This window comes from Candidatus Methylomirabilis sp., from assembly GCF_028716865.1.
Lineage (GTDB): Bacteria > Methylomirabilota > Methylomirabilia > Methylomirabilales > Methylomirabilaceae > Methylomirabilis.
On the sequence record NZ_JAQUOY010000003.1, the window covers coordinates 57,400 to 115,070 of the forward strand.

Annotated in this window: 51 protein-coding genes and 1 tRNA gene (2 of these 52 only partly in view); 34 read left to right on the forward strand and 18 right to left on the reverse strand. The window is 59.9% G+C overall.

The window, feature by feature from the left end:
• From PHV01_RS02200 to PHV01_RS02235, 8 genes are all read right to left on the reverse strand, one after another.
• Nucleotides 1-380 carry the start of an ATP-binding protein gene (locus tag PHV01_RS02200; protein ID WP_337289511.1) on the reverse strand. The gene continues 790 nt to the left of window position 1, outside the view, so 380 of the gene's 1,170 nt are visible here — the first part of the coding sequence; the start codon lies at nucleotides 378-380; the stop codon falls past the left edge of the window.
• Nucleotides 381-475: 95 nt separating this feature from the next.
• Nucleotides 476-1,507: a beta-ribofuranosylaminobenzene 5'-phosphate synthase family protein gene (locus tag PHV01_RS02205; protein WP_337289512.1), complete on the reverse strand. Its 1,032-nt coding sequence runs from the start codon at nucleotides 1,505-1,507 to the stop codon at nucleotides 476-478.
• Nucleotides 1,507-2,055 carry a DUF447 domain-containing protein gene (locus PHV01_RS02210; RefSeq protein ID WP_337289513.1) on the reverse strand — a complete coding sequence of 183 codons (549 nt, stop codon included), beginning with the start codon at nucleotides 2,053-2,055 and terminating at the stop codon, nucleotides 1,507-1,509. Before PHV01_RS02210 ends, PHV01_RS02205 begins: the two co-directional genes overlap by 1 nt.
• Before the next feature lie 11 nt (nucleotides 2,056-2,066).
• Entirely contained in the window at nucleotides 2,067-3,410 is a 1,344-nt protein-coding gene (locus PHV01_RS02215; protein ID WP_337289514.1) for a DUF6513 domain-containing protein, read from the reverse strand.
• Nucleotides 3,411-3,430: 20 nt separating this feature from the next.
• Nucleotides 3,431-4,180, reverse strand: a complete 750-nt coding sequence (locus PHV01_RS02220; protein WP_337289515.1) for an SDR family NAD(P)-dependent oxidoreductase — start codon at nucleotides 4,178-4,180, stop codon at nucleotides 3,431-3,433.
• 109 nt (nucleotides 4,181-4,289) lie between these two features.
• On the reverse strand, nucleotides 4,290-5,513 hold the full coding sequence (locus PHV01_RS02225) for a GNAT family N-acetyltransferase (RefSeq protein ID WP_337289516.1): 1,224 nt from the start codon (nucleotides 5,511-5,513) through the stop codon (nucleotides 4,290-4,292).
• Nucleotides 5,459-5,824 (reverse strand): EamA family transporter, encoded by a 366-nt coding sequence (locus PHV01_RS02230; RefSeq protein WP_337289517.1) that lies wholly within the window; start codon nucleotides 5,822-5,824, stop codon nucleotides 5,459-5,461. Before PHV01_RS02230 ends, PHV01_RS02225 begins: the two co-directional genes overlap by 55 nt.
• On the reverse strand, nucleotides 5,821-6,276 hold the full coding sequence (locus tag PHV01_RS02235; protein WP_337289518.1) for an EamA family transporter: 456 nt from the start codon (nucleotides 6,274-6,276) through the stop codon (nucleotides 5,821-5,823). The genes PHV01_RS02230 and PHV01_RS02235 overlap by 4 nt, the downstream gene beginning before the upstream one ends.
• Nucleotides 6,277-6,497: 221 nt before the next feature.
• Between PHV01_RS02235 and PHV01_RS02240 the strand changes: the two genes are divergently transcribed.
• Nucleotides 6,498-6,573, forward strand: a tRNA-Val gene (locus PHV01_RS02240).
• A gap of 450 nt (nucleotides 6,574-7,023) precedes the next feature.
• Here the strand turns inward: PHV01_RS02240 and PHV01_RS02245 are convergent.
• Nucleotides 7,024-8,343: a hypothetical protein gene (locus tag PHV01_RS02245; protein WP_337289519.1), complete on the reverse strand. Its 1,320-nt coding sequence runs from the start codon at nucleotides 8,341-8,343 to the stop codon at nucleotides 7,024-7,026.
• A 412-nt stretch (nucleotides 8,344-8,755) separates the two neighbouring features.
• Here PHV01_RS02245 and bioB point away from each other — a divergent pair, with 412 nt between their 5' ends.
• The 30 genes from bioB (at nucleotide 8,756) to amrB (ending at nucleotide 46,160) form a co-directional block, all read left to right on the forward strand.
• Nucleotides 8,756-9,826, forward strand: coding sequence for a biotin synthase BioB (gene bioB, locus PHV01_RS02250; RefSeq protein ID WP_337289520.1), 1,071 nt, complete (start codon nucleotides 8,756-8,758; stop codon nucleotides 9,824-9,826).
• An 8-nt stretch (nucleotides 9,827-9,834) separates the two neighbouring features.
• A complete protein-coding gene (gene bioA / locus PHV01_RS02255; protein WP_337289521.1) occupies nucleotides 9,835-11,181 on the forward strand; it encodes an adenosylmethionine--8-amino-7-oxononanoate transaminase in 1,347 nt (448 codons plus the stop codon).
• Nucleotides 11,178-11,921 carry a dethiobiotin synthase gene (bioD, locus tag PHV01_RS02260; protein ID WP_337289522.1) on the forward strand — a complete coding sequence of 248 codons (744 nt, stop codon included), beginning with the start codon at nucleotides 11,178-11,180 and terminating at the stop codon, nucleotides 11,919-11,921. Before bioA ends, bioD begins: the two co-directional genes overlap by 4 nt.
• Nucleotides 11,921-12,574, forward strand: coding sequence for a septal ring lytic transglycosylase RlpA family protein (locus PHV01_RS02265; protein ID WP_337289523.1), 654 nt, complete (start codon nucleotides 11,921-11,923; stop codon nucleotides 12,572-12,574). The genes bioD and PHV01_RS02265 overlap by 1 nt, the downstream gene beginning before the upstream one ends.
• Nucleotides 12,575-13,070: 496 nt before the next feature.
• Nucleotides 13,071-13,445: a response regulator gene (locus PHV01_RS02270; RefSeq protein WP_337289524.1), complete on the forward strand. Its 375-nt coding sequence runs from the start codon at nucleotides 13,071-13,073 to the stop codon at nucleotides 13,443-13,445.
• Between the two features lie 177 nt (nucleotides 13,446-13,622).
• Nucleotides 13,623-14,603 (forward strand): HD domain-containing phosphohydrolase, encoded by a 981-nt coding sequence (locus PHV01_RS02275; RefSeq protein WP_337289525.1) that lies wholly within the window; start codon nucleotides 13,623-13,625, stop codon nucleotides 14,601-14,603.
• A 56-nt stretch (nucleotides 14,604-14,659) separates the two neighbouring features.
• Entirely contained in the window at nucleotides 14,660-16,753 is a 2,094-nt protein-coding gene (locus tag PHV01_RS02280; RefSeq protein ID WP_337289526.1) for an ATP-binding protein, read from the forward strand.
• Between the two features lie 228 nt (nucleotides 16,754-16,981).
• Entirely contained in the window at nucleotides 16,982-18,796 is a 1,815-nt protein-coding gene (locus tag PHV01_RS02285; protein ID WP_337289527.1) for an ATP-binding protein, read from the forward strand.
• A 22-nt stretch (nucleotides 18,797-18,818) separates the two neighbouring features.
• The gene (locus PHV01_RS02290; protein WP_337289528.1) at nucleotides 18,819-19,502 is read left to right on the forward strand and encodes a response regulator; all 684 of its coding nucleotides are present in this window, start codon (nucleotides 18,819-18,821) and stop codon (nucleotides 19,500-19,502) included.
• A 12-nt stretch (nucleotides 19,503-19,514) separates the two neighbouring features.
• Nucleotides 19,515-21,833: an ATPase, T2SS/T4P/T4SS family gene (locus PHV01_RS02295; RefSeq protein WP_337289529.1), complete on the forward strand. Its 2,319-nt coding sequence runs from the start codon at nucleotides 19,515-19,517 to the stop codon at nucleotides 21,831-21,833.
• A 4-nt stretch (nucleotides 21,834-21,837) separates the two neighbouring features.
• Entirely contained in the window at nucleotides 21,838-23,853 is a 2,016-nt protein-coding gene (locus PHV01_RS02300; RefSeq protein WP_337289530.1) for a response regulator, read from the forward strand.
• Between the two features lie 153 nt (nucleotides 23,854-24,006).
• Nucleotides 24,007-25,509, forward strand: coding sequence for a lysine--tRNA ligase (lysS, locus tag PHV01_RS02305; RefSeq protein ID WP_337289531.1), 1,503 nt, complete (start codon nucleotides 24,007-24,009; stop codon nucleotides 25,507-25,509).
• A complete protein-coding gene (locus tag PHV01_RS02310) occupies nucleotides 25,499-26,749 on the forward strand; it encodes a lipoprotein-releasing ABC transporter permease subunit (protein WP_337289532.1) in 1,251 nt (416 codons plus the stop codon). Before lysS ends, PHV01_RS02310 begins: the two co-directional genes overlap by 11 nt.
• Complete coding sequence (locus tag PHV01_RS02315; RefSeq protein WP_337289533.1) at nucleotides 26,742-27,422, forward strand: ABC transporter ATP-binding protein; 681 nt, start codon at nucleotides 26,742-26,744, stop codon at nucleotides 27,420-27,422. The genes PHV01_RS02310 and PHV01_RS02315 overlap by 8 nt, the downstream gene beginning before the upstream one ends.
• Before the next feature lie 70 nt (nucleotides 27,423-27,492).
• Nucleotides 27,493-29,925, forward strand: coding sequence for an ATP-dependent Clp protease ATP-binding subunit (locus PHV01_RS02320; protein ID WP_337289534.1), 2,433 nt, complete (start codon nucleotides 27,493-27,495; stop codon nucleotides 29,923-29,925).
• Between the two features lie 145 nt (nucleotides 29,926-30,070).
• Nucleotides 30,071-32,371, forward strand: coding sequence for an outer membrane protein assembly factor BamA (gene bamA / locus PHV01_RS02325; RefSeq protein WP_337289535.1), 2,301 nt, complete (start codon nucleotides 30,071-30,073; stop codon nucleotides 32,369-32,371).
• Nucleotides 32,372-32,391: 20 nt separating this feature from the next.
• Nucleotides 32,392-32,940 carry an OmpH family outer membrane protein gene (locus tag PHV01_RS02330; protein ID WP_337289536.1) on the forward strand — a complete coding sequence of 183 codons (549 nt, stop codon included), beginning with the start codon at nucleotides 32,392-32,394 and terminating at the stop codon, nucleotides 32,938-32,940.
• Nucleotides 32,941-32,948: 8 nt separating this feature from the next.
• Nucleotides 32,949-34,028 carry a UDP-3-O-(3-hydroxymyristoyl)glucosamine N-acyltransferase gene (gene lpxD / locus PHV01_RS02335; RefSeq protein ID WP_337289591.1) on the forward strand — a complete coding sequence of 360 codons (1,080 nt, stop codon included), beginning with the start codon at nucleotides 32,949-32,951 and terminating at the stop codon, nucleotides 34,026-34,028.
• A complete protein-coding gene (fabZ, locus tag PHV01_RS02340) occupies nucleotides 34,025-34,504 on the forward strand; it encodes a 3-hydroxyacyl-ACP dehydratase FabZ (RefSeq protein ID WP_337289537.1) in 480 nt (159 codons plus the stop codon). The genes lpxD and fabZ overlap by 4 nt, the downstream gene beginning before the upstream one ends.
• The gene (gene lpxA, locus PHV01_RS02345; protein ID WP_337289538.1) at nucleotides 34,504-35,280 is read left to right on the forward strand and encodes an acyl-ACP--UDP-N-acetylglucosamine O-acyltransferase; all 777 of its coding nucleotides are present in this window, start codon (nucleotides 34,504-34,506) and stop codon (nucleotides 35,278-35,280) included. Before fabZ ends, lpxA begins: the two co-directional genes overlap by 1 nt.
• A 64-nt stretch (nucleotides 35,281-35,344) precedes the next feature.
• Entirely contained in the window at nucleotides 35,345-36,145 is an 801-nt protein-coding gene (gene lpxI, locus PHV01_RS02350) for a UDP-2,3-diacylglucosamine diphosphatase LpxI (RefSeq protein WP_337289539.1), read from the forward strand.
• A gap of 99 nt (nucleotides 36,146-36,244) precedes the next feature.
• Nucleotides 36,245-37,189: a Gfo/Idh/MocA family oxidoreductase gene (locus PHV01_RS02355; protein WP_337289540.1), complete on the forward strand. Its 945-nt coding sequence runs from the start codon at nucleotides 36,245-36,247 to the stop codon at nucleotides 37,187-37,189.
• Nucleotides 37,190-37,194: 5 nt separating this feature from the next.
• Nucleotides 37,195-38,367, forward strand: coding sequence for a lipid-A-disaccharide synthase (gene lpxB, locus PHV01_RS02360; RefSeq protein ID WP_337289541.1), 1,173 nt, complete (start codon nucleotides 37,195-37,197; stop codon nucleotides 38,365-38,367).
• On the forward strand, nucleotides 38,367-39,062 hold the full coding sequence (locus tag PHV01_RS02365; protein ID WP_337289542.1) for a lysophospholipid acyltransferase family protein: 696 nt from the start codon (nucleotides 38,367-38,369) through the stop codon (nucleotides 39,060-39,062). Before lpxB ends, PHV01_RS02365 begins: the two co-directional genes overlap by 1 nt.
• Nucleotides 39,063-39,149: 87 nt before the next feature.
• Nucleotides 39,150-40,436, forward strand: coding sequence for a 3-deoxy-D-manno-octulosonic acid transferase (locus tag PHV01_RS02370; protein WP_337289543.1), 1,287 nt, complete (start codon nucleotides 39,150-39,152; stop codon nucleotides 40,434-40,436).
• Nucleotides 40,433-41,557, forward strand: a complete 1,125-nt coding sequence (gene lpxK, locus PHV01_RS02375; protein WP_337289544.1) for a tetraacyldisaccharide 4'-kinase — start codon at nucleotides 40,433-40,435, stop codon at nucleotides 41,555-41,557. Before PHV01_RS02370 ends, lpxK begins: the two co-directional genes overlap by 4 nt.
• Nucleotides 41,554-42,537: a lysophospholipid acyltransferase family protein gene (locus tag PHV01_RS02380; protein WP_337289545.1), complete on the forward strand. Its 984-nt coding sequence runs from the start codon at nucleotides 41,554-41,556 to the stop codon at nucleotides 42,535-42,537. Before lpxK ends, PHV01_RS02380 begins: the two co-directional genes overlap by 4 nt.
• Nucleotides 42,534-44,186 carry a lipopolysaccharide heptosyltransferase II gene (gene waaF, locus PHV01_RS02385; protein ID WP_337289546.1) on the forward strand — a complete coding sequence of 551 codons (1,653 nt, stop codon included), beginning with the start codon at nucleotides 42,534-42,536 and terminating at the stop codon, nucleotides 44,184-44,186. The genes PHV01_RS02380 and waaF overlap by 4 nt, the downstream gene beginning before the upstream one ends.
• Before the next feature lie 32 nt (nucleotides 44,187-44,218).
• Entirely contained in the window at nucleotides 44,219-45,334 is a 1,116-nt protein-coding gene (locus PHV01_RS02390; protein ID WP_337289547.1) for a glycosyltransferase family 9 protein, read from the forward strand.
• Nucleotides 45,335-45,356: 22 nt separating this feature from the next.
• On the forward strand, nucleotides 45,357-46,160 hold the full coding sequence (amrB, locus tag PHV01_RS02395; protein ID WP_337289548.1) for an AmmeMemoRadiSam system protein B: 804 nt from the start codon (nucleotides 45,357-45,359) through the stop codon (nucleotides 46,158-46,160).
• 8 nt (nucleotides 46,161-46,168) lie between these two features.
• Here the strand turns inward: amrB and selD are convergent, their stop codons facing one another.
• Genes selD through purN form a run of 9 tightly spaced genes read right to left on the reverse strand, consistent with a single transcriptional unit; the run spans nucleotide 46,169 to nucleotide 55,547 of the window.
• Nucleotides 46,169-47,221 carry a selenide, water dikinase SelD gene (selD, locus tag PHV01_RS02400; protein ID WP_337289549.1) on the reverse strand — a complete coding sequence of 351 codons (1,053 nt, stop codon included), beginning with the start codon at nucleotides 47,219-47,221 and terminating at the stop codon, nucleotides 46,169-46,171.
• 16 nt (nucleotides 47,222-47,237) lie between these two features.
• Entirely contained in the window at nucleotides 47,238-47,855 is a 618-nt protein-coding gene (locus PHV01_RS02405; protein WP_337289550.1) for a phosphatase PAP2 family protein, read from the reverse strand.
• A 15-nt stretch (nucleotides 47,856-47,870) separates the two neighbouring features.
• Complete coding sequence (locus PHV01_RS02410; protein WP_337289551.1) at nucleotides 47,871-48,848, reverse strand: lysylphosphatidylglycerol synthase transmembrane domain-containing protein; 978 nt, start codon at nucleotides 48,846-48,848, stop codon at nucleotides 47,871-47,873.
• Nucleotides 48,829-49,854: a glycosyltransferase family 2 protein gene (locus tag PHV01_RS02415; RefSeq protein ID WP_337289552.1), complete on the reverse strand. Its 1,026-nt coding sequence runs from the start codon at nucleotides 49,852-49,854 to the stop codon at nucleotides 48,829-48,831. Before PHV01_RS02415 ends, PHV01_RS02410 begins: the two co-directional genes overlap by 20 nt.
• Nucleotides 49,855-51,411: a glycosyltransferase family 39 protein gene (locus PHV01_RS02420; RefSeq protein WP_337289553.1), complete on the reverse strand. Its 1,557-nt coding sequence runs from the start codon at nucleotides 51,409-51,411 to the stop codon at nucleotides 49,855-49,857. It abuts the gene before it with no gap.
• A gap of 46 nt (nucleotides 51,412-51,457) precedes the next feature.
• A complete protein-coding gene (purE, locus tag PHV01_RS02425; protein WP_337289554.1) occupies nucleotides 51,458-51,964 on the reverse strand; it encodes a 5-(carboxyamino)imidazole ribonucleotide mutase in 507 nt (168 codons plus the stop codon).
• Between the two features lie 4 nt (nucleotides 51,965-51,968).
• Entirely contained in the window at nucleotides 51,969-53,246 is a 1,278-nt protein-coding gene (gene purD, locus PHV01_RS02430) for a phosphoribosylamine--glycine ligase (protein ID WP_337289555.1), read from the reverse strand.
• A gap of 34 nt (nucleotides 53,247-53,280) precedes the next feature.
• Nucleotides 53,281-54,885 carry a bifunctional phosphoribosylaminoimidazolecarboxamide formyltransferase/IMP cyclohydrolase gene (gene purH, locus PHV01_RS02435; RefSeq protein ID WP_337289556.1) on the reverse strand — a complete coding sequence of 535 codons (1,605 nt, stop codon included), beginning with the start codon at nucleotides 54,883-54,885 and terminating at the stop codon, nucleotides 53,281-53,283.
• Entirely contained in the window at nucleotides 54,882-55,547 is a 666-nt protein-coding gene (gene purN / locus PHV01_RS02440; RefSeq protein ID WP_337289557.1) for a phosphoribosylglycinamide formyltransferase, read from the reverse strand. Before purN ends, purH begins: the two co-directional genes overlap by 4 nt.
• Nucleotides 55,548-55,878: 331 nt before the next feature.
• Here purN and PHV01_RS02445 point away from each other — a divergent pair, with 331 nt between their 5' ends.
• The 3 genes in view from PHV01_RS02445 to moeB are tightly spaced (at most 32 nt apart) and all read left to right on the forward strand, a layout consistent with a single transcriptional unit that may run on beyond the window.
• On the forward strand, nucleotides 55,879-56,328 hold the full coding sequence (locus PHV01_RS02445) for an Rrf2 family transcriptional regulator (RefSeq protein WP_337289558.1): 450 nt from the start codon (nucleotides 55,879-55,881) through the stop codon (nucleotides 56,326-56,328).
• Nucleotides 56,329-56,360: 32 nt separating this feature from the next.
• A complete protein-coding gene (cysK, locus tag PHV01_RS02450) occupies nucleotides 56,361-57,275 on the forward strand; it encodes a cysteine synthase A (protein ID WP_337289559.1) in 915 nt (304 codons plus the stop codon).
• Between the two features lie 19 nt (nucleotides 57,276-57,294).
• On the forward strand, nucleotides 57,295-57,671 hold the 5' end (the start) of the coding sequence (gene moeB / locus PHV01_RS02455) for a molybdopterin-synthase adenylyltransferase MoeB (protein WP_337289560.1). The gene runs 772 nt beyond the window's last position; 377 of the gene's 1,149 nt are visible here — the first part of the coding sequence; it begins with the start codon at nucleotides 57,295-57,297; its stop codon lies off the right edge, out of view.

Sequence of the window (57,671 nt, forward strand, 5' to 3'; positions counted from 1 at the left end):
AGATCATCGTTCTGTCGCGACAGATCTTCTGTCGCCTGCTGCAGCTTGGATTGCAGAGCCTCACGTGCCAGGCTAAAATAGCCGGCAGCGGCCAGGACGACTGAGGTGATGGACCGGTTAATCAACGCTTCCCAGGTGAATTGCTCGATGGGACCCAACATCCCGACGTAGGTTAAGACGATGCTCATTCCGATGGTGACAATGGCGATCCGTTTTGAATGGAAAGCGGCTGCCAGGAGGATAGGTAAGACATAGCCGTACGAAATGAAGATATTGCCTGGGGTCCACCATTCCGTCAAATAGATGGCAACCATGATCAGGCCAATAATCCAACGGGACCCCTGATCGGTCGCGTGTGTCACCTTCCGTTGTCGATCCATCAGGCTCCCAATGCCTTGAAGTGTATGTCGAGCGGTCGCCGCGCCGCCTGAAGGGTGGGTTCATGACGCCTGGACGAACTGTGGCTCATGACAACTTAGTGAATCTCGGCCCCTCGATTGGAGGCCTTTGCTAAAAAGAGGATCGCCTCAACTGTCCCTTTCATGACCTGCATAAGACGATGCTTTATGTGATCGGCCTGATCCTGATCCGCAGCCAGCCCATAGACCGCCGGTCCCCAGGAGCTTTGCCCTACCCCTAACGCTCCTGCCCGTGACATCGCTTTGACTAGCGCCGCCCCTTGTGTGGTGGCAAAGGTTCCGCCCTGGACGGGTCTGAACCAGTTTCCGACAATTCGCTGAATGCTCGTGAGCGACCCACCGAAGGCGACAGGGTCTTGCTCGAGGATGGCCGGGAGCATCTGCATGAGCAAGAGGCGACTGAGGCGTCCTGCAGCGCTGGCGGGGCGGCCGGCGAGTCTGTGGAATGCCTTGGTCTCTGCGGTTCCAGCGAGCCCACGGTCAGCATAAGGGATCGCCACTACGAAAGTCCAGTTCTCCGGAAAGGGGTAGCGAACGATTATGGGAGGGACAGGATCTAGGCGTCGGGTTTGGGATTTGGGATTTGGGGTTTGGGATTCTGAACCCGGCACTTGACACGCGGAACTTGGAACAACTTTCGCCGTGACGTTCATCCGCCGTCCCGCGTCTACGATAAAACCGCCCTGCTCAAAGGCGGCAATTCCGATCCCTGAACGACGACCTCGACCCATGACGGCTGCCAGTTCTCGTATATTGGCATCGATGGAGAACAGGCGAGCCAGCGCGGACGCGACGCTCAGGGCCAATTGGGTTCCGGAGCCCAGGCCGGCATGGGCAGGGATCGTGGTTGTAACGGAGATGCGGACTCCCTGGTTCAGCCGGTAATAGCGGAGGAACCGGCGCGCGAGCGTAACGACTCGGCTCCGCTCTCGCCCTACGACTTCAAGGCGGTCCGCCGGCGTGGCTTCGAGGATGACTGCGGGCTCGTCGATCGCCAGCCCGATGCTTCCGAACATCCGACCCGATGAGCCGTCCGGGTCGATGAAACCGAAGTGAAGCCTGGCAGGGGCCTTGACCGTCACCCTCATCACTGCTGCCGCTCGACATAGTCTTGAAGATACCGCATCGCTTGCGTCTCTTGTTCTCCCCCGGTCTTCTGCACAATCTCAGCAAGGCGGCGATACTCTTGGAGGATAGCCTCTACTCCGAGAAGCCGGACTCGAGTGGCGAGGATCGCCGCCTCAATAATCGCGTTCTTTGCGCGGTTGAATCCGATGAATTCTCGCAGGACCCCTTTTTTAACGATCTTACAGCGGAAGGTCGCGCGCTCTGAAGCCGTGTCGGCGTGCATGACCGAACACTCATAATACGAGCAGGCGTCTGTCAAGACAAGGCCGGTAACCGTCTCGGCCGGAAAGGTAGGAAAATGAGGGTTGGAGATGGCGCTTTCGGCGAACAGGCGAATCGAGTCGGTCAGATTGACGACAGCGGCTCCGGTGGTAACAAGATTCCGATAGGTGGCCGAATCGGTATAGGGGCGGATGAGGATCTCTCCTTCGCCGATCGTGACCCCCATCGGTGCGAAGTTCGCTTCCCCTGCCTCATCCAGTGTCGTGACGATACTCTCGATAATCATGGGCCGCTCGATCAATCCCCAGGGAGGCCGTGCTCAAGATAGCCCCATCTGAGGTCATCTTCCTGGATATATTTTTTCCCCAGCAGCATCGCAATTCTCGCCTTCATCAGCTCGCGGCCCAGGTAAAAGGCGTGGCCTGTCGGGTCCTGGCCCAGGTGCGCCTTGAGCTGGTCGAAGATCCGGCGGATGTCGGTCTCCTTGATGAAGAGATCGCGGTTGAACACGTAGATAGCCTCCCGGTCGGCAAAGATGCGGAAGTTTGGGTCCGTCACCATCCGCTGCATCTCTCTCAACTCTGCCTCTGATGGGCAATCGATCCGCCGGTCCTTGATCGTGAGCAGCCCGTCATCGATCTCTTTGGGCAGTACCCCACGCTGACGGGCGTAATGCATCAGCCGCCGGGCCACGTCCAGCTCGCGGACCGACCCCCTGGCCCATGAGGCCACCTCGGTAGTGAGGACATAGCGGATCTGTAGCTCCGACATGACGCCTGTGAGGAGCGCATTGATCCCGGTACTGTCGGCATCGGTGAGTTCGGTGACGTTTCCCACCCCCATGAGAATCTCAGCCTGCGGGAATCGACGTCTCGCCTCGGTGTAGCGGGCAAGCGACTCGGCGAAACCAAAGCCGATCGGCGCGAGAATCGGATCGATGAGGTATCGTGTCACGCCCAGGCGCTCTACGGCTTCGATATTCGCTGCAAGGGAATCCAGCCTCTTGCCGAAATCGGGGATAATTACCGGAGTACACTGAAGATCCGGGGCCAGATGCAGGTTCAGAGCGTTCAGGCTCAGGAGCAATTCGGCGCCGGCCTTATCGGCGGCAAGAATCTCCTGCGGATCAAAGCTGTCGATACTGACGCGGAACCCCTCGGATCGGAGCGCAGAGACGATCTCGCCAACATTGCCGGCCGGTTGCGCTGGAATGCAACCTACATCGATGACATCCGCACCACAGGCCGCGTAGTAACGGGCCTTGCTGAGGAGTTCGCCGATCGGTAGGGTGGGGGCGTCGTTGATCTCGGCCAGGATGGTCAGATCGTGCTCGCCATACCCCTCCCGTTTCTTCTCCACACCGAAGTAGTAGGGGATATCACGCAGATCCTTCGGTCCCTTTTCGACCTTCACGCCCAACGCCTGCTCCAACTCGTGAGGTTCCACGCGGCAGAGTCCGGGGATCATGACAAGATCAGCGTGGGGTGAGCGCAGCGCATGAAGAATAAACGGCTGGGTCATCAGGGCGGCCACGCTGATCTTGAGGACGGCCACCTCGTGGTCGAAGTCGGCCTCCATGCCTGCCAGCGTCTCTTTCAGGGCGCGCTCTGCCAGCTTGCCGGTGATGAAGAGGATCTTCATGCGCCCCCCGCACTGGCTCGTTACACCCAGAGGCCGCCGTGCACGTGGAGGACTGTCCCAGTCACGTATCGCGCCCTCTCGGATGCCAGGTAACTCACCGCCTCGGCGATATCATCGGGCGTGCCCAATCCCCCAAGAGGGATCATTCGGGTCCAGGCCGCTTTGTCCTCAGCCCGATACTGATCGTAGCTCTCGGTCTCGATGAAGCCGGGGTTCACGGCGTTGACCCTGATGCCCCAAGGCGCTTCGGATCGCGCCAACGACCTGGTCAGCATAATGACGCCGGACTTGGCGATGTAGTAGGCCGGCGCCTCAAAGACGCCGATCGGCGAATGCTCGACGTTGAGCGCCCCGATATTGATGATGCTGCCGCCCCGCCGCTCTCGCATGACCCGCAGGGCCGCCCTGCTGCAATAGAAGACGCTACCCAGGTTACTGTCCAGCGTTCGACGCCACTCGTCGTCGGTGGTGTCATACAACGCCCGCACGAGAAAGGGACCGACATTGTTGACCAGAATATCAAGTGAGCCGAGTTGCTTGACCGCCGTTTCGATGAGATGGGATGCGCCGTCCGATGTGGAGACATCCGCTTTCACAGTCATCGCCTTCATAGGCAGGCTCTCGAACTCCCGGAGGGCCGATTGGGCTGCTTCATCGTCGCCATGATAGTTCAGGACGACGTCGCGACCATCCTGGGCGAGGCGGTAGGCGATCGCCTTGCCGATCCCCTTGGTACCCCCTGTGATTATCGCAACCCGTCGTAATTCCACTCGCTCAAGCCCTCGATCATCAAAATCCTTCAGTCTTCAGCCTTCAGTCTTTCTTCTGCTCATCTTATGCTCGCACCACTGAAACTTCAAGCAAATCCGCCCTTGCACGTCATATCGAGTCATCCCCATGAGCCTTCAGGAATGCCGCCAAATCTTCATCCAGCGTTTCCCATGTCACATCCCTGGTGACCTTTTCAAAGATGCCGTGCAGAAACGGTGAGACGTGCTTGCAGTAGTTGGTTAAGGGGACCAGATCGTGCCCCACATCCAGCTTGGCGCGATAGCCGGTTTGCCCGCTTTGCAGTTCGGTCGCGCCGGTGCGGGACGCCCATTCGATGAACTGTTCCCAGAGCTGGAAATACAGAAACCGATTGCCGCCGTCCAGCGTGTAGTCGATGCCGAGGAATTTGTTGATCGTCCGTGGCCCAAGCTGAAAGCAGAGCATGAAGGCTGTCAGCGCGCGCGTGTCGGTCTCGCGCATCAGGATGAAATGGGCCTGCGGGCACCGGCGGATCTGCCGGAAGAACTCGACGTTGAACCGCTCGAATTTGGTCTTGCCTTTTTCGTAGGTCTGCCAGAACAGGCCCCAGATTTCATCCAGCGTCGCGTCATCGGGATGCTGCGCCACCGTCGTGTACAGCTTGCCCAGTTCCTTCCCGCGTCTGAGCTTCTTCTTCAGATTATGTCGTCGGGAGCCTTTGAGTGCTTTGAGATAGGGTTCAACACCGGGACCGGAGAGGCGTAATCGGGTACCGGGAAAACTGGCCAGCTTGAATAGCCCCAGTTCCGTTTTGATCGACTCCAGATCGGCCGCCTGAGGATCGGGGAAGTCCTTCCAGACAACCATGCTGCACCGTTCGATCCTGGCCCGTTCGTCGGCGGCGCGCTGGATGACGGGGGCGACCTGTGTGAGCGAGAGCCCCGGTTTCAGGCCGACGGTTCCCTCATCGGCGCACACCGACCCAATGAACAGCGTGCGTTGATAACGGGCGGCGCGGATCAGCGTCCCAAGCAGTTTCAGGATGCGGGCAATCGCCGGCGGGGCGACCAGGTCGATCGGCACGTCCATGATGAAGACCGGGGCGATGCCTACCGGTTCGCCTGATCGCTCGATCTGCATATAGGCGAATGTGAACTGGTCCTCGATCCGGCTGTTCTCCAGCGCCACATACCACCACTGGCCCTCCAGTGGAGGAGGGAAGCAGGTCTCCCACAGATCGCCGGCAATCTGTGTTGCGGACGCGAACCAGCGGACAGAGAATTCGGAGTGGCCGGGCATCAACTGAATCCGACCAGGCAGACGCCCGCCAGGATCAATACGATCCCCGCCCATCGCCTCAGGTTGACGGTTTCCTTCAGGAAGCTGTGCGAGAGCAACGCGATGACGACCAGTTCGACGCTGGCCATCGGCTGGGCTACGCTGACCGGCAGCAGGGTGAGGGCGATCGTCCAGAATCCCCATTCGACGCTGAAGCAGCCGATCCCGGCCCCGATCCACTCAGACTTGGCAAATACCTTGCGAATTGTCGACAATCTGGCGCTGTCGCGGGCGTGGTTGGCGGCATGCTTGAAGCAAAGCTGTCCGACCGCCTCGCAGACGACAGCCGCGAGCACGAACAGGACGCCGATCAGCCGGTTGCTCATGGCGAATCCTCCAACGAATCGGTCACCGGATGGACCATCGAGGGCGCGCCGGTGTGATGTGTGGTTCCGCTGATGAGCCACACGCCGATCAGGATCAGCGCAATACCGGCCATGCGCAGCGGGGTGACGCGATCGGCCAGGAAATAGGCCGATCCTGCCGCTGTCAGGACGTAGCTGCATGCCGTGATCGGCTGGGCAAAACTGAGATCGGCCTTGGACAGGACGATCATCCAGTTGACGAACTGCATCGCATACAGTCCAAGCATCGCATAGAACAAGGGATGGCTGAACATGCCCAGGAGCGTGGCCAGCGTGGCTTCGCTGGACGCGTCGGTGGCGGCCTTTGACCAGACAAGCTGCACAACAGTGTCGATGCAGACGGCAAAGGCCAGGCCCAGCCAGACGCCCAGAGGCGCCTTATGTCCGGTTGTAGGCGGAGGAGTCGGCGACATGAGCGTACACCCTCACTCGGAACATATGCGACGATTTCCGAAAAGCCAAGACGACCTCTCACTCAATCTCTTATGCTGCCAAAATATCCGTATGTTATGCCCGCACCAGCGAAACTTCAAGGCGAATCCGTCCTTGCACGTGCGGATAGTACCATGACCTGCGCCATCAGAATTACTTGACTAATTTTGGGTGGGATGTAGAATAAGTTACCCGACAGATTGGGCGGTTAGCTCAGTCGGGAGAGCGCCGCCTTCACACGGCGGAGGTCACTGGTTCGATCCCAGTACCGCCCACCATAATCCCCCTGCCGCTGAGTAGGGGGATTTTTATTTGGCTACCCGGATTGATTTAGCCGGAAAGCAGCCCTGGGACGACAATCCTCAGGTTATGTCATGCGGCTTCCGGAAGGGGCTGGACCGTTATCTGGAGCTGGAGTTCTTCAAGTCGATGCGGGGCGTGGCGTCTCGGCCACTCGGTGTGCAGTCGGTCGAAATGCGATGGGCTCGGGTCGGCATACGGGACGCCTTTGCGGCGGCTGGGCCGCATCGGGAAACCCGCTCATGTCGACTCCGACCTTGGCGAGGATCACGTCCGTCGCCCGCCGCCTCATGCCCGGGAACGTCTGAAGGTACTCGAACGCGGGATCTGCGCGAGCTGAAGAACAACGTCTTGCGCGGTCACGGCAATGCAGAAGGCTCCACGCAACCACTAACCAATGTGGGATGTGGGCCCGTTCAGTCGCTCAGTCATGGGGTGAACTCGAAGGGTTGGACCCCGACGCTGAGCTGATTCGCGGGTTGCAGGGGGTCGCTCCCCGCCATTACGAGGCCCGCATAGGTAAGGTAGGTGCCGACCGACTCACCGCCGGTGAACGTATAGGAGAATGGGACGACCGTCGGCGCAAGCGTCACGTTGGCCGAGAAGGGCACCGGGACAGGGCCGAAGGCAAAGGCGATCGTACCGCCTGGACCGGGGACGAAGGAGAGGAACGTCACTCCGTCGGGAAGCAGGACTCCGAGGTAGATGTCCACCTTGGGCGGTGTAGTCCCCGGAAAGGTGGTGGCCTTGTAGGTAATCGTCTGGCCCGTGTGGAAGACTGAGCTGTTGAGGAATACCGCCGCGCTCCACACCGGATCCGGCACGATCCACCCGATCTGGTTGCTATTGCTTTCGATGAACCACAGGGCCCCGTCCGAGCCGGCAGTGATGCCAAGCGCCCGGCTGCTCGCCGTAGGGATGGGAAACTCGGTGATGGTCCCGGCCGTAGTGATTCGCCCGATTTCGTTGCTAGTCAACTCGGTAAACCACAGGGCTCCGTCCGGACCGGCAGTCATGCCAAACAGGCCGCTGCTCGCCGTAGGGATGGGAAACTCGGTGATAGTCCCGGCCGGGGTGATCCGCCCGACCTTGTTCCCGGTCAACTCAGTGAACCACAGGGCTCCGTCCGGGCCGGCAGTGATGTCTCGCGGGCCGCTACTCGCCTTGGGGAGGCTAAACTCGGTGATGGTCCCGACCGTGGTGATCCGCCCGATCTTATCCTCGGTGAACTCGGTGAACCACAGGGCTCCGTCCGGGCCGGCAGTGATGCCAACCGGCTCACTGCCCCCCGTGGAGAGGCTAAACTCGGTGATAGTCCCGGCCGTGGTGATCCGCCCGATCTTATTCCCAGCGAACTCGGTAAACCACAGGGCTCCGTCCGGGCCGGCAGTGATGCCAACCGGCTGGCTGCTCCCCGTAGGGATGGAGAACTCGGTGATGGTCCCGGCCGTGGTGATCCGCCCGATCTTGTTCCCAGCGTACTCAGTGAACCAGAGGGCTCCGTCCGGGCCGGCAGTGATGCCAAGCGGTTGGCTACTTACCGTGGTGACGGGGAACTCGGTGATAGTGGCAGCACCCGCCGCGCCGACCAGCCCCACGTAGCAGAGGGCCAGCGCCAGCCCTACCCCGCACGTACGCCGAAACGGCTCCAGAAGCCGCCTCATGAGAGGCCGACCGCGCCAGGATCGAGTCCCAAACGCCGTCACGCTCCCCTGCCGTTGATGCTCCACTCCTTCGACCTTGGCCATGTGCACCCTCTCTCCAGCAAGCTGATAGACTCCCGCTGGGCACAGTGTCCCGCGTTGCGGCAAGTCGAGCTCTGCAGGGTCTTGGTCTAGACGCAGTTATCGGTCCCCCGGATCACCAGTCCCCCAGGGGGGGAGCATATTACCGCCTCAGTAGACTGTCAAGCTGTTTTGAGGCCCTGTCTTCGACCGCACTAATGCAGATTATAATCACAAATCTGCACCAAGATCGAAACGCCTGACGGATTGTAGTCGGGATGGAAGCGGGATTCCTTCGGTTGATTCTACAGGTCAATCCGGATAGCCTTTTATTTTCCATGACCATTTCAGCTTGACATCAGTGGACTCGTTCAGTAGGCTCCAGTTCACTCGATCCTCTCATTGTGTGTAAGGGTCTAACGCCATCGGGAGAAGCATGGAAGTCCGACAATCGAGCGGTGTGACGGAGCGGGTACAGCGGATCGGCGAACGGGTGCTTGCCGGAGATGCGATGACGTTCGAGGAGGCCGTCGAACTCTTCGAGCGCTCCGATTACGATGTCCATGAACTGTTCCACGTGGCCAATCGGCTCCGGCTGAAGCAGTTCGGGAACCGGATCCATCTCTGCAGCATCATCAACGCCAAGAGCGGCGCCTGCCTAGAGGATTGCGGCTTCTGCAGTCAGTCTGTTTATCACGCCACCCGGATCCCGAGTTATGGTATGGTATCCCCAGACGAGATGGTCGGGGCCGGCAGGAAGGCGCAAGGGAACGGCGCCTCTGCGCTTGGGGTCGTCACCGCCGGTCGCGGCTACGCCGCCGCATCAGCGGATTTTCGTCAGCTTATCGAGGGGATCCGGGCCATCGCGCAGGACGGCTGGGTAGAGGGTCACGCCTCTCTCGGAATCATGGGCGACGAGGAGTTTCGACAGCTCAAGGCGGCCGGCCTCACCACCTTCAACCATAATCTGGAAACCGGCCGCTCCTACTTTCCGAAGGTCTGCACGACCCACACCTATGACGAGCGGGTGCGTACCATCAAGGCCGCGAAGGCTGCCGGGATCAGGACTTGCAGTGGCGGGATCATTGGAATGGGGGAAGAGCCGATGCATCGCGCCGAGCTCGCCTTTGCCCTCAAAGAATTGGATGTAGACGAGGTCCCTCTGAACTTCCTGGTTTCCGTGGACGGAACGAGACTGGAAAAAGCCATTCCCCCGCCGCCCCTCGAAATGCTGAAGGCGATCGCGCTCTTTCGCTGGATCCTCCCGACCAAGAATATCTTTATCTGCGCCGGCAGAGCGCATCTGGGCGACCTGCAATCGATGATCTTCTTCGCCGGCGCGAGCGGGATGATGGTTGGCGACTTCCTCACGACCAAGAATCGAAGTGTGAGCGACGACCTCAAGATGGTCCGGGATCTTGGGCTCGACTTCGGTGGTCCCCTCTTCGCCCAGGAGCGCCAGGGCGTCACCGCTTCGATACGCCTCGCTACAGGCGCTGCCGCCTGACCCTCGCCATGGCCTCTCGCAGCCATCGGCTTCAGCAGGACGACAAACGATACGTCTGGCACCCGTTCACGCAGATGCAGGACTGGCTGCGGGAGCGCCACCCGATCATCGAGCGTGGCGAGGGGAGCACCCTCATCGACGTGGACGGGCGTCGCTACCTGGACGGGATCTCTTCGCTCTGGGTGACCGTTCACGGCCACCGTCACGCAGCAATCGACCGGGCCATTCGCGCCCAACTCGGCAAGGTCGCACACACCACCTTCCTGGGTCTGTCTCATCCGCTCGCCATTACGCTCGCCAAGGCGCTCGTCCGGGTCGCCCCGGAAGGGCTCACTAAGGTCTTTTATTCCGATAACGGCTCGACTGCCGTCGAGATCGCGCTCAAGATGGCGTTTCAATACTGGCAGCAGCGGGGCGGGGCATTTGCGCGCAAGAGACGGTTCATCGCCTTGGAAGAGGCGTATCATGGTGATACGCTGGGCGCGGTCAGCGTCGGCGGGATCGATCTGTTCCACCAGCTCTACCGGCCGCTCCTTTTTCCGATCTGGAGGATCCCGTCGCCATACCGGGCGCCGTGGGATCGCTCCCGACAAGTTGATTCGCTGAAACGATTGGAGTCGCTTCTTACGCGATGCCACGATCAGGTGGCCGGCCTGATCGTGGAGCCGCTGATGCAGGCCGCGGCCGGGATGCTGCCCTCACCGCCGGGCTTCCTCAAGGCCGTGCGATCGCTCTGCTCGCAATACAACGTTCTGCTGATTCTTGATGAGGTTGCCACCGGTTTCGGCCGGACCGGGACGATGTTTGCCTGTGAACAAGAGGGTGTGACGCCCGACCTGCTCTGCTTGGCGAAGGGGCTTACCGGCGGCTACTTGCCGCTGGCCGCCACGCTCACGACACAACAGATCTTCGACGGTTTCTGCGCCCCCTATGAGGAGAAAAAAGCCTTCTTTCATGGGCATAGCTACACCGCCAACCCGCTGGCCTGCGCCGCCGCCCTCGCGAACCTGCAGTGCTTTCAGCGGGAGCAGACCTTGAAGCGCATGCAGCCCAAGATCGTCCTGTTGCGTCGAGAGCTCGAACCGCTTCGATCACTGCCGCACGTGGGCGACGTCCGGCAAATAGGGTTTATGGTCGGGATCGAGCTGATGCGAGACCCGGCCCGAGGAGAGCCATACCCATACGAGGCCAAGACCGGGATTCGGACGATCCTGGAGGCACGACGACGCGGCCTGATGATCCGGCCGCTGGGCAACGTCATCGTCCTGATGCCGCCCCTGTCGATCTCGCAAAGGGACATTGTCAGAATGGTTCGTATCGTGCGTGATTCCATCGTCACGGTAACAGAGAGATGAAGGACGCCAGACCCGCAGGCCTGTTTGTTACCGGGACCGATACCGGCGTCGGGAAGACGCTGATTACGGCTGGGCTGGCCTATGCCCTGCGGGTCCTGGGGATCGATGCGGGGGTAATGAAGCCGGTTGAGACCGGCTGTCCCACCAGGACTGGGCGGCTGCGACCGCCGGATGCGTTGACGCTTCGTGAGGCTGCGCAGTCGCGGGACGCCCTCGACCTGGTTAACCCGTATCGTTTCCATGAGCCCCTTGCCCCGATGGTTGCGGCTGAGCGGTCCGGCCGACGTATCGATGTCGGCCGACTGGAAGAGCGGTTCACTCTTCTCACTGATCGGCATTCGGTGGTCCTGGTCGAGGGCGCCGGCGGCCTGCTGGTTCCCATCACTGAAGAAACGTCATGTCTCGATCTTGCTGCCAGGCTTCGGCTCCCGTTGCTTATCGTGATTGGGTCCAGGCTCGGCGCGTTGAACCACGCCAGGCTGACCATTGAGACCGCGCTTCATGCCCGCGTCCCGGTGGCAGGAGCAATCTTGAACCATTTCCACGCGGACCGTTCGGTCGCTCGGACGACAAATCTCTCGGCGCTTCGCCGGCTCTTACCCATCCCGCTCCCTGGGGAGATTCCGCACCTCTCCACTATCAGGGGCCAGGCACTCTGGCGCCATCCCCTCCTTCAGCGCCTTTTGACGCGATCCCTTCGACAGCTTCTTCCGGAGACCATCGCAAGAGGTGAGACGTGATGCTTACGCTGAGGCCTGCGATACTCACACCGCTGCTCATAGCCTTGCTGCTGACCTCCTGTGCTACCCCAAGGCTCAGGCCACGGGCATGGGAAGGAGTGTCTGGCGAGGAGGGGCTGGCGTCCTGGTACGGTCATCCATACCATGGTCGCCGCACCAGCAATGGCGAGGTCTACAATATGTATCAGTTATCGGCGGCGCACCGCGAGATCCCGCTCGGCAGTTGGGTGGAGGTGATCAATCTCAGCAATGGCCGGTCCCTCACCGTCAGGATCAACGATCGGGGACCCTTTGTGAACGGGCGAATCATCGATCTCTCATACGCAGCCGCCTCATTGCTGGGAGTGACGGGTCCTGGCGTAGTGCCGGTCAGAGTGCGACTTACCCAAGCGCCGCAGAGTGGCCTGAACCCGGGCCGGTATTCGGTGCAGGTGGGCTCATTCACCGCCGAGGTAAATGCCCTCGCGCTGAAAGCAGCGCTGGAACAGAAGGCTTCAGACGTTTACCTTGTGAAAGCTCAGGTGGGTGGAGAGGTCTACTACCGAATCCGAGTCGGGCAGTTCGCCTCACGCGCCGAGGCCAAGACGACTGCGGAGCGACTGGCTTCTCTCGGCTACCGCGTTCTGATCATGGGCTCTGAAGATCGCCCCTAACGCCAATACTGTTCACTGAGTGCAGTACTTCATAACTATGCTCACGAATCCGTTTGCCCTGAGCCTGTCGAAGGGCGGCTTCACCGTTCGTGGTTCGACAGGCTCACCACCAACGGCTACAGTGAACCGTATTGGCCTTAAGGCGCTCTGACCTCATACATTAGCCCCTCCCTACGTGAGATGCAGCCAGGTTCGCCTTCCCTCTCAGCTCGGCACGGCGTCCTACTGTCTTTCAGCTTGCCTTTGCCTTGGAGACGGACTACAGTTATTATTATATTATGTAATATAACAAAATATAAGATGACTTGATATGTATAAGTAGATTATGATAGCATGAATTATAGCTAAATTGAGAGGCGATCCATTCTACTTGCACAGAGGGATTCGCGATGAGTCAAGAGGCAAGAGGGGGGATGCGGCCGTGACGTAAGATGGCATTGATGTGACGGCACGCGTGGCGCGTGCGATTCGTTCAATACATACAAGCCGAGAGGTAATGATGGCAGCGCGAGTGTTGGTTGTAGATGATGAGCCGGGGGCGGTGGAGCTTCTTCAGGAGTTCCTCGTCGCAAAGGGGTATGAGGTAATCGCGGCGAGTAACGGGGCAGAGGCCGTGCAAAAAGTCGTGGAGGAGCGGCCCCATCTGATCCTACTGGATGTGCGAATGCCGAGGATGGATGGCCTCGAGGCCCTTCGCCGGATCAGAGAGATCGACAAGGAGGTCGCCGTGATCATGGTTACGGGCGTGAACGAGGAAGAGATCGGTCGGCAGGCCATGGCGCTGGGCGCCTTCGATTATATCGTCAAACCCTTGGACTTACCGTACCTAGAACGAAGCCTGTGGTACAAGATTACCATGATGACGCTGTGATGCGGCGAGCCCTTCGATACGCCAACCGTTCACGCTGAGCTTGTCGAAGGAAACGGCTGGGATGCTCGGGACGGGCGTGTCGAAGACTGATCCGTCCTAGGTTCGACGGGCTCACCATGAACGGAATAAAGACATCCGCAGTCTGCATGACTTCTGTAAGGATCAATAATAGCGGCTATGGCGAACAAGACGATCCTTGTTGTAGATGATAACCCGCAGAACGTCGAACTGTTGACGGTCCTGATGCAGGCCGAGGGGTATGAGGTCGTGGTGGCCGCCGACGGCCTGGAGGCCCTGGCTCAGGTGGCCGCCTTCCCTCCGGACTTGATCCTCCTGGACATCATGATGCCGAAGCTGGATGGCTACGCGGTCTGCCGCCGCCTGAAACAGGAGGCGCCGACCCGCCTGGTGCCGATCGTCTTGCTCACGGCTCTGGGGGCGGAAGAGGCCCGTGTCCAAGGGATCGAGGCGGGGGCTGACGACTTTATCATGAAGCCGTTCAGTCGGGCAGAGCTGAGGGCCCGCGTCCGCTCGCTGCTCAGGCTCAAGGCGTTTACCGACGAGTTGGAATACGCCGAGGCCATGCTGCTCGCGCTGAGCCGAACCGTCGAGGCAAAGGACCCATACACCCAGGGACACTGCGAGCGACTGGCGGCCTACTCGGTCGCCCTTGGACGGAAGCTCGGCCTGCCACCGGAGGAGCTGACGGCCCTGGACAGAGGCGGGGTCCTGCACGATCTGGGGAAGATCGGGATTCCGGATGCGATTCTGCTGAAACCCAGCGGCCTCAGCGAGGCGGAGTGGGTGATCATGCGCGAGCATACGGTAATCGGCGAGCGGATTTGCCAGTCGCTACGATCATTACTGCGGGTTCTGCCGATCATCCGCCATCACCATGAGCGGTGGGATGGGAGCGGTTACCCTGATGGCCTCGCGGGGGAGGCGATCCCCCTTACTGCGAGAATCCTGCAGATCGCCGACATCTTTGATGCGCTGATGACGGCGCGACCATACAAGCCTGCCTGGTCGTTACAAACCGCGTGTAACATCCTGCGGGATGAGGTGGCGTGCGGCTGGCGTGATCCCGCCGTGGTGGGGCCGTTCATCGAGCTGGTCGAGCGCGGAGAGCTGCCCGGATCGGAAGCAGGCGCGCCCTGAGGATTAGGTACCAGCGCTCTATGACCACAGATTCACAATCCTGGATGTAAGTACGTATGTTGTCTATCAAGAACTGGAGCATCGGCACGCGGCTGCTGCTCGCCTTTATCCTGGTTCTAGCTCCCTTTGTGGGGTTCGTCGGCATTGCCGGGCTGCATTTCGGCGCCATCATGCACTCCTATCTACGGATCCAGGAGGATGCGACAGTCGATCTGAAACGGACATCCGACGTAATGGCGGCTGCCGATGGTCTCCTGCTGGCAACTAAAGACTATCTCGTCAGTCAAGGTCCGCAGGAGCAGCAGCGGGTCAACGGATACGTGACGCTTCTTCACGAGGCTTTCAGGGTGCTGGAAACCACACGATTTGAGGGCGCCGATGAGCGGCGATTGTTTGATGCAGTGAAAGACATGGCGCCTCGCATGGAAGCGCTCGGACGGGAAATCGTCGCGCCTGCGCCCTTCCCGCACAATCGTGAGATATCCGCCAAGGTGGCCAGGCTGACACAGATACACGATCACGTCGATACGACGCTGCATCAGCTCATGGGCGTCCACATACGCGAAATCGATGAGGCGATGCGACACGTCTCCGATGTGGGCCAACAGGTGATATTTGTCACGTTCGTCACGCTGGCTGTCAGCGCGTTGGGGGCTATCGCGATCAGTGTCCCATTGGCACACTGGCTGAGCCGACCCATCCGGACCATCGCGCAGGGGAGCCGTCGGTTGGCTGAGGGCGACCTCTCCCAGCGGGTGGAGGTAACCGTCGGAGGGGAGCTTGGAGAGGCGGCCCAGGCCTTTAACGAGATGGCGCAACGGCTGGAACGATCGGCTGTCGAAAACGCCGCGCTGTACGGCGCCGTGCGCCAACGCGCCGAACGGATCGCGGCCGTCAATCGCCTGACCAAGATCATCAGCGCCTCCCTCGATATCGGCGCCGTCTATGAGACCTTTGCTGAGGAGTTGAAACGGTTCATCTCCTATACCCGGATGGGGATTGTCATTGTCGATGAGTCAGGCGCGCGATTCAGGCTCTTTCAACTGGTCGGCAAACCGTTGAACGAGGTCCCCCTCGGGATGGCGTGGTCGAGGGGGGGAGACAGCGGCGTGGACTGGGTCATGACCCACAGGCGCCCGCATTTTGAATCGGATCTTGCGAAGGCGGGACGGTTTCGTGAAGACGAGGCGATGGCGAAGGAGGGGATTCGCTCGACAGTTCGCCTGCCGTTGATCGTAGCGGGGCAGGTCATCGGTGTCCTTTTTTTGGACGATGTCGCGCCCAGCCACTACACTGAGGCCGATCTTGAACTGCTTGTTCCGCTCGGAGAGCAGTTGGCCATCGCCATTGAAAATGCCAGGCTCCACAAGGAGATGGGACAGAGAGTGGAGGAGCGAACGCGGACGCTCAAGCACACGCAGGCGCAACTCATCCAGTCGGGGAAGTTGGCGGCAGTCGGGACGCTGGCGGCGGGGGTGGCCCACGAGCTGAACCAGCCCCTGATGATCATCCGAGGCTATGCCCAGGAGCTGCTCCGAGACGAGCGGATCGGGGAGGAGGCGATCCGTGACGATCTACGGCGGATTGAGGCACAAACGACCAGGATGACGGCCATCATCGATCACCTGCGCGACTTCTCGCGCGAGTCCAAGGGGAAGCGGCAGGACACAGACCTGAACCGGGTGGTGACGGACGCGCTAGACTTCCTCGGGCAGCAACTTACGGCTAGAAACATCGACGTCGTCCAGGAACTGCACCCCGCGCTCCCGACGGTCCGGGTCGATCCGTTACAGATCGAACAGATACTCCTGAACCTGATTACCAATGCCCGGGATGCGATGGAGCCGGCGGGTCGCGGGACTATTGTGATCCGCACTGAGGTCATATCCGGTAACCGGGTCGCCCTGAGCGTCACTGATACCGGTCCCGGCATTCCCGGAGAGATCCAGTCCAGGATCTTCGACCCGTTTTTCACGACCAAGGAGGTCGGCAAAGGGACCGGCTTGGGGCTGAGCATCTGTCATGGGATCGTTAAGGAGCATGGGGGAGATCTGACGATGGAGAGCCCGGTAGCTGATGGTCGTGGCGCCCGCTTTACGCTCATCTTGCCGCTTATCCACCCCGATGATGGTAAAGGGAGTCCGGCCTGAAGGGTGTACGTATGCTCCCGGTCGATGACAACCCTAACGACATAGTGTAGTGTCTCATCAATGCCTTTACAGTCCGTTCGTGGTGAGCTTGTCGAATCCATGAACGGAACTCACTGAAATACTTGACCCTTCGACAGGCTCAGGGTGAACGGAATAAGTAAAGAAGCATTGGATACACTACACTAGAGTCGGCACTGTGCAATTCGGCCGTCGTGGTTCAATAATCGCATGACAATACGAGTCAGATTGCTGCTCGGGTTCGGGCTGGTATGCCTGACCATGATGGCGGCGCCGCTGACCATCTATATGGTGCAAAGCATCAGAGCGCTGCAATCGGCCGGTCTGAAGTATGCCGGGATTGCGCCGTCGAGGGCGCTGCTGAGGATGGTGCAATTGCAGCAACAGCACCGCGGACTCTCCTCCGGGGTGCTGGGCGGGCATACAGAGATGGAGGCGCAACGCGCGGCCAAGCAGGCCGAGGCCGATCAGGCGGTCGAGGCGTTTGACGCGATGGTCGCGTCCAGGATCCATGATCCTGCGCTCACCGCGGACTGGCGCAGGGCGGCCGAGGCCTGGAAGCGGCTTGCGCGTGGGGTGGCCTCGCACTCGATCTCCGGTCAGGAGAGTGTTGTCGGGCATGCGGCGCTTATCGGCGACGATCTCAAGCTACTCGACCTCCTGTTGGATTACTTCGGCCTCTCGTACGACCCAACCGGGCATGACTACCACCTGACCATGGCGCTGTTGGTGCACATGCCGATGCTCACCGAATTCCTTGGCCAGGCGCGGGTGCACGGGGCGCTCCTGTTGGCAGAACGGCGCATTACGCTGGCGGACCGCACCGCGTTGATCGGGCTTATCGGCAATGTGGAACGGCAACACGAGTATATGACGCGCGAGTTGGACAAGGCGATGGTGCTGAACCCCCAGATGAAGACCGACCTTGGCGGCATCGCCCAGGTCAGTAGGGCGCTTGCACAGAAGGCGATCGATCTCGCCAGAACTCAGGTGGTGGAAGCCGAGAGGCTGAGTTATGCGCCGGCCGATTACCTCGCGCTCTTCACTCAGGTCATTGATGGTCAGTTCGCGCTCCTCGATCACGCGATGCTCGATCTGGAAGGGGCGCTCCAGGCGCGCCTGGCCGCGTTGCGACGTGGGCAGGACAAGACAATCGCCTTCATGGCGGCGGTGGTCGCGTTGGCGGTATGGCTGGCGGCGGTGATCGTCCGCGCGACCAAACGGGATATCATCGCCCTACAGCAGAGTGAGGAGGCGCAGCGACGCCACGCGAGCGAGCTCGAAGCCACGGTTGAGGAGCGAACGCGGACGCTCAAGCACACGCAGGCGCAGCTCATCCAGTCGGGGAAGTTGGCGGCAGTCGGGACGCTGGCGGCCGGGGTGGCCCACGAGCTGAACCAGCCCCTGATGATCATCCGAGGCTATGCCCAGGAGCTGCTCAGAGACGAGCGGATCGGGGAGGAGGCGATCCGTGACGATCTACGGCGGATCGAGGCGCAGACGGGCCGGATGACGGCCATCATCAATCACCTGCGCGACTTTTCGCGCGAGTCCAAGGGGAAGCGGCAGGACACAGACCTGAACCGGGTGGTGACGGACGCGCTGGACTTCCTCGGGCAGCAGCTTAAAACCCAACACATCGACGTCGTTCAGGAACTGCACCCCGCGCTCCCGACGGTCCGGGTCGATCCGTTGCAGATCGAACAGATACTCCTGAACCTGATTACCAATGCCCGGGATGCCATGGAAGCGGCAGCGTTCGGGACCATCACCATCCGGACCGAGTGTGCTCAGGGTGACCGGGTGGCGCTCAGTGTGACTGATACCGGGCCCGGCATCCCGGAAGAGATTCGGACCAGGATCTTTGATCCCTTTTTTACGACGAAAGAGGTCGGCAAAGGGACCGGCTTGGGGCTCAGCATCTGCCATGGTATTATCGAGAAGCATGGGGGGGAGTTGATCATGGCGAGCCCGGTGTCCGACGGTAAGGGCGCTCGCTTTACCATCATTTTACCGCCTGCCTGAACGAGTGTGAGGGGGATCGGATATGAATAGCGACCGTGTGCTGCTGGTCGATGACGAGCCGGATATCCGTCGATTGCTGTCGCGCTATCTCGGGCGGCTGGGGTACATTGTACAGGAAGCGGCGGATGGGGAAGCGGCGGTGGCGCTGGTGAAGGCGGCGATTCCCGATGTGGTGATCACCGATATGGCCATGCCTCGCCTGGACGGCCTGGGACTGCTCGAGCAGCTTCGGAGGTTGGACCCCGGTCTGCCTGTGATTGTGCTCACCGGACACGGCTCGTTCGAGAATGTCATTGCCGCCATGCGGTGTGGGGCGGCCTTTGACTATCTGGTCAAGCCGCTCCAGGACCTCACGATGATCGAGGTGGCCGTGGCTAGGGCGCTGGAGGTCAGGAGGCTGCGCGCCAGGGCCAGGGAGGCGGACCAGGTTGCCGCGATCCGGGAAATGGCTGTCACCGCGAGCGATAAGATCCTAAATCCCTTGAACATCATCCTCCTCAGCCTGGCGCAGCTTACCGGCGAAGGGGTCACGGCAGAGGCCAAGACCAAGGCTGCGGCGCACGTTGAAGCGGCTGTTGAGACTATCGCCAGGGTCGTCCGACAGATGCGTACGGTGGCGCGGTACGCGCCTCGCGAGGTCCTCCCCGGTCTCCGGGAGATCGATCTCGATCAAGCCGCGGGGGACGAGAAGCGCGATGTTCAATAATCCGGAACTCTCATGAGGAGGCGGCTTGGCCAGGTCCTGGTCGGGGTCGGGATCATTCAGCCGGAGCAACTCGAACAGGTACTGAAGCTACAGGCTCAGATTCGGCTGCCGCTGGGGCAACTGCTGATCAGCCAGGGGTTGGCCACAGAAGAGCAGATCGCGACGACGCTGGCGACGCAGTTCGCGATCCCGTACGTCCGTCTGGCATCGGCCGTCGTCGAGCCGAAGGCCCTCGATCTGGTTCCTCAGGCCATGGCTGAGAAGTACACGATCTGTCCCCTCTCCATCGAGGGGAAAGCGCTGCTCCTGGTGATGGCCGACCCGCTGAATCTGGAGGCCATCAAGGATGTGGAGTTCCGCGCTTCTCTTCGGGTCCGGCCGGCCATCTCGACGCCGACAGAGATCAAAGACGCCATCGCCCGCTGCTACGCCTTTGAGGAGTCCCTGGGTCCCTTGGTCCGCAACCTCGAGGACAAGGTGGAGGTCAAGGTGCTGCCCTCGACTGGGTCCCTGGATGCCGGTGGGATCCTGGATCTGAAGAAAAGTGAGACGACGCCGGCCGTCAAGATGGTGAATCTTCTGATCAATGAGGCGATCAAGACGCGAGCCAGCGATGTCCATATTGAGCCCGGCGTCGGCGAGGTGACCGTCCGGAACCGGATAGACGGCATTTTGCGGGACGCGCATACCATGCCCAAGTGGATTCACGCCGGCGTGGCCTCCCGGCTGAAGATCCTTGGCGGGCTTGACATTGCGGAGCGCCGCCTCCCTCAGGACGGGCGGATCAAGGTCAGGTACGGTGAGCGCACGCTGGACCTGCGTGTCTCAACGCTCCCGACCCATTGCGGGGAGAAGGTAGTCCTTCGACTGCTCGACCCGGTCCGGGACCTGCTGAGCCTAGAGCGCGTGGGGCTGGACCCCGGTCAGCATCAACTCCTTGAAACAGTGCTGGCGCAGCCCCAGGGGACGATCCTGGTGACCGGCCCAACCGGCAGCGGCAAGACCTCGACGCTGTATGCCACACTCTCACGCCTCAAATCGCCTGGAATCAATATCGTGAGCATAGAGGATCCGATCGAGTTTCAGATCGCTGGTGTCAACCAGGTCCAGGTGAACGAGCGGGCGGGGCTGACTTTTGCCTCTACCCTCCGCTCCGTCCTTCGCCAGGACCCGGACGTCATTATGGTGGGGGAGATCCGAGACCACGAGACCGCGGAGATTGCCTTCCAGGCCTCGCTGACGGGCCATCTGGTCTTCAGCACCCTGCATACCAACGACGCCATCTCGGCCATCACCCGCCTGCTGGACCTGGGAATTGAGCCGTTCCTGGTGGCCTCTTCCATCTCGCTCATCGTGGCCCAGCGGCTTATGCGGCGCCTTTGTAACCACTGCCGCGAGGCGTACCAACCCTCCGACGATATGGTGAGACGGCTGAGACTGACGGATGTCGCCACTGCCGTTTTTCGGGGGAAAGGGTGCCCTGCGTGCCAGGGGACCGGCTTTTTCGGACGGATCGGCGTATTCGAATTCCTGTCGATTGATGCCGCGATGCGTGAGTTGATCACTCAGCGGGCCTCAGAGGGAACCTTGCGGCGCGAGGCCAACGCCAGGGGATTTGTGAGCCTGATCGAGGCGGCAGGCGCCAAGATCCGCGCAGGACTCACCAGCCCGGACGAGGTCCTTCGGGCCATCCTTGGAGACGAGGGTGTCCAGAACCGCTGCGGAAGCTGCGGCGAGAAGATCGAGGCCGACTTCGCGATCTGTCCTGCCTGCCAGACGGTCCTGAAGCCCCGGTGCCCCTCGTGCCGTCAGGATCTGCTGCCAGAGTGGAAAGCCTGCCCCTTCTGTTCGACGCCTGTCGTAAGCCCTGTCGAACGAACGGATACCGTCTCGAAGGTCGCGTCGTCTCCCACCGAGAGTAAGCCTGTCGTGAGCCCGGTCGAACGACGGGTGAAGATTCTTGTGGTGGACGACGAGGAGGACGTGAGGCGGATCGTGGCGATCGCACTGCAGCAGCTTCCCTTCTCGGCCGAGATCCTGACGGCCGGCAATGGCATGGAGGCGCTGAAAGCGGTCGAAGCCGAGCAGCCAAGTCTGGTGATTCTCGATCTGATGATGCCCCAGATGGACGGGTTTGAGGTCTGCCGTCGTCTCCGGGAAAACGTCAAGACCGCCTTCATTCCGATCCTCATGCTGACCGCCAGGGGAGAGAGCGAGACCAGGACCAAGGCATTCCTGGTCGGAACGGACGATTATCTGATGAAACCGTTCGAGATCAACGAGTTGAACGCGAGGGTCGGGCGGCTCGTGCGCCGCACCTATGGAGTGTAGGGGAATGCGAGAATCGAAAGATCCGAAGCCGCTTCAGTATGAAGCGGGGCGGACCGCTCAGAAACAGTGGGCCGAGGAGCGAGATCGCCTGTACGCTGTCCTGGAAGCCACCTCTGACGGGATAGCGCTGTTTGATCCCGAAGGCCGGCTACTGCTTGCCAACCTGACCTTCCGCAAGTATTTCGGGTTGATCCCCGAAGACCTGGCGCATGAGGATCCGGCCGCGACCCTTGAGTTTTTGAGGTCACGGGCAAAGAACCCCGCCGAGTTCGAGCGAAGCTTCCGGGGGCTTCTGTTGCATCCCGAGACGACGGAACATGATACGATCGAGCTCAAGCTGCCCTACCCTCGCGTCCTCCTGCGCATACGCACCCCGGTACGGGATGAGGCGGGAGCCGCCGTCGGGCATGTGCATACTGTTCGGGATGTGACCATGGAGCGGGAGGTTGCGCAGACGAAATCGGATTTCGTTTCTACCGTCTCACATGAGTTACGGACCCCGCTGACCTCCATCAAAGGCTCACTGCAGCTCATTATGGGCAACCCGCAGAATCTACTTCCCTTCCAGCGGGAGTTGTTGAGTATCTGCCTGAGGAATGCCGATCGCCTGATCCGCCTCGTCAACGATGTCCTGGACCTCTCCAAGATTGAAGCGAGGAAGCTTACGCTGAAGTTGTCCGAGCAGAACGTGCCGCACCTCGTCGAGCTCGCCCTGGCGAGCGTGAGCATGCTGGCGAAGGAACGGCAGACCACTGTCGAGGTGAGCCTGCCTTCGGACCTGCCTCCGATTCAGGCCGACCAGGATCGGATTGTCCAGGTCCTGACTAACCTGTTGAGCAACGCTATCAAGTTCTCCGGACCCGCAGAGCGCGTGCGCGTCGTCGCGGAGCTCAGGCGCGTCGCCGGGGATGATGAGGGTATAGTGCGCGGGCGGAGAGGTGTGGACCAGGCGATCGAATTCAGCGTGATCGACCGGGGTCGAGGCATCGCGCAGGAGGATTTCGATAAGCTGTTCGTGTCTTTTCACCAATTGGATAGTTCAGCCGCGCGGGAGACCGCTGGGACCGGCCTCGGGCTGGCCATCTGTAAGGGGATTGTCGAAGAGCACGGGGGCAGGATCCGGGCCCGCTCGGATGGGCTCGGTCTCGGGACGACTGTCACGTTCCTTCTCCCCGTGGGGGGACCGCCCAGGCGCCGTCTTGTCGTGGCTGATGACGACTCATTGTTCGTCAGCCTCCTGGTAGAGGTATTTGAGTCTGCAGGCTACCTGGTGACGTCGGCTCCAGATGGAGAGGCGGCCCTGCAGATGATCGAGCAGGCCATACCGGATCTACTGATCCTGGATCTGCTGCTTCCTCGAGTGAATGGGTGGGAGATCCTGAAGATTCTCCGGGAGAAGGCAACGACACGGGACCTGCCGATTCTAGCCGTGACCTCCCTGGGCGCTTCTGATGCCGAACAAACTCTTGCCCTTGGAGCGGACGACTACCTGAGCAAACCGATCTCTCTCTCTGTCATAGCCGACACGGTCGGTCGTCTCATCACTGAGGCGGAGCGCCGGCGGCGAGAGACCGAGGCGGAGACGGCGGCTGAACGGTTGCTGGCGGCCCGACCCGTGGGAGCCCAAAAGGCGGAGAAGGCTCGCCTTCGCATCCTGGTCGTCGAGGACAATCCGATCAATATGGAGCTGATGATCGAACTGCTGGAACGGGGAGGATACGAGGTCTACACGTGCGCTGATGGGCGAGAGGTGATACAGCAGACCAAGACGCATCGGCCGGACCTCATCCTGCTCGACATCAACCTGCCGCATATTGATGGCTTGACACTTACCCGGATGCTTCGAGAGGATCCGGAGACTCGATCTATTATGATTCTCGCCATCAGCGCCTACTCCGTGGCAGACGACAAGGAGCGGATCCGCCAGGCGGGGTGTGATGGGTTCATCCCCAAGCCGATCGACACCAGGATCTTCCTTCAGACGATCTCGATGCTCCTCGATCGCGGCAAAGCCCCGTAGGAGCGACCCACCGGATCGGTCGTAACTGCTGAGATGCCGCTGCCGCGATGGTCCGGTCCCGGTCCTTGTCCTGGGAGCACGCATCCCTGAAGCTGCCTTGACAGTGACCAAGGGGCTTCCTATAATCGAACACATCTGACAACTGGAGGCTTTGTGGAAGAACACAGTCCGTTGGTAGTCGAGCGGATGCGGAAGCTGGCGGAGCTTGAGGCAGCCGGCGTGGATCCCTATCCGGCTCGCTTTGAAGTCCGAAACCTCATGGCCGATCTTCACCGGGAGTACGCTGTCCTCCCTGAAGACGCCAATGCAGCGCCGGATGTGGCCATCGCCGGCCGCCTGATATCCCTGCGCCATCACGGCAAGGTTACCTTTGCCCACCTCCAGGACTGCTCCGGCAGGATGCAACTCTACCTTTCGCAGGACACGCTGGGCGCGAAGGCCTACGACTTCTGCAAGAAGCTGGATGTTGGCGACTACCTGGGGGTGGAGGGCCAACTCTTCCGAACGCGGACTGGGGAACTCACGGTGCGAGCCCGGACGGTTCAGCTCTTGTCGAAGTCGCTGCGGCCGCTGCCGGAAAAGTGGCATGGGCTGACCGATGTAGAGACCCGCTTTCGCCAGCGCTACCTGGATCTCATCGTGAACCGCCAGGTCGCAGACGCCTTCAGGACACGCAGCCGCCTGATCGCGGAGATCCGCCGCTTCCTTGACTCGAGGGGGTTTTTGGAGGTCGAGACCCCCATGATGCAGGCGATGGCCGGCGGCGCCATGGCGCGCCCCTTTGTCACCCATCACAACGCTCTCGACCTCACGTTGTATCTGAGGATTGCCCCTGAGCTCTATCTGAAGCGGCTCGTTGTAGGAGGATTCGATCGGGTCTTCGAGATCAACCGGAACTTTCGGAATGAGGGGATCTCCACCCAACACAACCCCGAGTTTACGATGTTGGAGTTCTACCAGGCGTATGCCGATTACCGGGATCTGATGGCGATGACGGAAGCGATGCTGGCTCACCTGGCCAAGGAGATCACGGGGGACCAGGAGGTGACGTATCAGGGGCAGCGGATCTCCTTCGCTCCGCCCTGGCCGAGGCTGACGCTTGAGGAGGCCCTCGTCACGCTGGCTGGACTTGATGCAGAGGCCCTCAAGACAGAAGAGGGACTGAGTGCCTTGGCCGGACGCCATGGTGTGAACATCGCGCCGGGGTGGGGCAGGGGGAAGGTGCTGGCTGAGCTGTTCGACACCCTGGTGGAGTCGAAGCTCTTACAGCCCACGTTCATCATCGATTTTCCCACCGAGCTTTCCCCCTTGGCCAAAGCGACACAAGGAGAGCCGACGACGGTTCAGCGGTTCGAGTTGTTCGTGGGCGGGATGGAGATCGCCAATGCCTACTCCGAGTTGAACGATCCGCGCGAGCAGCGCGCCCGCTTTCTTGACCAGTTGCGGCAGCGTGATCAAGGCGATCTGGAGGCCCATGGCCTGGATGAGGATTATCTGCGCGCATTGGAGTATGGGATGCCGCCGACGGCTGGTGAGGGAATCGGCATCGACCGGCTGGCTATGCTCTTCACCGACTCCGCCTCCATACGCGATGTCATCCTCTTCCCTCTCCTGAAGCCGGCCCAAGGCGAACAGGGTAGCGCCGATGCCGTTTGAACTGTTCGTGGGGCTTCGATATCTGAAGGCGAGGCGAGGGCAGGCGTTTATCTCCCTGATTACGCTGATCTCTATCGGCGGCGTCGCCCTTGGCGTCATGGCGCTTATTGTCGTCCTGGCGGTCATGAGCGGGTTTGAGCGTGACCTTCGAAGCAAAATCCTCGGAACCAATGCCCACCTCTGGATCATACGCTATGGGGATCGAGGGGTGGAGGAGCCGGCTCGGACGCTTGCGCAGGTTCGCGATGTTCCGCACGTGGTGGCCGTGTCTCCTTTCACCTACCATCAGGTGATGCTGAGCGCAGGCCGAGGCGCGGGAGGAGCGGTCCTTCGTGGGATCGATCTCGACTCCGCGCGGGAGGTCACGGCGTTGACCAGAAGCTTCACCGAGGTCGATCCGGCGCGGCTGACAGGGCCGGCCGAGGGGAGCGGATGGCATCTTGACCCCGAGGGGATCATCATCGGGCGCGCCTTGGCCACGAATCTCGGGGTGGGCCTCGGCGGGCGGGTGAACGTCATTTCTCCCTTCGGCAATGTCATGACCCCATTCGGGCTTGCGCCGCGCATGCGAAGTTTCACCGTGGCCGGGATCTTCGAGATGGGAATGTATGAATACGACAGCGCTCTGGCCTATATCGGCATCACAGCGGCTCAGCAGCTCTTCCAGATGGGACAATCAGTGACAGGGATCGAGGTGAAGGTGGACGATCTATACAGAGCGAAGGAGGTGGGAGCGGAGATTCAGCGACGCCTTGGGTTCCCGTACGTCGCAAAAGACTGGATGCAGTTGCACCGCAACCTCTTTGCCGCCCTGAAGCTGGAAAAGATCGCCATGTTTATCATCCTGACGATGATTGTGCTGGTAGCCGCTTTTAACATCGTGAGCACCCTGATTATGAAGGTAATGGACAAGGGGGCGGAGATCGGCATCTTGAAGTCGATCGGCGCCACCTCCAGGAGCATTATGTTGATCTTCATGGTGGAGGGATTGGTGATCGGGCTTGTCGGTACCCTGTTGGGGACTGCGGGGGGCGCGATTATCTGTAAACTGCAGGAGACCTATAAAATCGTCAGACTCCAGGGGGATGTCTATCTGCTGGATGCCCTCCCGATCTTAATGAAAGAGACCGACCTGATTTTGATCGCCTCCTCGACGCTGGTCTTAAGTTTCCTCGCGACGCTCTACCCTTCCTGGCGGGCGGCCAGGCTTGACCCGGTCGTCGCGATCCGCTATGAGTGAGTTGATCAGAGCGCATGGCGTCTACAAGTCGTTTCAGGTCGATGGCGGAACAGTTGAGGTTTTGAAGGGTGTGGACCTCAGTATTGAAAAGGGAGCATTCATCGCCATCGTAGGACCTTCAGGCGCCGGCAAGAGCACGTTCCTGCATCTGCTCGGCGCCCTGGATCGCCCAACCGCTGGTGAGATTTTCTATGAGAATGTCGGCCTTGGGCAGATGGACGATGGGCAACTGGCCGGTTTTCGCAACCAGACTGTCGGCTTTATCTTTCAGTTCCATCATCTGCTGCCGGAGTTTACCGCACTGGAGAATGTCATGATGCCCCTCCTGGTCGCGCGGCAGAAGCGCTCACAGGCACGGGAGATCGCCGCGTCCCTGCTGAGGGAGGTGGGGCTCGAACCCAGGCTCTTACATCGCCCTTCTGAACTCTCCGGTGGGGAGCAGCAGCGAGTTGCGATCGCCAGGGCCCTGGGCGCCTCACCCAAGGTCATCCTTGCGGACGAACCGACCGGGAACCTGGATACCAAGACCGGCGATGCGACCTTTGAACTCCTCCATCGACTGAATCGAGAACGCGGCCTCACCTTTATCATGGTGACGCACAATGAGAAATTAGCTCATCGGTCGGATCGGATCGTAACCATATTGGATGGTCGCATTGTAGAGAAGGCTTGAAATTCTCAAAGGATCGGCTATACTGAAAACGTTGGTAACGCGAGGGTGCTGAAGAGAGGGGAGCGAGGAGATGTTCGAGCGATTCACAGAGCGAGCCCGTAAGGTGATTATCCTGGCCAGGGAGGAGGCGATCCGCCTCGGACACAACTTCGTTGGCACTGAGCACCTGCTGCTCGGACTGATCCGTGAGGGCGATGGACTTGCGGTTGCGATTCTCAAAAAGCTGAACGTGAACATCTCCGCAGTGAAAGGCGAGATCGAGAAGATCGTCTCGGTCGGCTCGGAGTTCAGCCCGGCCGGCGAGATCCCCTTTACCCCGCAGGCGAAAAAGGTCCTGGAATATGCCATCTCTGAAGCCAGATCACTCGGACACAATTATATCGGCACTGAGCACCTGCTGCTCGGGTTGATCCGGGAGGGCGAAGGGATCGCCTCCCTGGTCCTGAGAGACTTCGGCGTCAGCGTGGCCGCGGCCAAGGCGCAGGCCCAGGAGTTACTGGGTGAGCAGGCCTCCAAGCCCACGACCTCGACCAGGACACCCGCGCTGGATGAGTTCGGTGTGGACCTGACCGCGATGGCGCGCCAGGACAGGCTGGATCCCGTCATCGGCCGTGAGACGGAGATCGAGCGAGTCATCCAGATTCTCTCGCGTCGGACAAAGAACAACCCGGTCCTGATCGGGGAGGCCGGCGTGGGGAAGACCGCCATTGTGGAAGGGCTTGCCCAACGGATCGTGGCCAGCAACGTACCCGAGACCCTCCTCAGAAAGCGGGTCGTCCAGCTTGACCTCGCCGGCATGGTGGCCGGGACCAAGTATCGCGGTCAGTTCGAGGAGCGGCTGAAGGCCGTCGTCAAGGAGATTCAACAGACACAGTCTATTATCCTGTTTATCGATGAGTTGCACACGTTGGTGGGCGCCGGCGCCGCAGAGGGCGCGATCGACGCGTCCAGCATGTTGAAGCCGGCGCTTGCGCGCGGGGAGTTGCAGTGCATCGGTGCGACCACACTCGACGAGTATCGCCGTCACATTGAGAAGGACCGGGCGCTGGAGCGGCGGTTCCAGGCGGTCCAGATCGGGCCGCCGAGCGTGGAGGAGACGATTCGGATCCTCCGGGAGATTAAGGATCGCTATGAGGCGCATCACTGTGCGGTCATCACCGACGAGGCCGTCACGGCCGCTGCGCGTCTGTCTCAGCGCTACATCGCCGACCGCTTTCTGCCTGATAAGGCCATTGATGTCATCGACGAGGCCGGCTCACGGGCGCGGCTGAAAACCCTGATGTTGCCACAGGATCTCCGCGAGATGGAGAATGAAGTTGAGCGCCTCCGGGCCCAGAAGGAAGACGCGATCCGAACCCAGGCCTTTGAGGTTGCGGCTAGGCTCCGGGATTCTGAGCGCAAGCTCCGGGCCGAGTTGGAAGAGAAAAAGGCTCACTGGAAGGAGTCCAGGGCGAAGGAGAAGACCGTTGTCACGGCTGAGGAGGTCGCCTACATCGTCTCCAAGTGGACAGGTATTCCGCTGTACCAGATTGAGGAAGAGGAATCAGCCAAGCTGATCCGGATGGAGCAGGATCTGGCCAAGCGGGTGGTAGGGCAGACCGAGGCCATCGAGAGCGTAAGTCGCGCGATTCGCCGTTCGCGGGCCGGGATTAAGAACCCGAGCCGTCCCGTCGGATCGTTCATCTTCCTGGGGCCGACCGGCGTGGGGAAGACCGAGCTGGCCAAGGCGCTGGCGGAATTTCTGTTCGGAACGGAGGACGCGCTGATACGCGTCGATATGTCGGAGTACATGGAGCGGTTCTCTACCTCCCGTCTCATTGGCGCCCCTCCGGGGTATATTGGGTACGACGATTCTGGCCAGCTCACCGAAAAGGTTCGGCGTCGACCGTTTTCTGTCATCCTCCTAGACGAGATAGAAAAAGCCCACCCGGAGGTATTCAATCTACTCCTCCAGATCTTTGAGGATGGTCGCCTGACCGACAGCTATGGCCGCATTGTTGACTTTAAGAACACCATACTGATCATGACGAGCAACATCGGCGCCCGTCAGATCGGTCTCCACGCTGCCATGGGCTTTGCCAAGGGCGGTAGCGAGGCGGTGACATACGATAAGATGAAGGACACCGTCCTTGGCGAACTGAAGCGAGCCTTCAATCCGGAACTGCTGAACCGGATCGATGAGGTGATTGTCTTCCACCAGTTGAGCAAAGACGAACTATGCAAGATCGTGGATCTGATGCTTGCCCGCCTCCAGCTTCAGCTTGGTGAGCGCAAGATTTCGCTTGCGGTCGATGAGAGCGCGAAAGATTTTCTGATCAATCGAGGATTCGACCCAACCCTTGGCGCCAGGCCGTTGCGCCGTGCCATCCAGCGCTACGTGGAGGATCGATTGGCTGAAGAGGTCTTGAAAGGGCGATTTGCAGAAGGCGCTACCCTCAGGGTGAAACTGGAGGGTGACGCTTTGACATTCGAAGAGATCGGTCTCCTCGAAGCCCCTAAATAGTCTCACCTGTCCGCACCCCATCTCTTCATTATTACAGCCCGTCTGAGCGAGTTTCTCCTTGCGTTTTCGCGGCAAAGGTGGTAAAGTTCACCCGTTTAATTTGACCGCAGGTATCCCGTCCAGAATCGAGGAGTGATAGCGTTCAGTGCAACTCTTCGCAAATAGCGTAAAGGTTCTCGCCGCCGGTTCTCTCTTTCTCTTTTTGGTCTTGGCGTTCGGCAAAGCTTACGGCCAGGAACAGACACAGGTCAAACAACTCGATATCAAGGGAAGCCGAAAGATCGACGAGGCTACGATCCGGTTCAAGCTTAAGACCAGGGTTGGAGAGCCGTTCTCTCTGGAAAAGATCAGGGAGGATGTTAAAACCGTCTACCGGTTAGGCTTCTATGACGATGTCGCTGTGGATGCCGAAGTCTTTGAGGGGGGCCTGAAGATTACCTTCATCCTCACAGAAAAGCCGACCATTCGGGAAGTAAAGATACGAGGTAATAAACAGATTGGTACGGAGAAGATCAAAGAGAAACTCACGCTGGCTGAAGGCGGAGTGTTCAACCCTCAAGCCGTGACGGCGAATGCGGAAAAGGTCCGGTTGTTTTATGAAGAAGAGGGATATTACCAGGCAAAGGTCCTCCCACAGGTAGACAAAACCCCGGAGGGAGACATTGCGATCGCCTACGAGATCAAAGAAGGGGAGAAGTTTGAGATTTCTACTATTCGGATCCTTGGGGCCAAAGGGTTAAGCGAAGAGGAGATCAAGCTGCGCATGGCCACCAGGGAGCTGCTCTTGTTCTTCTTTTTTGGGACGCTGAAACGTGATGAACTGCAACGCGACCTGGATCGGATCAAGGCGTTCTACCTAGATAACGGCTATCTTGATATTAAAGTGGGGGAGCCGGAGATCCGGGCGATCGAGGCAAAGCAGAAGCTCGAGATCAGCGTGCGCGTAGAAGAGGGCCCACGGTATCGGGTCGGGGAGCTGCGGGTAACGGGCCACACCGTCTTTTCTACCGAGGAGGTATTGAAGCCGCTTCAGATCGCCAGGCAGGGTATCTTCAGTCGGGAGATACTCCAGCGGGACATACTGACCCTTACCGACCGGTATTCGGAGCGCGGCTATCTGTTTGCGGATATCGCCCCGACTATCAACACCGATCGAGAGAACCATATCGTGGATGTGGGCCTGGAGATCAGTGAAGGGAAGCAGGCCTTCCTGGAGCGGATTGAGATCTCAGGCAACACAAAGACCAGAGACAAAGTAGTCAGACGGGAGATCCCTCTGAACGAGGGCGACCTGTACAATAGCCGCCTGTTGGCGCGTGGTCGCCAGAATCTGAACAACCTTGGCTACTTTGAGGATGTCAAGATTGAGACCCGTCGGGGCACGGTTGAGGATCGGGTGGATATCGATGTCATGGTAAAGGAGAAGCCGACCGGCTCCTTCAGTATCGGAGGCGGCTTCAGCTCGATTGACGGGATCCTGGGTTCGGGCTCTATCACCCAAGATAACTTCCTCGGATTGGGCCAGCGAATCTCACTCTCAGGACAGCTCGGCGCAAGGGCAACTCGACTTGCCCTGAGCTTCTTCGATCCTCACATCCTGGACACCGAGACCTCACTGGACTTCTCGCTGTTCAACCAACGCCTGCTCTTCAACGAGCAGATCGGCTTTGATCAGGATACCAAGGGCGGATCGATCGCCTTTGGCCGGCGGCTCTACAAGGAGTTGTTCGGTACTCTGGGGTATCGGTGGGAGTCGGATCGGATCTTTAATCTCATCGCGAACGCGCCGACTCTGATTCAACGCCAGAAAGGGACGAGTACGACCGGACGGGTTTCGTTGGGTCTCGCGTTGAACCTTACGGACAATCGCCTCGATCCAACCAGAGGCTTCAACGGGGCTGCAACGGTCCAGATCGCCGGGACCTTTCTGGGCGGGGAGAACAAGTTCAATCGCTTCAACCTCGATCTGGGTTACTACCACCCAATGGTGTGGAAGCTGGTCGGTCATATCCGCGGGAACCTGATTGTCGCGGAGCCTTATGGCGGGAAAAGTCTGCCGGTTCAGGAACGAATCTATCTCGGTGGCACGACTACGGTTCGCGGGTTCCAGACCTTCCGCTTGAGCCCTAAGGAAACGGTGATAAACCCCGTGACCGGCACAACGACCGAGGAAAGGACCGGCGGCAACAAGGCCCTCTACTTCAACAACGAAGTAATGTTTCCCATCTATGAGCCGTTGGGCCTGAAGGGTCTGCTCTTTTTCGATGCGGGTAATGTCTGGAAAGAGGGGGAAAGTCTTTCGTTAGACTTGCGACCGACGGCAGGAGGCGGAGTTCGCGTTGCTACCCCTTTCGGTCTCGTGCGGGTTGAGTGGGGCCTCAACCTGGATAAGAAGCCAGGAGAGTCCAGTAGCGCCGTGCACTTGACGGTCGGGTCGACATTTTAGCACCAGGAGGAACAAAACGTATGGCGCGATCGATGTGCGGTGGACGATGGTGGCTGTTCTGTGGGGCTGCGGTGGTAGTATTGATGGTATCCGTGAGCTGGGCCGCGGATCCCTCGACGAGGCTCGGGTTTGTAGACCTTCAGTTGGTCATCTCGCAGTCGAAAGAGGGGCAGGCTGCGATGAATACGGTGAAGGCGGAGGCGGCCGAGAAACAGAAAGAGATCAGCGCGAAAGAGGCCGAGATCAAGCAGATGGATGCGGATCTCCAGAAGCAGGCATCCGCCCTGAGTGATGCCGCAAAGAAGGATAGAGAGGAAGAGATTCGACGCAAGTTGCGTGATCTCAAGCGAGTGACCGAGGATTTCAACCGTGACTTGGCCAAGCGGGAAAGCGAGATGGTGAACGATCTGCTCCGAGATCTCACGGTTGTGATTCGGGACTATGGCAAAGAAAAAGGGTTTACCCTTATTGTTGAGAAAGGGCAGAGCGGTGTCATCTACGGTAACGATGCGGCCGACCTTACCAAAGAGATCCTGGAACGCTACAACACCCGTCGAACGAAAAAGTAGTTGTGGCAATGCAACTGCGGGAACTGGCCGAAAAACTGAGGTGTCGGCTGGTAGGTAACGGTGAGATCGAGGTCAATCGTCTCGCTCCACTGCACGAGGCGGGCGAGGGAGACTTGGCCTTTGTCGCGAACGCCCGCGATTTGCCAAAGCTGGAAGCGAGCAAGGCCTCTGCCGTCATTGCACATGAGGGGAGCCCACCCTGCTCCAAGCCGGCGCTGCTGACGAACGATCCCTATCTCGCCTTTGTCCAAGCCCTCCGTCTTTTCTACACCCCGGACCGCCCAACTCGTGGCGTCCATCCATCCAGCATCGTGCAGGAGGGCGTATGTCTGGCAGAGGATGTCGCGATCGGGCCGCTTTCGGTCGTTGAGGCAGGCGTAACGATTGGCCAGAGAAGCATTGTGGGCGCCCAGGTCTATATCGGGAAGGGTACGCGTGTCGGCGTTGACTGTCGGTTCTACCCGCAGGTCATGATCCGGGACGGCGTCGAGATCGGCGATCGAGTGATTATCCACAGCGGAGCGGTAATCGGGAGCGATGGCTTCGGGTATCGCAAGGACGGACAGGGAGTCCGTATCAAGATCCCACAGGTGGGACGGGTGATTCTCGAGGATGATGTGGAAATCGGCGCTAACGTCACGATCGATCGGGCGACGATGGGGACGACGCGGATCAAGCGTGGGACTAAGATCGACAATCTGGTCCAGATCGCACATAACGTTGTCGTGGGAGCGGATACGGTGATCGCGGCCCTGAGCGGCATCTCCGGCAGTACCACGATCGGGGATCGGGTGACACTGGCCGGCCAGGTCGGGATTGCCGATCATGTCGAGATCGGCGATGATGTCACCGTGGGAGCGCAGGCTGGAGTCACCAAGAGCCTTCCGCCTGGGGGTGTCTTTCTGGGTTTTCCCGCCGTGCCACATCTCGAATTCAAGCGCAGCGTCGCCGCGGTAAATCGGATCCCTCAGCTCCTGATGGCCATCAAGCGCATTGAAGCGCGTCTAGCATCGTTAGAGGATACCATGAGGGAACGGAGGGAGGAGGCGCAGCCTTCTCAGCCAGCGTCCGAGGGGGGACCCCAGTGATCGATATTCGACAGATTCAGGAGATGCTTCCCCACCGCTATCCTTTCCTTCTGGTCGATCGAATCCTTGAGATCGAGCCCGGAAAGAGGGTAGTGGGGCTTAAGAACGTCACCATCAACGAGGCGTTCTTTCAGGGCCACTTTCCAGGGCAGCCGATTATGCCTGGCGTGCTGGTGATTGAGGCGATGGCGCAGGTCGGAGGGGTCCTGCTGATGCGGACGATGAACGTGAGCGCCGAAAAGAAACTCCTGTATTTTACCGGCATCGACCGGGCCAGGTTTCGCAGGCCTGTGCTGCCGGGTGATCAGGTGAGATTCGAGATCGAACTGCTTCAACTCAGGAGCCGCACCTGTCGAATGCACGCCAGAGCCTTCGTGCAGGACAAGCTGACTGCGGAGGCTGAGTTGACGTGTATGGTCGTTGACCGGGAAACGCCGAACCTGCCTCCAGGTGTTCCCGTCGTAATGGAAGAATAATGGTACGGATTCATCCGTCAGCGGTTGTTGCGCCGGAGGCTACGCTCGCATCGGACTGTACCATTGGCGCCTTTTCGGTCATCGGTCCTGATGTCACTGTGGGATCCGGGACCGTCATCGGCTCGCATACCCTTATCGAGGGGATCACAGAGATTGGGGAACGGTGTCAGATCTTCTCTCACGTCGTCCTTGGCGCGGCGCCCCAGATCTTCCAGGACAGAAGCGAGAAGACCAGACTGGTGATCAGCGATGAGACAGTCATCCGGGAGTTCGCCTCGGTCCATCGCGGCTCTTCGAAAGGCAGGGGTACCACGGTGCTGGGGCACCGGAATTACATCATGGCCTATGCGCACATCGCACACGATTGCCTCTTACGCGATGACGTCGTGGTCGCCAGCCAAGCTGGGCTGGCCGGCCACGTTGAGGTCGAAGATCGAGTAGTTATCGGCGGGCAGGCAGGGATCCATCAGTTCGTCCGTATCGGACAATATGCCATGGTTGGTGCCTGCTCCGCGGTACTGCAGGACATCCCGCCCTTTCTCAAGGCGCAGGGGAACCGGGCCAAGTGCTACGGTTTAAATACGGTCGGGCTTCGCCGCCATGGCGTCTGCCAGGAGACGATCCTTCGCCTCAAGCAAGCCTATCGATTGCTTTTCCTTTCCAACCTGAACACGTCCCAGGCCCTGGAGAGGATTGCGTCGGAGGTGAGCTCCTGTCCGGAGATCGAACACCTGATGCACTTCATCAAGTTATCGGCCAGAGGGATAGCACGATAAAAGCGTATAGCGTGCAGCGTCACGCCGCACGCAATAAACGCGATTCACCGCGAATCGGATTGTAATGGAACGTCTGGGGATTATAGCCGGCGGAGGCCCGCTTCCGGTCGTAGCGGCTCGGGAGGCGCGTATGCAGGGGTTCAAGGTTGTGGCGGTAGCTCTCGAAGAGGCTGCCTCTGCCGACCTGGCCAATGAGGTGGATGCGTTCTGTTGGGTGGGAGCCGGACAGCTTGGCCGGTTGATCGCAGCGCTGAAGCGTGAGAAGGTGACGGATGCTGTGATGCTCGGGAAGATCCCGCTCGACCTCATCTTCTCGCGCGTGAAGACCGATCTGGATGGCCTGCTATTCTATCTGAAGCTCAAAGATCGACGCGGCGATACGATCCTTGCGGGCGTAGGCGATCGGTTAATGCAGGAAGGGATTACCCTGCATGATTGCCGGCGGTATCTTTCTTCGGTGGTATTGCGGAAGGGGCTGCTGACGGCGCGAACGCCAAGTTCCTCGGAACAGCAAGATATCAGCTTTGGCAGAGAACTTGCCCGAACCATCGCGCAGTTGCGCATCGGCCAAACTGTCGTAGTGAAACGCCGCACTGTTCTTGCAATAGAGGCGATCGAGGGTACTGATGCCGCCATTCGCCGCGGCGGCCAACTCGGGAATGGGGGAGTGGTGGTCGTCAAGGTTGGGCGTCCCGACCAAGATATGCGCTTCGATCTTCCGGTCATCGGGTCGGAGACCATGGTGGCCCTTGAAGATGCGGGTGCGACCGCGCTGGCCCTGGATGCAGATCATACCTTGATGCTCGATCGGGAGAAGGTCGTGGCGGCTGCTAACCGGCTTGGCCTGGCGATTGTAGCAGATTAGCAGCAGGACGGCGATCGGCCATCAGCCATCAGCTAGAGCTGACGGCTGATGGCTGACAGCTTCCCCGATGAGGCTGATGAGAGGTGGGACGGATCTGGCATGAATAACGGAAAGCCAATTCGAGTCGGTGTGGTGGGTGTCGGCTATGTGGGACACCACCATGCCAGGATCTATTCGGAGCTTCAGGGCGTTGAACTGGTCGGGGTGGTCGATATTAACGAGACTCGCCTGCAGGAGTTGGGGGCGCGGTACCGGATCCAATTATGCCGCGATTATCGCGATCTGCTGGAACGTGTCGATGCCGTCAGCGTGGCGGTGCCGACCCTGCTGCACTATCCGATCGCCAAGGAATTTCTGGAGCATGGGGTAGACGTCCTGGTAGAGAAACCGATCGCGCAGTCCCTCGCGCAGGCCGACGAGCTGGTTGAAATTGCCGGGGTTGGCGATCGAATATTCCAGGTTGGTCATATCGAGCGATTCAACGGCGCGGTCAAGGCGCTCGAGACTATCGTGAGAAGTCCGGGTTTCATCGAATGCCACCGTCTTGGCCCTTTCGCCGACCGCAACACGGATGTTGATGTCGTTCTCGACTTGATGATCCATGACATTGATATCGTACTGAATCTGATCAAGTCGCCTGTCACCGCCGTCACGGCTGTCGGTGTTCCGGTGATCTCCGATCAGGTGGACATCGCGAATGCGCGACTCCAGTTTGAGTCGGGGTGTGTCGCGAACCTGACCGCCAGCCGGGTGAGCGTCGAGCGGGTCCGGCGGATACGCATCTTTCAGCGTGACACCTTCATCTCCCTTGACTACTCCCAGCAGGAGATTGAAGTCTATCATCGCATTCCGGGGGCGGATCCAGCCGCCGCAACCACCCCCACGATCGTGAAGGAAGATATTCCCATTGATAAAGCGGAGCCGCTTCGCGTCGAGCTTGAGAGCTTTGTCGAGTGCGTCCGAGCCAGAAAAAGACCTTTAGTTTCAGGAGAGGACGGTCGGGACGCCTTGAAAGTGGCCTCTCAGATTGTGGAGCGACTGTAGGCCAGATGCGAGATGGCCGAATTTTGATCGTCGCAGGGGAGACCTCAGGAGACCTGCATGCCGCCGATGTGGTTGCTGAGTTGCGGCGACGCGCTCCGCACCTGACTATAGAGGGAATTGGGGGAGATCGGATGCGCCAGGCGGGTGTCCGTCTTTATGCGCATGCAGACGATCTGGCGGTGGTCGGCCTCATCGAGGTTGCCGCCCGGCTCCCTGCTATCTGGCGGGCGTACCGGAGTATGATCCGGTACTTGCGCGACAGACGCCCTGATCTGGTGATCCTTGTGGACTTTCCGGATTTCAACCTGAAGCTCGCCCGCCGGGCATTTCGACTTGGCATCCCCGTCGTTTACTTCATCAGTCCGCAGGTGTGGGCTTGGCGTGCCGGCCGGGTACGGTCGATTGCGAAGTATATCCGACGCCTCCTGGTCATCTTTCCCTTTGAGGAAGGGTTCTATCGCGAAAGAGGGGTCGAGGCGTTGTATGTCGGTTACCCGCTTCTGGAGCGGTTGACATCTTCACCGTCAATGGATGAGGCGCGGCGCCGCCTGGAGTTGGATGGGGCGGCCCCAGTGTTGGGGCTCTTGCCGGGCAGTCGCGTGGGTGAGCTCACGCGGCATCTACCCCTTTTGCTCAGATCGATCAGGCCGCTGATGGTTGAGCTGCCTGATCTTCGCGTCATCATCGCTGCGGCCGACGGTCTTCCCCTCGACCTCATCGGATCCTATGTGAATCAAGCGGCTGTCCCGGTGAGAGTGGTACAGGGGCGGACCTATGAGGTCATGGCTGCCTCGGACCTGATCCTTGCGGCTTCTGGCACCGCGACCCTGGAGGCGGCCATCATCGGTACCCCGATGGTGATCGTGTATCGTCTCGCATTTCTCTCGTGGCTGCTGGGCCGTGTATTGATCAGGGTTCCGTACATCGGCATGGTGAATCTGGTGGCGGGAAGACGAGTTGTGCCTGAGCTGATCCAATTTCACGCGACGCCGGAGCGGATCGCTGATGAAGCGCGCCGGCTGCTCCTGTCGGCAGAGCAACGCCTCCGGATGCGGCAGGAACTCCAGCAGGTGCGTAATCGATTGGGGCCGCCGGGCGCCCTGGGTCGGACGGTAGATGCTATCCTTGAGTGCTTGCAGTCCGACGCTGGGGAGGAGATGGCGGTCCAGAGAGGGTAATGGGGAAGTCATCCTTTTCCCGAGCGGTCGCTGCGCTCAGGGAAGATCGCCGTATTCTGCGTATTGTCCCATGGCTTGCTGCGAGGCTCATGCAATGCCTCTTTCGACTGCTTCGTGTTATTCATGTGGGCCGTGCGTACCCGGAAAGCTGCTGGGCAAAGGGAGAGCGAATCATCGTGGTCTTCTGGCACGGCCGGCTCCTGATGATGCCCTTTGTCTATCCCGGGAAACCTGGAGCGCTCCTCGTCAGTCAGCATCGGGATGGGGAGTATTTCAGCAGAATTGCCACGATTCTCGGGTTCGAGGTGATTCGAGGCTCAGCAACACGGGGCGGCATGCGCGCCCTCAAGCAGATGATTCGCGCCATCAAAGGAGGGCTGAATCTGGTTGTCACCCCGGATGGCCCAAAGGGACCGCGAGCAAAGGTCAGACTCGGCGTCATCGAGGTAGCGAAGCTGACAGGGGCTCCCATTGTGCCGGTGAGCTTTAGCGCGTCGCGACGCCGATTCCTGAGGAGTTGGGACGCCTTCCTCGTGCCGGTTCCGTTCTCCCGCGCCGTGTATATCTGGGGAGAACCGATGTATGTTCCTCTGACGACGACCAAGGATGAGATGGCAAAGCATCAGGAAGCCCTCGAGGAGCGCCTCGATCTGCTCACGATGAAAGCCGACGATTACTTTAGGGCGGATCTGTAACTACCGGTACGTATGGCGTCTATTGCGTGTCTTGCGTCTCAGGCAGTGCCACAACAACGCAATCCACGCCGCACGCAATGAGCGCATATGTATTCTGCCTACTCCCTTCTGCTGACCATCGTTCTGCTTGCCTGGGCACCCTCTGTCCTTTTGAGGGCCCTTCGATACCCCCGCTACAGGGAAGGATGGCGGGAGCGTCTGGGTTGTTACCCTGAAGCCCTGGTCTCGCGGCTTCACGCGGTTCGACCTGTCTGGATACATGCCGTCTCGGTGGGGGAGGTCGGCGCTGCCTCCATCCTGGCTCATCTCTGGACAGCTCGACGGCCAGTGCTACCGCTTCTGGTCTCGACGGTAACCGGAACCGGACGAGAGGTTGCTAGACGAACGTTTCCGCAGGCGGCGGCAGTGGTGTACTTTCCGATCGATCTCCCGATGGCCGTTCATCGAACTCTGGCCACTGTGAGACCCCGACTCATCCTCCTGACGGAGACGGAAATCTGGCCAAATTTCCTCCACAAATGTGCTGCTTCGAAGGTTCCGGTTGCTATCATCAATGGTCGGATATCTGCGCGCTCGTTTGCACGCTACTGCCTCGTCCGACCCTTTATCCGCCGGATTCTTCAGTGCGTTGATCTCTTTTGTATGCAAACCGACACAGACGCCGAGCGGATTCTTGCGCTGGGCGCCAGTCCTGAGCGAGTGCATGTAGTGGGCAATCTCAAGTTCGATGCAGCCTCCCCCGCTGATGCCTCATCGCTTGCCGAGCAGTGGCGTCGGGAGCTTCACATCGAAGTCGAGCGGCCGGTTTTGGTGGCAGGAAGCACCCATGCAGGCGAGGAGGAGGTGTTGCTCCAGGTCTTTCGCCGTCTGCGCAGCGAGTTTCCGGATCTTCTGCTGATCCTGGCGCCACGTCATCCCGAGCGGGTGGCCCAGGTGGAGACGGTAGTGGTCGGCCAAGGACTCACCGCAGTGAGACGGAGCGCCTTCGCTCAAGAAAGGGATGGCGCAAAGGAGGTGATCCTCGTGGACACCGTCGGTGAGTTGTCGACGCTGTACGCGGTGGGGAGCATCAGCTTTGTCGGAGGGAGCCTCGTACCCAGAGGCGGCCACAACCTGCTTGAGCCGGCTCTGCACGGTTGCCCGGTTCTGTTCGGTCCCCATATGGAGAATTTCATTGAGGCGAGTGCGTACTTTGTCGAGCAGGGGGCGGCTATCCAGGTCGGCGATGCAGCGGACCTCAACCGACAGCTTGCCCGACTCCTGCGCGATCCTGCCGCCAGGGAGAAGATGGGTCAAGCGGCAATGGCAGCTTTAGCAGCCCATCAGGGCGCGTGCGAGCGGACAGTGGCCCTTCTGGAGCGGCTCGTGTTGTGAAAGGCATAGAAGCGCTCTCAGCCTGGACGCTGCACTGCATGGCGGAGGCATCGGAGCAATGGACCGCTCACGCCTGGCTGACGTGCTTACGTCCGGCTTCGCATGTGTATGGGGCAGTCGTCTCGCTTCGGGCCGCGCTCTTTGCGTCCGGCCTCGTGAGGAGCCGCCGACTTCCAGTTCCGGTGCTGAGCGTTGGAAACTTAAGTGTCGGCGGAAGCGGGAAGACCCCGTTCGTTGAGATGTTGGCCGCTCGGCTGCACGAGCGGGGCCAGCGGGTCGTCATCATTTTACGGGGGTATCGAGGTGGTTCGAAGAAGCCAACGATCGTCAGCGACGGCAAGAGGCTGCGGTGTGAGCCGCCGGTCGCCGCCGACGAGGCCTATCTGCTGGCTAGGCATCTGCCGGGCGTCGCTGTCTTGACCGGAGCCGACCGATACCGAGTTGGTGAGATTGCTCTTGAACAGGTGGACCCCAGCGTCATCATTCTGGATGACGGGTTTCAGCATCTCAGACTCTACCGCGATCTGGATATTGTTCTGGTTGATGCGGTCAATCCTCTTGGATACGGTCGGTTGTTGCCGTCGGGGTTGTTGCGGGAGCCGCCGGAGGCGTTCGGACGGGCCGATATCGTGGTCATCACCCACGCTGACGCCGTACACGACCTGGACGCCGCCATACTGGCAATCCGGCGGTATGCGCCGTCCACTCCGATTGCCCTGGCTGTCCATCGGCCTGTCAGTCTCATCGATGTCAGGAGCGGAGAACGCCTGGGCCTTGAACGTCTCACCGGCCAGCGGCTGTCGGCAGTCTCCGGTATTGCCAGTCCGAGCCGGTTTGAGGCCACCCTGATTCAGCTTGGGGGCTTCGTTGCGGCTCACCGTACCTTCCCCGATCACCATCGCTACAGCCCCGCTGATCTGGAGATCATCAACGAAGCGGTCAAAAATAGCGGTGCCTCCATGGTAGTCACCACAGAAAAGGATATGGTAAAATTGATGTGCTTGGACCTCGCAAAGGTGGGCGCACCGCTCTACGCCCTGTCGATCTCACTCGAATTGGTAGAAGGGGCGGAGGTGTTGGATGCCATGTTGAGCCGCCTGGTAAAACCGAGTGCCTCATGAAGCCCAAAACCAAGGACGGCGTTGCTGCCTACCTCGAATACCTCCTCGTGGCAGGACTCGCGAAGGGATTATTGTATCTGCCGTCTTCCATGGCCTACTCTGTAGGCGAGGGATTGGCGGCGCTCCTCTATCGCTTTGACAACAAACATCGGCTCATTGCCCAGGAGAACCTGTGTCGGGCCTTCAAAGACGAGCTTTCCGCTTCGGAGATTGCCGAACTCGCGCGCTCGTCCTTCATCAACCTCGGCCGAACCGTTGTTGAGACCTGTCGGATTCTCAAGATCGACCGGGAGAACTTTCGGCAATTCATCCGGATCGAAGGGTATGAGCACTTCCAGCAGGCCAAGCGTCGAGGGAAAGGGATTATTTACATCACCGCGCACCTGGGTTCATGGGAACTGCTTCCGCTCGCATCCGCCCTTATGGGGGAGCCGTTATCTATTGTGACGCGCCCTCTGGATAACCCATACCTTGATAGGACAATCAACCGGTTACGGGCCGTCCGGGGAACGAGGGTGTTAGCTAAGAAATTGGTGATGCCGGCGCTGGTGCAGGCGCTGCTTCGTGGGGAGAGCGTCGGGATCCTCATGGATCAAAACATCACCTGGAAAGAGGGGGTGTTTGTCGATTTCTTTGGTACGCCGGCCTGCACGGCTCTGGCGCCTGCACTGCTCGCCCTCAGAACCGACGCATCGGTGCTTCCCGCCGCCATCATGCGGTGCGGACGGGACCGGCATACCATTGTTGTGGAGAAAGAGATCCCCTTAATCAGGACAGGGCGTCTGAGGACAGACATCGTTGCCAACACCGCCTCCTTCACCAGGGCCATCGAGGCGTTCGTTCGTAGGGAGCCGGCCCAGTGGCTCTGGGTCCATCGAAGATGGAAAACGCAACCGCGTGCCACGTGCCGGATTCCGAATCTGGAATCAGGAATCGAACACCTGGAATCTAGCGTTGCGAGGCAAAACCCGACACAATGAGTGTAGCGACACTTCGTATCAGACGGACCTTCGAACCGGATCGGCTTCGATCCATCCTGGTCGCAAGTCCTAATTGGTTGGGCGACGCGGTCCTCGCTCTGCCTGCGCTCGCTAATCTTCGCCGCTCCTTTTCCGGCGCAAGAATCTCACTCCTCGTGCGCCCGTGGCTGAGCCAACTGTTTCGATCCTCGCCGTTTATCGACGAGCTCGTTGAGCTGCCACGCAAGGGTGAATTGATGTGGGCGGCGACAGCGCTGCGGCAACGAGACTATGAATTGGCCTTGCTTTTGCCGAACAGTTTTCGGACAGCGCTGATCAGTCGGCTGGCAGGAATTCCGCATCGGGTCGGGTATGTGGCCGATGGACGGGGGTCTCTTTTGACGGTTGGGGTATGTCCCGCTGGCGGGAAGGCGCTGCATCAGGCAGATTCCTACCTTGGCCTGCTTCGAGCGCTGAAGTGGGATGCGTGGTCGCGTCCGACAGGGTGTCTGCTTCCGCCTGGAAGCGACGCGGCAGCAGAGAAGTTGCTCACCGATTTGGGGCTCCCCTCTCACACACTGTTCATTGGCATGACCCCAGGCGCTGCCTATGGGACGGCAAAGCGTTGGCCGGCTGACCGGTTTGCCGCAGCCGCCGATCTTTTGATTGATCGTCTTGGAGCCACCATCCTGTTATTCGGTTCGCCGAGGGAAGCCTCGTTAACGCGAGCCATCCGCGAGCGGATGCGCAGAGTTGCCATTGACTTGGGCGGGCGGACGACGCTGACTGAATTGGCCGGCCTGATCAGTCGGTGCGCGACGCTCCTCACGAACGATACGGGGGCCATGCACCTGGCCTCCGCCTTGGGGATCCCGTGCGTCGCCCTGTTCGGCCCGACGGATCCTCGTCGCACAGGTCCTCTCGGCTCCGGACATCAGATTCTTCACGATTCGCCGGCCTGCAGTCCGTGTCGCTACCGCGACTGCCCGATCGACCATCGATGCATGCAGACGCTGGACGTGGAGAGGGTCGTGGCCGCGGTGGAGGCCCTTCTCATGCGGTCAACCTCTACCACCGACAAGACCGTCCGGCGGCGGCCCGCGGTCTTTCTGGACCGGGACGGTACGATCAATGTCGAGATAGGGTCGATCCAACGCCCGGACCTGATGAGACCGATTCCTGGAGCGGCAGAAGCGTTGAAACGTCTTGGCGAGGAAGGGTATCTGCGGATCGTGGTCAGCAACCAGGCGCGAGTGGCCCGAGGGGACGCAACGGAAGAGCTGGTTGAAGCGAATCAGCAGCAGCTCTTGCGACTGCTCGAAGCGGATGGGGGGGGAGTGGATGCCTTCTACTACTGCCCTCACCACCCTCGGGAAGGGCGCTTTCCTTACAGACGGGCCTGTCAGTGCCGCAAGCCTGCTCCCGGGTTGATTCAGCAGGCGGTCTTTGAGCAGCAGGTAGACATGGAGCGATCGTACGTCGTAGGGGATAAGGTGAGCGACATGCTGTTGGCGGATCGGTTGGGCCTCCCTTCGGTGTTGGTCCTGACCGGCTACGGACGCGAGTCATTGGATAGCCTTCATGCGGCGGGAGGTCCGATGCCTGCGCATACGGCTCAAGATCTGCTGGGCGCCACCGAGTGGATTGTGCAACAGAGCGGCCGAGGATGAGGAGCGCTGTATCTTCGAGCAGCGCTGTGCCGATGGAACAGGTGCAGCGCATCCTCATCATCAAGCCGAGTTCGATCGGCGATGTGGTGAATGCGCTCCCGTTCCTCAGCTCCCTCAGGCGGCGGTACCCTGATCGGTACATCGCATGGCTGGTGGAGGAGGAGGCGGCAGAGCTGCTGCTGGGCCATCCCTTGTTGGATCGGGTCATCGTGTCAGGTCGCAGACGATGGGGACGGGAGGTGCGGACCCCCTTCCGCGAGTCGAAGATGCTGCGAGAGATCGCTGCGCTCATCGCTGAGCTCCGCCAAGGTCGGTATGACCTCATTATCGATTTACAGGGACTGCTGAAAAGCGCTCTCATGGTGGTCTGTGCCGGCGCGCGATTTCGGGTCGGTCTCGCGGGGGCCCGCGAGGGGAGCGAGCGCGTGTTGACGCACGTGGTGCCGCTTCCACCCGGGCCGCTGCATGCCGTGGACCGATACCTGGAAGCCGCCAGGTTCTTGGGAGCAGACCCACTATCGAAGGCGTTCGTGTTTCCTTCCCGACCCGATGACGGAGCGAGGGCTGAGGCGCTCCTGGCTGAGGCAGAGGTGAAGCCGAATGCTTTAGTGGTCGCCCTGAATCCTCAGGCGCGTTGGCGGACGAAACTCTGGGAAGAGGAGCGGTTCGCGCGCGTGGGGGAACTGCTGGCGCGTCAGTATGGGGCTAGGATCCTTGTGATCGGGTCTTCCTCGGATCTTCCATTGGCCAGGCGTCTGGCAAGCCAGATGGACCCGGCCCCGTTCGTGGCGGCGGGTCGGACTGATCTCAAGGTCCTGATCGCCCTCCTAAGGCGGATCGACCTGCTGGTGACGGTCGATTCCGGTCCCATGCACGTGGCGGCAGCGCTCGGAACCCCCCTCGTTGCACTCTTCGGCCCAACCGATCCACGTCTCATCGGTCCCTACCGAGGCGACCTGTCTGCCGGTCAGGCAGGTGGGGTCGTACTCCGTGTTCCCCTGCCCTGCAGTCCCTGCTCAAAGCGACGGTGCCAGATCGAAGCGGATCGTTTGTGTATGCGCTCGATCTCTGTCGAGGAGGTGGCGGAAGCCGCCTCGGCGCTCCTCACTACAGGCCAAACATGTCGAACGGGCCGCGATCTCTTGTAGTCGAGATCGTGAGGGGCTGACGATGATTCGACGAGCAGCAGTAGCGGGCTCATTCTACTCTGGCGCCCCAGAGCGGTTGCGGGCGCAGGCGACCGATTTTATCCAATGGGATCTTCCCAAGGTGCGCGGCATCGGGGCGGTCGTTCCCCACGCGGGGCTTATCTACTCCGGGAAGGTGGCGGGATCGGTCTATGCCCGTCTCGCCTTTCCTGATGTCTTTGTAATCCTGGGGCCGAACCACACCGGCGTAGGGGCAGGAGTAGCGATTATGACCTACGGAAGATGGGAGACGCCCCTTGGACAGGCTCCTATCGACGCAGACCTGGCAAAGACCATCCTGCAGAATTCGCAGGCAATTGAGGAGGATCAGCTCGGGCATCAGCGCGAGCACTCGATTGAGGTCCAACTCCCTCTGCTCCAGGCGTTCGGTCTGCCCTTCTCCTTTGTGCCGATCTGCCTCTTCAGCAGTGAATATGCTGTCTGCCAGGATGTCGGGCTGGCGGTAGCCGAGGCAGTCGCGCGATCGGATCGATCGGTGCTGATAGTGGCCAGCACCGATATGAGCCATTACATCAGCCAGGACCAGGCTAAGGCAAAGGATCAACTGGCGATTGAAGCCATCCTGGCGTGCGACCCGGAGCGGTTGCATCGAGTCGTGAGACGGGAGGAGATTACCATGTGCGGATTTCACCCGACGACTGCCATGCTGATCGCGGCAAGAGAGCTTGGGGCCACCTCGGCCGAGTTGGTCGGCTACGCTACCTCTGCCGATGTCACCAAGGACGACTCCAGGGTGGTCGGGTATGCCGGACTGATTGTGAGATGAGTATAGAGTTACGGCTCCACCCAGATTCGGCCATCCGGATCCTCGATGATTTCGCCGATCAGGGCTGTGGCGGGTGTCTCACGCTCCTGCAGGCGCTGAATCATGGCTGCAGTCCTGTTCTTCGGCACCGCGATCAGAAGGCCGCCGGAGGTCTGGGCGTCGCATAAGATAAGCTGGGCCTCTTGCCGAATCACCGGATCCCAGACGATGGCCCCTTGCAGTGATTCATAGTTCCGTCGCGTCCCGCCGGGACAGATCCCCTCCTGAATCAATGTCCAGGCCTCCGGGATGACGGGAACCTTTGAGAGCGACACCCTCGCTCCCACCTTGCTCCCCGCAGTCATCTCGTGGAGGTGGCCCAGCAGCCCAAAGCCTGTGACGTCCGTACACGCGTGCGCTCCCACCGCCACCATAGCCTCTGATGCGTCTTTATTCAGCGCGGCCATCAACGCGATGGCGCCATCGATGGCCGGCTGCGTAAGCTTGCTCCGCTTGATGGCCGTAGTGATAATCCCCAGGCCAATTGGCTTAGTTAGCACCAGATCATCCCCGATGAGAGCGGTCGAGTTTTTGAAGATCTTTGTCGGGTCGATCAGTCCGGTCACGACGAGGCCATATTTTGGCTCCGGGTCGTCGATGCTGTGCCCTCCAATGATGGAGGCGCCGGCCTCACGAACCTTGTCGGCGCCGCCACGAAGGATCTCCCCTAGGATCTTCAGTGATAGCGACCCGACTGGAAAACCGATGATATTCAGGGCGAACAATGGAGTGGCGCCCATGGCATAGATGTCGCTTAGAGAGTTCGCGGCGGCGATCAGACCGCAACTATACGGGTCATCCACCACGGGGGTGATATAGTCCACCGTCTGGACGATGGCCTGCCCGTTGTCCAGTTGATACACAGCGGCATCGTCTGAGGTCTCGGTCCCCACAAGAATGTTGGGGTCGTTAAACTTGGGAAGCTGGCCCAGCACCTGGGCCAGATCAGCGGGGCTGATCTTGCACGCTCAGCCCGCTCCATGCGACAAGGACGTGAGCCGCACCTGTTGAGCACTCATCATTGAGCTCCTCAAGGCACTACTGGAAGGTTTCCGGCCCGCAGGCCGAATGATCCTTTTTCTCTGTCGCTCCGTTCGCAGGCTGCATTCCTCCTGGTCGTATGAAACGCTGGATCGCTACGGCGCTAAGAAGTCCGATCAGGACTCCCCAGAGCGCTCCGCCCAGGACGTCGAACGGATAATGCGAGCCGAGATAGATCCGAGAATACCCAACCAGAACAGCTGCCGGGAAACAGAGCAACCCTACTCGTAAGTGATTATAGGAGAGAAATGTAGCCAAGGCAAACATGTTGCTGGCGTGGTTGGAGGGAAAGGAGAATGAACGGATACGCAAGCAGGCAGTCGCGTTGAGGACGCCACATGGTCTGATTCGTTGAAATAGATCTTTCAGGAGCTGACTGGTTGTATCGGTGAGTAGAATCACCGCGATGGCGGAAATGACTATGATGCGATCTCGTTTCGGACGGAAGAGCAATACGTAAACCAGTAGGGCGCCAACCGGGATGGCGAAGTTCCATTTGTTGCTGACGAGCGGCATCAGGAGATCGAAGACTCGGTTCCGTAGGCTTCCGTTAATCAGGTGGAATCCGGCTTCATCCCACTCGCGCAGTCTTTCGAGCCACGGCAAAACAGACATGGTTGGTTCCGCAGTTTACGGATCTATCTGATGTTGCGAATGACCGACTAAAAACGCGATCCCCCCTAACCCGCTACAGAGGGCTGTGACAGCGAACCACAGTAAGGATAGGCTGATTGCGCCAGCCGAGTCCATGCCGACCTTGGAGAAGAGGTATACGGCGCTCCCCTCGCGGAGACCCAGGCCCGCGACCGAGATCGGCAGCATCGAGATAACGCTGATCAACGGGACGAACAGAAAAAAATAGCGGAGCGGAACGGACAGGTTAAGCGCCTGCGAGATGAGGAAAAAGATCGTAATGACCATCGACTGTAAAATCAACGAGAGCCCCAGCGCGACCAGGAGAGCCCGCCGATGGGTCCAGTACTGTTGGACCGCTTCATACAGCCGATGGACCGTATCATGGAATCGCCCAAGACCCACGCCATGAAGCAGCCTGAAGAACAGCGCCTGGAGCCGGTCGCTCAACAGTGATGCGATAAGCGCGACCATCCCTGCCGCCGAGCCTGCCATCAACCAGACGATGAGCGGGTCGTTCACGTGAGCATATGCGGGGATAATGGCAATGCAGCCGATGATAGCGAGGGCCACAAAGCCGGAGAGCCGCTCCACGAGGATGGAGGCTAACGACGCTTCGCGTCGCTCCGTCAGCCGTGAGACCCGATAGCCCCGAACCAGATCGCCGCCGATGGCGGTGGGCAGCATCAGATTGAAGAACATCCCTTCATAGTACAGCAGGATAAGGCGCCAGAAGGGGAGGTGAATCTTCTCCGCCTGGAGCAGGCACCTCCAGCGCACTGTGCTGAGCAACTGAGCCAGCAGATAGAGGAGAATGGATCCGAAAAAGATCGAGATGCGCAGGGAGCGAAAGAGGGTCCCGAGGGCTTGCAGATCGGTTTTGGCTAAGAGGAGAGCCAGCAGGGCGATGCTCACGACGAGCTTCAGCCAAAATTGCCAAGCCTTGGTCGCCGACCTACTGGCTGGCTTCAGCATCTATCTTTCCAGTCTTGACCCCATGGATCACCCGCTGGACCATATAGATCGGTTTGTGCTGCGTTTCGTGATAGACTCGTGCCACCATTTCACCGAGCAGGCCCATGCCCACCAGTTGCACCCCAAGAATCAGGAGGAGGATCGCGAGCAGCAAGAGCGGTCGTCCGCCGATCTGTTGGCCCATGATCAGCTTGAGACCGGCCAGATACAGGAGTAACCCTCCGCCGATGGTTCCAACAGTAAGCCCTAATCCCCCGAAGATCTGAATCGGGGTCGTGCTGAATCGGAGGAGGAATTTGACGGCAATCAGATCCAGGAGGACCCTCACCGTTCGTGCGATGGAGTACTTGGAGCGTCCGAAACGTCTGGGTCGGTGATTCGTCTTGATCTCGGCGATAGAAATCCCCATCCAACTGGCAATGGCGGGGATGAAGCGATGCAACTCACCGTACAGCCGAAGATTCTCCACCACCACCCGTCGATAGGCCTTCAATGTACATCCGTAGTCATGAAGCCGAATGCCGGTTGTCACGGAGATGAGCCAGTTTGCAAGCATGGACGGTAGCCGCCTGGAGAGGAAGGGATCCTTGCGATCGGCCCTCCAGCCGCTGACGACGTCGTAGTCCTGGATCAACTCCAGCAGCCTCGGGATATCGGCCGGATCGTTCTGGAGGTCCCCATCGAGGGTCACAATCACGTCGCCCTTGGCGTGGTCAAAGCCGGCGGACAAGGCAGCCGTCTGCCCGAAGTTTCGTCGAAGTACCACCACCCTCCAGCGTAAATCGTCCTTCACGATCGCCTCAAGGACGGCAAGCGTCCGATCGGTGCTGCCATCGTCCACAGCGATCACCTCGTAGGGTTGTCTGAAATCACCCAGAGCCGTGACGATCTGGTCGTGGAGGGGCCGGACGTTTTCTTCTTCGTTACAAAAGGGGATAACGATGGACAGCCACGGTGCCCGCTGAAGATCGTGGTTCACGGCGCATGGAGGTGAGGCGTCACTCATCTAGTACCCGAGCTGCTGAACCGGGGGGAATCCCCGGAAACCATAGCAGCGAAAGATTGACCACGAGTCAAGAGCATGCTCCTTCACGACAGTCGAGAGGTGGGTTGGCCGCTCCAGTTTCACCATATCGAAGGAGCGGAGGACCGCATCAGGGGGACCAGTCGACCGATCCGTCACAAAGATGGCGTCCCAACCTCGAACCTCCTCGGTTCCTCTCCATACGTCAAACTGGTTCATTCGTCGCCCGAGTTGGATGTTGTAGGTGTTCGGATGGACCGGCATATAGAACATAATCTCACTGGCAACCTGATATCGGTCGCTGAAGAGAAACGTCGGTCTGCTCCGACTCATCGCTTGATAGATTTCATCGACCTGCGTTCCAAGCTCCGCCCATCCTCTGAGGCGCCTGGTCATGTCGAGTTTGTGAGGAAGCGGCAGGCCGACCGAGGCAAGCGCGTGCGGAAAGTGACCAATGGCGCTGACGAGGAATCCGGTCAGCAAAGCGCCGACGAAAAGGGCGCGACTGCGCGTCCATCGCCTGACAGAGTAACCCTGGGCCGGTGAGCCTGATCGCCATTTGACGGCTGCTATGACCGCAGCAACAAAGGCCGGCGCAGCCCAGTTTGCCTGTACCTTGGTCCACAGGCTTATGATGACGCAGGCGAGCAGCAGGGGCACGGAGGCACAGAAGAGAAACAATGAGGTATCATCATCATTACGTCTGGCAAGTCCGGTCCGTCCGACCCCCCAAAGTCCGAACACGAGTACAACGAACAGTATAGGGGTCACCACACCCACCTGGGATGCCACAAATTCCCCCAGACTTTTCAGCGGCATCACTCTCCCCTTTCCAGCTCCAAGCTGCTCCAGGAGGTGACGAAACGAGACCAAATTGTGTGTCGCGTTCCAATATAGAACAGGGGTAAAGAGGAGGAGCCCCACCCCGAGCGCCAGGTAGGGACCCGCCCGCCGCATCCAGAACCGATGGTTTCGGGATGCTACAAGATACAGGAAAATCTGTGGCACCATGATGGCCATCGTGTATTTGCTGAGCAGACCAAGGCCGAGGCCGATCCCCGCGAGGAGCCACCAGGCGTTGCCGTTTGCTGTGAGAGCGCGGTGGATCAGCAACAGCGTGAGAGACCAAAAGAAAACCAGCGGCGCATCGATCGTCATCAGGATCGAGCCCGCCTCGTACAGCGGCATGGCGGCAAGGAGCAGCACCGCTTCCAGAGCAGCCCATCTGGAGCGACACAGCCGATCTGCCAACTGGAAGGTAAGCCAGGCGGTTCCAGTCGAAAGCAGGACCGCAGGGAGTCGGACAAACAACTCGGTGTCGCCCCCCAACCGGGTAGACAGGGCGATGAGGTAGGCCACCATCGGCCCTTTGCTATAGTAGCTCCAGTCCAGTTGCCTCGACCAGACCCAATAGTGTGCCTCGTCTGGCGCCAGATTGAACCGGCCGGAGTTGATGAACCAGAGGTGAAAGGCGGCGACGAGGCCAAGGAAGAAAAGGAGCAACAGCGACGTCTGCCGGTCACTTACCGGGTACGCCAAATTTGTGAACGATTCCCTGGAGTAAGGGGACTGTGATATGGGGAGTTCAGGAGCGGTGCTTTTGAAGCGTGCGATCTTTTTCCTCCACTTCAGAGGCCAGAGCCTCCTTGAACGAGCGGAGTTTCACCCGGAGGGCCTCATCCGACAGCGCCAGGATCTCAGCGGCCAGGATCGCAGCGTTTTTGGCCCCCGCCTCACCGATAGCCATGGTTGCAACCGGAACCCCCCCAGGCATCTGGACGATGGAGAGTAGCGCGTCGAGACCCTTGAGCGAGCTGGAGGCCAGTGGCACACCGATGACCGGGAGCGTCGTCTGGCCCGCGATAACGCCCGCGAGGTGCGCCGCGGCGCCGGCGCCGGCGATGATCACCTTGATTCCTCGCGCCTCGGCTTGCCGGACATAGTCCAGCGTCGCGTGAAGGGAACGATGGGCGGAGCTGATTTTGAGTTCGAACGGGATCCCGAATCGCTCCAGCGACTTGGCGGTGAGTTCCATCACTGCCAGATCGGAGTCGCTGCCCATGACGATCCCGACTAGGGGGTACGTGGCCATACTGTTATGAAACCCTGGCGAGGGCGCGAACACCGATGTCGGTCCGGTAGTGTGCGCCTTCCCAATGGATCTTCTTCACCGCCCGGTAGGTGGTAGCGATCGCCCCCGGGATGTCTCGTCCGAGGCCGGTGATACCCAGGACCCGTCCGCCGCCTGTAACGACTTGGCCTTTCGTGCGGTTTGTCCCGGCGTGGAAGATCATGACGCCAGGCTCGGCAGCCGCTTCCTCGATTCCGGCGATCAGAGCGCCTTGGTTGTACGGGCCGGGATAGCCTCTTGAGGTCATGACCACGCAGACGCTTGCGTCAGGCTTCCAATCTATCGTCTGATTCCGCAATCGGCCGTCTACGACCGCCTCCAGTAGCGGAACCAGGTCAGACTTCATCCGCAGGAGCAGCGGTTGCGTTTCAGGGTCGCCGAGTCTGGCGTTGAACTCGAGCACCTTGATCTCGCCTGCCCTGATCATCAGGCCGGCATAGAGGACGCCTTTGTATGGTCGTCCTTCCGCCGCCATCCCTCTGACAGCCGGGATCATGACCTGTTCCATGACTGCCTGATGGATCGGCTCGGTGATGGCCGGCGCAGGGGAGTAGGCGCCCATACCGCCGGTATTTGGGCCCTGGTCGTCATTGAACACGCGCTTATGATCCTGAGATGATGCCAGAGGCAAGACAGCGTCTCCGTCGGTCAACACGTGGAAAGAGACCTCCTCTCCCTCCAGGTACTCCTCGATCACGATCCGCTCACCGGCGTCGCCAAAGAGACGCTCCTCCATGATCTTCTTGACCGCGTCCAGCGCCTCGGACAACTCGAAACAGACGATGGCCCCCTTTCCCGCCGCCAGGCCATCGGCCTTCACGACCAGGGGGGCGCCGATCTCTTGGATATATCGCTTGGCGTCATCTACCCGATAGAAGGACTGGAAGAAGCCGGTGGGGATATGGTACTTCTTCATGAAGCTCTTGGCGAAGACCTTGCTTCCCTCAACGAGGGCAGCATCCTTCCGAGGCCCGAAGATGCGGAGTCCGCGGCGTTCGAATTCATCTACGATCCCAAGAGTCAGCGGGAGCTCCGGCCCCACGACGCTGAGGTCGATCCGTTTCCGCTCGGCGAAATCGGCCAGGAGGCGGATATCGGAGCTGCTGACCTCCACGCACTCAGCCACCTCGCTCATCCCGACGTTTCCTGGCGCGGCCCAAACCTTCGCTACCTTCGGACTCTGAGCGATCTTCCATGCGAGGGCATGTTCTCTACCGCCTGAACCGATCACGAGAACCTGCATTGGCGTTCCTGTCTGTCGCTTCATGGCCCAGGTATCAATGTCGGAAGTGTCGAATACCGGTGAAGACCATTGCGATGCCGGCCTCATCCGCCGCCTGGATCACCTCAGCATCACGGATGGAGCCGCCCGGCTGGATGATTGCGGTCACGCCCGCCTCGGCTGCCACATCCACCCCGTCCCGAAACGGAAAGAACGCATCTGACGCGAGCACCGTTCCCTTGGTGGATGAGACGGCCTTCATCACAGCCAGCCGGCAGGCATCAACCCGGCTCATCTGCCCGGCGCCGATCCCTACCGTGGCGCAGTCGTTTGTCAGAACGATCGCGTTCGACTTCACGTACTTTGCTACCCTCCAGGCGAACCGAAGCGCTCGCATTTCGATCGTAGTAGGCTCGCGGCGGGTCACGATGCGAAGGGTGCCGGAGTCCAGATCGATCTGATCACGTTCCTGTGCCAGTATCCCGCCAACGATCGGCCGCAGCTCTCGGGCCGCTCGATCAGGGGACGTCGTTTCTGGCCACGGTTCGATCAGTAAGAGTCGAAGGGCCTTCTTTTCTTTCAGGATGGCGAGCGCTGCTTCATGGTATCCCGGTGCAACAACCGCCTCCACGAAGGTAGCAACCAGCTCGCACGCAGTCTCGACGTCCACCGGGCGGTTGAGCCCAAGGACCCCGCCGTAGGCCGAGGTCGGATCTGCGGCCAGGGCGCGCTGATACGCTTCGCTCAGCCGGGAACCGATACCAACGCCACAGGGATTCGAATGTTTGACGATGACGCTGACAGGCTCATCGAATCCTTTAGCCAGGGCAAAGGCTGCGTCAAGGTCCAGGAGATTATTGAACGAGAGTTCCTTCCCCTGCAGCAACTTGGCCCCCGCTACGGAAGGCTCACTCACGAGGGCGTCGCAATACAGGGCCGCCTGCTGGTGCGGGTTCTCGCCGTAACGGAGTTGCTTCACTCTGACCAGGCGGAGATCGAGTCGACCGGGGAGTACGGTTTCATCTGCCTCGCCGCATTGCCGCTGCAGATACGCGGCGATCAGCGCGTCGTAACGAGCGACGTGCGCGAAGGCCTTTGTCGCTAAATGGAGCCGACGGGTCCGCGACAGGCAGCCATGTGCTTGCCGCAGTTCCGTGCCAACCGTGGTGTAATCGGCGGGATCAACGACGATCGCAACATCCTCGAAATTTTTCGCAGTAGCTCGGATGAGGCTTGGTCCGCCGATATCGATCTGCTCGATGGCCTCTTCGAAGGAGGCGTCCGTTCTGGCAACAGTGGCCTCGAAGGGATACAGATTGACGACGACGAGATCGATGGGCGGAATGCCGAATTTGTGCAGTTGCCGCTGGTGCTCCGGGTCGCGTCGCCTCGCCAAGACGCCGGCATGAATCCTCGGGTGGAGTGTCTTGACTCGCCCATCCAACATTTCCGGGAAGCCTGTGATGTCGGCCACATCGACCACCGGGATATTGGCGTCCCGCAGGGCGCGAGCCGTTCCGCCGGTGGAGACAATCTCAATAGAGAGGCTAGACAGAGCCGATGCCAGTTCAATCAGCCCGGCTTTATCGGAGACGCTGATCAGAGCTCGCCGAACCGGCGCTAACCCCTTATTGTCTATTCGCTCGTTCGAAACCGTCATGGATTTATGGCTCCCCAGGCTTGCTTTTCCTGTTGCTGTGGGGTATCGGTTCCATGGCAGAGCACCCGACGACCGCGAATCTCCAACCGCCCTTCGGCGAAGAGTTGGATCGCTCGCGGATAGATCCGGTGTTCGTACGCGAGGATCCTGGCTGAGAGGTCCTCTTCGGTGTCATTGTCCAGCACCGGGACCACCGCTTGAATGATAATGGGACCGGTATCGACCCCCTCGTCCACAAAGTGGACGGTGCAGCCGGAAAACTTCAGCCCGTACTGCAGCGCCTTGCGCTGAACATGCAGTCCAGGGAAGGCAGGGAGGAGCGCGGGGTGAATATTCATGATTCTGTTTTTATAGGCCTCAACAAAGGAAGGGCTTAGCAGGCGCATGTAGCCTGCCAGACACACCAGCTCCACATCGCGCTTCCGCAGCAGGTCGAGAACCGCTGCATCGAAGTCATTCCTCGTACGGTGCCGAGTTGAGTCGATAAAGGCTGCCTCGATTCCATATCGACGACCCCGTTCGAGGGCGTAAGCCTCTGCCACGTCACTGATGACGATAGCGACAACCGCATTGATCTGACCGGCCTCACAGGCGTTGACGATTGCTTGTAGGTTACTTCCTCGACCGGAAGCCAGCACACCAAGTCTGAGTTGCCGCTTCATGTTCTCCCATGGGTCATTGCGAGCCGAAGGCGAAGCAATACCACCGTTCTTCGTCCGGTTCTTTCATCGCGGCGACGCACATCAAAACTGAAAGATTGCTTCGGTCGCGCCGCTCCTCGCAATGACGCGCGAAGCGAGACTTTCACGCCAACGATAGCAGAAAGGGAAGTAATGAGCAAGAGGATTATAGCAACTTACTGGCGGTGAATAGTCATGTAATTTTCCAATATAAATCTGAGGTTACAAAAAATTCTTGACATGGTTCTGCGGGAACGTTATAAATACCGAGTAACTCAATCGACTTAATCGGTATTTGCCATAGTGAGACGATATGCGGGTATCAACAAAGGGCGACTACGCGACACGAGCCATGCAAGATTTGGCTCTCCATTACGAGGAGGGGCCGATTCAAATCGAGGAGATCGCCCGACGGCAACATCTGCCGGCTCGTTACCTGGAACAGATCCTGTTGAGTCTCAAACGAGCCGGGTTCGTGGAAAGCAAGCGGGGAATGAGTGGGGGCTATTACCTGGCAAAGCCTCCCAGAGAGATTACAATCGGGGCCATTATCAGGGCGATGGAGGGTCCAATCGTGCCGATCTTCTGTGTCGAGAGTGGGCCGCGCGAGATCTGCATCGAGGAGCCTCATTGCTCCCTGCGAGACATCTGGGCCGATGTGCGTGACGCCGTCGCACAGATCGTGGATCGGACTACACTCGAAGACCTCTGCCAACGGTTCCGGACGAAACAGGAGCGGCAGAGGGTCAGTTATCAGATCTGAACGATCTACAACGTCCGGAGATTGACGCGTAGATGCCACGAGTTGTTCGAAATATCCTGGAACTGATAGGCGATACCCCGCTGGTCCAGTTGCAGCGGATCCCGCGTCCCGGGTCGGCCCGAGTTCTTGGGAAGCTGGAGTCGCTCAATCCGGGCGGAAGCGTGAAGGATCGGATCGCCTTTGCGATGGTCGAGGAGGCCGAGCGGAGCGGGCGTCTGAAGCCGGGCGACACAATCGTTGAGCCGACGTCCGGCAATACCGGGATCGGGCTGGCGATGGTGGCCGCCGTCAAGGGGTACCGCCTGATCCTGACGATGCCTGAGGACATGAGTGCGGAGCGGCGAAAACTGGTCGGTCGATTCGGCGCCGAGGTGATCCTGACCCCTGCCATTGAGGGGATGAGCGGGGCCGTCTATGCGGCAGAATCGCTCGTGGCGCAACATCCCGAGTACTTTATGCCGCAACAGTTTGTAAATCCGGCCAACCCGGCGATCCACCGCGTCACCACGGCGCAAGAGATTCTGAAAGCGACTGAGGGACAGATCGATGCCTTTGTCGCCGGTGTCGGGACCGGCGGGACGATTACCGGGGTGGGTGAGGTGTTGAAAAGGGAAGTTCCTGACGTTCAGGTAGTCGCGGTGGAACCGGCCAGATCCCCCGTGTTGCAGGGAGGCAGGGCCAGGCCGCACGGTATCCAGGGAATCGGCGCGAGCTTTGTCCCAGGCGTGCTGGACATCCAAGTAATTGATGAGATTATTGCTGTTGAGGACGAGGACGCCTATCGGATGGTGTCTCGCCTGAGCAGAGAGGAAGGCCTCCTGGTGGGGATCTCAGCCGGGGCCAACGTCTTTGCCTCGACAGTGGTTGCCGAACGGCTTGGGACCGGAAAGGTTGTGGTGACCATCCTCCCCGACACAGGGGAGCGGTACCTGTCGGTCCCACTCTGATCTATAAGGGAGCAAACGCATGAATGGCTATCGTGGCATGGAGGTCTCTGAAGTAGGGCAATCGGCGGAGGGCGACCGCAATGCGGCGATCCGTGTCTACATCCCAACCCCGTATCGAGGACTGACTCAGAATCAGCCCCTTGTCGAGGGACGAGGGGACGATCTGGTGGAGCTTCTGGAGGATCTGGAGACGCGCTTTCCAGGGATTCATAAGCATGTGTTTGATCAGATGGGCGAACTCCACCGTCATCTCAATGTCTATGTGAACAACGTGGGGGTGGAGGAATTGGGGGGGAAGCGGACCGCGCTCAAGGACGGAGACGAAGTGGCCTTGATCCCGGCCATGGCAGGGGGGGGCATACCTTTCAACGAAGAGCAGATCCGCCGTTACAGTCG

Excerpts from the sequence above, each read along its gene's own strand:
- PHV01_RS02205 (WP_337289512.1), bottom strand. The coding sequence starts at position 1,507 with ATGAGGGTGACGGTCAAGGCCCCTGCCAGGCTTCACTTCGGTTTCATC.
- PHV01_RS02210 (WP_337289513.1), bottom strand. The coding sequence starts at position 2,055 with ATGATTATCGAGAGTATCGTCACGACACTGGATGAGGCAGGGGAAGCG.
- PHV01_RS02215 (WP_337289514.1), bottom strand. The coding sequence starts at position 3,410 with ATGAAGATCCTCTTCATCACCGGCAAGCTGGCAGAGCGCGCCCTGAAA.
- PHV01_RS02225 (WP_337289516.1), bottom strand. The coding sequence starts at position 5,513 with ATGGGCGGGGATCGTATTGATCCTGGCGGGCGTCTGCCTGGTCGGATT.
- PHV01_RS02230 (WP_337289517.1), bottom strand. The coding sequence starts at position 5,824 with ATGAGCAACCGGCTGATCGGCGTCCTGTTCGTGCTCGCGGCTGTCGTC.
- PHV01_RS02235 (WP_337289518.1), bottom strand. The coding sequence starts at position 6,276 with ATGTCGCCGACTCCTCCGCCTACAACCGGACATAAGGCGCCTCTGGGC.
- PHV01_RS02245 (WP_337289519.1), bottom strand. The coding sequence starts at position 8,343 with ATGGCCAAGGTCGAAGGAGTGGAGCATCAACGGCAGGGGAGCGTGACG.
- bioB (WP_337289520.1), top strand. The coding sequence starts at position 8,756 with ATGGAAGTCCGACAATCGAGCGGTGTGACGGAGCGGGTACAGCGGATC.
- bioA (WP_337289521.1), top strand. The coding sequence starts at position 9,835 with ATGGCCTCTCGCAGCCATCGGCTTCAGCAGGACGACAAACGATACGTC.
- bioD (WP_337289522.1), top strand. The coding sequence starts at position 11,178 with ATGAAGGACGCCAGACCCGCAGGCCTGTTTGTTACCGGGACCGATACC.
- PHV01_RS02265 (WP_337289523.1), top strand. The coding sequence starts at position 11,921 with ATGCTTACGCTGAGGCCTGCGATACTCACACCGCTGCTCATAGCCTTG.
- PHV01_RS02270 (WP_337289524.1), top strand. The coding sequence starts at position 13,071 with ATGATGGCAGCGCGAGTGTTGGTTGTAGATGATGAGCCGGGGGCGGTG.
- PHV01_RS02275 (WP_337289525.1), top strand. The coding sequence starts at position 13,623 with ATGGCGAACAAGACGATCCTTGTTGTAGATGATAACCCGCAGAACGTC.
- PHV01_RS02280 (WP_337289526.1), top strand. The coding sequence starts at position 14,660 with ATGTTGTCTATCAAGAACTGGAGCATCGGCACGCGGCTGCTGCTCGCC.
- PHV01_RS02285 (WP_337289527.1), top strand. The coding sequence starts at position 16,982 with ATGACAATACGAGTCAGATTGCTGCTCGGGTTCGGGCTGGTATGCCTG.
- PHV01_RS02290 (WP_337289528.1), top strand. The coding sequence starts at position 18,819 with ATGAATAGCGACCGTGTGCTGCTGGTCGATGACGAGCCGGATATCCGT.
- PHV01_RS02295 (WP_337289529.1), top strand. The coding sequence starts at position 19,515 with ATGAGGAGGCGGCTTGGCCAGGTCCTGGTCGGGGTCGGGATCATTCAG.
- PHV01_RS02300 (WP_337289530.1), top strand. The coding sequence starts at position 21,838 with ATGCGAGAATCGAAAGATCCGAAGCCGCTTCAGTATGAAGCGGGGCGG.
- PHV01_RS02310 (WP_337289532.1), top strand. The coding sequence starts at position 25,499 with ATGCCGTTTGAACTGTTCGTGGGGCTTCGATATCTGAAGGCGAGGCGA.
- PHV01_RS02315 (WP_337289533.1), top strand. The coding sequence starts at position 26,742 with ATGAGTGAGTTGATCAGAGCGCATGGCGTCTACAAGTCGTTTCAGGTC.
- PHV01_RS02320 (WP_337289534.1), top strand. The coding sequence starts at position 27,493 with ATGTTCGAGCGATTCACAGAGCGAGCCCGTAAGGTGATTATCCTGGCC.
- PHV01_RS02330 (WP_337289536.1), top strand. The coding sequence starts at position 32,392 with ATGGCGCGATCGATGTGCGGTGGACGATGGTGGCTGTTCTGTGGGGCT.
- lpxD (WP_337289591.1), top strand. The coding sequence starts at position 32,949 with ATGCAACTGCGGGAACTGGCCGAAAAACTGAGGTGTCGGCTGGTAGGT.
- lpxA (WP_337289538.1), top strand. The coding sequence starts at position 34,504 with ATGGTACGGATTCATCCGTCAGCGGTTGTTGCGCCGGAGGCTACGCTC.
- lpxI (WP_337289539.1), top strand. The coding sequence starts at position 35,345 with ATGGAACGTCTGGGGATTATAGCCGGCGGAGGCCCGCTTCCGGTCGTA.
- PHV01_RS02355 (WP_337289540.1), top strand. The coding sequence starts at position 36,245 with ATGAATAACGGAAAGCCAATTCGAGTCGGTGTGGTGGGTGTCGGCTAT.
- lpxB (WP_337289541.1), top strand. The coding sequence starts at position 37,195 with ATGCGAGATGGCCGAATTTTGATCGTCGCAGGGGAGACCTCAGGAGAC.
- PHV01_RS02365 (WP_337289542.1), top strand. The coding sequence starts at position 38,367 with ATGGGGAAGTCATCCTTTTCCCGAGCGGTCGCTGCGCTCAGGGAAGAT.
- PHV01_RS02370 (WP_337289543.1), top strand. The coding sequence starts at position 39,150 with ATGTATTCTGCCTACTCCCTTCTGCTGACCATCGTTCTGCTTGCCTGG.
- PHV01_RS02380 (WP_337289545.1), top strand. The coding sequence starts at position 41,554 with ATGAAGCCCAAAACCAAGGACGGCGTTGCTGCCTACCTCGAATACCTC.
- waaF (WP_337289546.1), top strand. The coding sequence starts at position 42,534 with ATGAGTGTAGCGACACTTCGTATCAGACGGACCTTCGAACCGGATCGG.
- PHV01_RS02390 (WP_337289547.1), top strand. The coding sequence starts at position 44,219 with ATGGAACAGGTGCAGCGCATCCTCATCATCAAGCCGAGTTCGATCGGC.
- amrB (WP_337289548.1), top strand. The coding sequence starts at position 45,357 with ATGATTCGACGAGCAGCAGTAGCGGGCTCATTCTACTCTGGCGCCCCA.
- PHV01_RS02405 (WP_337289550.1), bottom strand. The coding sequence starts at position 47,855 with ATGTCTGTTTTGCCGTGGCTCGAAAGACTGCGCGAGTGGGATGAAGCC.
- PHV01_RS02410 (WP_337289551.1), bottom strand. The coding sequence starts at position 48,848 with ATGCTGAAGCCAGCCAGTAGGTCGGCGACCAAGGCTTGGCAATTTTGG.
- PHV01_RS02415 (WP_337289552.1), bottom strand. The coding sequence starts at position 49,854 with ATGAGTGACGCCTCACCTCCATGCGCCGTGAACCACGATCTTCAGCGG.
- purE (WP_337289554.1), bottom strand. The coding sequence starts at position 51,964 with ATGGCCACGTACCCCCTAGTCGGGATCGTCATGGGCAGCGACTCCGAT.
- purD (WP_337289555.1), bottom strand. The coding sequence starts at position 53,246 with ATGCAGGTTCTCGTGATCGGTTCAGGCGGTAGAGAACATGCCCTCGCA.
- purH (WP_337289556.1), bottom strand. The coding sequence starts at position 54,885 with ATGACGGTTTCGAACGAGCGAATAGACAATAAGGGGTTAGCGCCGGTT.
- purN (WP_337289557.1), bottom strand. The coding sequence starts at position 55,547 with ATGAAGCGGCAACTCAGACTTGGTGTGCTGGCTTCCGGTCGAGGAAGT.
- PHV01_RS02445 (WP_337289558.1), top strand. The coding sequence starts at position 55,879 with ATGCGGGTATCAACAAAGGGCGACTACGCGACACGAGCCATGCAAGAT.
- cysK (WP_337289559.1), top strand. The coding sequence starts at position 56,361 with ATGCCACGAGTTGTTCGAAATATCCTGGAACTGATAGGCGATACCCCG.